This is a genomic window from Microcoleus sp. PH2017_34_RAT_O_A (assembly GCF_020737885.1).
In the GTDB taxonomy this organism is placed as follows: Bacteria; Cyanobacteriota; Cyanobacteriia; order Cyanobacteriales; family Microcoleaceae; genus Microcoleus.
The window spans coordinates 57672-114670 of sequence record NZ_JAEQDD010000003.1; the positions used below are offsets into that span (position 1 = coordinate 57672).

Annotated in this window: 60 protein-coding genes (2 of these 60 cut by a window edge); 33 read left to right on the plus strand and 27 right to left on the minus strand. The window is 43.6% G+C overall.

The window, feature by feature from the left end:
* Together JGK11_RS02470 and JGK11_RS02475 are read left to right on the plus strand one after the other, a co-directional pair.
* Positions 1-340, plus strand: partial view of an AAA family ATPase gene (locus JGK11_RS02470; protein ID WP_293176132.1) — the end only. The gene continues 1253 nt to the left of window position 1, outside the view; the window shows 340 of its 1593 coding nt (coding positions 1254-1593); the start codon falls outside the window, past its left edge; it ends in the stop codon at positions 338-340.
* A complete protein-coding gene (locus JGK11_RS02475) occupies positions 341-1462 on the plus strand; it encodes a hypothetical protein (protein ID WP_293210432.1) in 1122 nt (373 codons plus the stop codon).
* A 51-nt stretch (positions 1463-1513) separates the two neighbouring features.
* Here the strand turns inward: JGK11_RS02475 and xseB are convergent, their stop codons facing one another.
* Both xseB and xseA read right to left on the minus strand, forming a co-directional pair.
* Positions 1514-1741, minus strand: a complete 228-nt coding sequence (gene xseB / locus JGK11_RS02480) for an exodeoxyribonuclease VII small subunit (protein WP_293176136.1) — start codon at positions 1739-1741, stop codon at positions 1514-1516.
* 5 nt (positions 1742-1746) lie between these two features.
* Positions 1747-2907 carry an exodeoxyribonuclease VII large subunit gene (gene xseA / locus JGK11_RS02485; RefSeq protein ID WP_293210434.1) on the minus strand — a complete coding sequence of 387 codons (1161 nt, stop codon included), beginning with the start codon at positions 2905-2907 and terminating at the stop codon, positions 1747-1749.
* A 127-nt stretch (positions 2908-3034) separates the two neighbouring features.
* Here xseA and JGK11_RS02490 point away from each other — a divergent pair, with 127 nt between their 5' ends.
* Positions 3035-3802: a hypothetical protein gene (locus tag JGK11_RS02490; protein ID WP_293210436.1), complete on the plus strand. Its 768-nt coding sequence runs from the start codon at positions 3035-3037 to the stop codon at positions 3800-3802.
* Between the two features lie 149 nt (positions 3803-3951).
* Here JGK11_RS02490 and gmk read toward each other — a convergent pair whose 3' ends face one another.
* The 4 genes from gmk to JGK11_RS02510 all read right to left on the minus strand — a co-directional run bounded on the left by gmk (position 3952) and on the right by JGK11_RS02510 (position 9230).
* On the minus strand, positions 3952-4515 hold the full coding sequence (gmk, locus tag JGK11_RS02495) for a guanylate kinase (protein WP_293191176.1): 564 nt from the start codon (positions 4513-4515) through the stop codon (positions 3952-3954).
* 78 nt (positions 4516-4593) lie between these two features.
* A complete protein-coding gene (gene remA, locus JGK11_RS02500) occupies positions 4594-4860 on the minus strand; it encodes an extracellular matrix/biofilm regulator RemA (protein ID WP_172193250.1) in 267 nt (88 codons plus the stop codon).
* 908 nt (positions 4861-5768) lie between these two features.
* Positions 5769-7871 carry a M3 family metallopeptidase gene (locus tag JGK11_RS02505; RefSeq protein WP_293210438.1) on the minus strand — a complete coding sequence of 701 codons (2103 nt, stop codon included), beginning with the start codon at positions 7869-7871 and terminating at the stop codon, positions 5769-5771.
* A gap of 528 nt (positions 7872-8399) precedes the next feature.
* Positions 8400-9230: a hypothetical protein gene (locus JGK11_RS02510; protein ID WP_293210440.1), complete on the minus strand. Its 831-nt coding sequence runs from the start codon at positions 9228-9230 to the stop codon at positions 8400-8402.
* A gap of 127 nt (positions 9231-9357) precedes the next feature.
* On the opposite strand from JGK11_RS02510, the gene JGK11_RS02515 reads away from it, so the two are divergent.
* Both JGK11_RS02515 and JGK11_RS02520 read left to right on the plus strand, forming a co-directional pair.
* Positions 9358-9576 carry a hypothetical protein gene (locus JGK11_RS02515; protein WP_293210443.1) on the plus strand — a complete coding sequence of 73 codons (219 nt, stop codon included), beginning with the start codon at positions 9358-9360 and terminating at the stop codon, positions 9574-9576.
* 88 nt (positions 9577-9664) lie between these two features.
* A complete protein-coding gene (locus JGK11_RS02520) occupies positions 9665-9799 on the plus strand; it encodes a hypothetical protein (RefSeq protein ID WP_293176153.1) in 135 nt (44 codons plus the stop codon).
* Between the two features lie 164 nt (positions 9800-9963).
* Here JGK11_RS02520 and JGK11_RS02525 read toward each other — a convergent pair whose 3' ends face one another.
* The 3 genes from JGK11_RS02525 to JGK11_RS02535 form a co-directional block, all read right to left on the minus strand.
* Positions 9964-10407, minus strand: coding sequence for a hypothetical protein (locus JGK11_RS02525; protein WP_293191166.1), 444 nt, complete (start codon positions 10405-10407; stop codon positions 9964-9966).
* Positions 10388-10864 (minus strand): type II toxin-antitoxin system antitoxin SocA domain-containing protein, encoded by a 477-nt coding sequence (locus tag JGK11_RS02530; RefSeq protein WP_293176157.1) that lies wholly within the window; start codon positions 10862-10864, stop codon positions 10388-10390. The genes JGK11_RS02525 and JGK11_RS02530 overlap by 20 nt, the downstream gene beginning before the upstream one ends.
* Positions 10865-11011: 147 nt before the next feature.
* Positions 11012-12391: an NB-ARC domain-containing protein gene (locus JGK11_RS02535; RefSeq protein WP_293210446.1), complete on the minus strand. Its 1380-nt coding sequence runs from the start codon at positions 12389-12391 to the stop codon at positions 11012-11014.
* Positions 12392-12599: 208 nt separating this feature from the next.
* On the opposite strand from JGK11_RS02535, the gene JGK11_RS02540 reads away from it, so the two are divergent.
* The 7 genes from JGK11_RS02540 to JGK11_RS02570 all read left to right on the plus strand — a co-directional run bounded on the left by JGK11_RS02540 (position 12600) and on the right by JGK11_RS02570 (position 18161).
* Positions 12600-12776 (plus strand): hypothetical protein, encoded by a 177-nt coding sequence (locus tag JGK11_RS02540; RefSeq protein ID WP_293176161.1) that lies wholly within the window; start codon positions 12600-12602, stop codon positions 12774-12776.
* Positions 12777-12866: 90 nt separating this feature from the next.
* Complete coding sequence (locus JGK11_RS02545; RefSeq protein WP_293176332.1) at positions 12867-14039, plus strand: radical SAM protein; 1173 nt, start codon at positions 12867-12869, stop codon at positions 14037-14039.
* 12 nt (positions 14040-14051) lie between these two features.
* Entirely contained in the window at positions 14052-15302 is a 1251-nt protein-coding gene (locus JGK11_RS02550) for an HEXXH motif-containing putative peptide modification protein (RefSeq protein ID WP_293176163.1), read from the plus strand.
* A complete protein-coding gene (locus JGK11_RS02555) occupies positions 15296-16261 on the plus strand; it encodes a glycosyltransferase family 9 protein (protein WP_293176165.1) in 966 nt (321 codons plus the stop codon). The genes JGK11_RS02550 and JGK11_RS02555 overlap by 7 nt, the downstream gene beginning before the upstream one ends.
* 16 nt (positions 16262-16277) lie before the next feature.
* Positions 16278-17084: a hypothetical protein gene (locus JGK11_RS02560; RefSeq protein WP_293176167.1), complete on the plus strand. Its 807-nt coding sequence runs from the start codon at positions 16278-16280 to the stop codon at positions 17082-17084.
* Positions 17085-17132: 48 nt separating this feature from the next.
* Positions 17133-17651 (plus strand): phosphoglycerate mutase family protein, encoded by a 519-nt coding sequence (locus JGK11_RS02565; RefSeq protein ID WP_293176169.1) that lies wholly within the window; start codon positions 17133-17135, stop codon positions 17649-17651.
* 99 nt (positions 17652-17750) lie between these two features.
* Complete coding sequence (locus tag JGK11_RS02570; RefSeq protein ID WP_293176171.1) at positions 17751-18161, plus strand: hypothetical protein; 411 nt, start codon at positions 17751-17753, stop codon at positions 18159-18161.
* Between the two features lie 176 nt (positions 18162-18337).
* On the opposite strand, the gene JGK11_RS02575 is transcribed toward JGK11_RS02570, so the two are convergent.
* The 5 genes from JGK11_RS02575 to JGK11_RS02595 all read right to left on the minus strand — a co-directional run bounded on the left by JGK11_RS02575 (position 18338) and on the right by JGK11_RS02595 (position 24111).
* Entirely contained in the window at positions 18338-18631 is a 294-nt protein-coding gene (locus tag JGK11_RS02575; protein ID WP_293149554.1) for a TIGR03792 family protein, read from the minus strand.
* Positions 18632-18818: 187 nt separating this feature from the next.
* Positions 18819-21011, minus strand: coding sequence for a PAS domain S-box protein (locus JGK11_RS02580; RefSeq protein WP_293176173.1), 2193 nt, complete (start codon positions 21009-21011; stop codon positions 18819-18821).
* Between the two features lie 288 nt (positions 21012-21299).
* A complete protein-coding gene (locus JGK11_RS02585) occupies positions 21300-22508 on the minus strand; it encodes an AAA family ATPase (RefSeq protein ID WP_293191152.1) in 1209 nt (402 codons plus the stop codon).
* Positions 22509-22579: 71 nt separating this feature from the next.
* Positions 22580-23125, minus strand: coding sequence for an RNA 2'-phosphotransferase (locus JGK11_RS02590; protein ID WP_293176177.1), 546 nt, complete (start codon positions 23123-23125; stop codon positions 22580-22582).
* 302 nt (positions 23126-23427) lie between these two features.
* Positions 23428-24111 carry a class I SAM-dependent methyltransferase gene (locus JGK11_RS02595; protein ID WP_293201118.1) on the minus strand — a complete coding sequence of 228 codons (684 nt, stop codon included), beginning with the start codon at positions 24109-24111 and terminating at the stop codon, positions 23428-23430.
* A 518-nt stretch (positions 24112-24629) separates the two neighbouring features.
* Between JGK11_RS02595 and JGK11_RS02600 the strand changes: the two genes are divergently transcribed.
* The 3 genes from JGK11_RS02600 to JGK11_RS02610 are packed head-to-tail and all read left to right on the plus strand — an operon-like array spanning position 24630 to position 29854.
* Entirely contained in the window at positions 24630-27461 is a 2832-nt protein-coding gene (locus tag JGK11_RS02600; RefSeq protein ID WP_293210449.1) for a diguanylate cyclase, read from the plus strand.
* A gap of 25 nt (positions 27462-27486) precedes the next feature.
* Positions 27487-28068: a Uma2 family endonuclease gene (locus tag JGK11_RS02605; RefSeq protein WP_293176183.1), complete on the plus strand. Its 582-nt coding sequence runs from the start codon at positions 27487-27489 to the stop codon at positions 28066-28068.
* Positions 28069-28123: 55 nt separating this feature from the next.
* Positions 28124-29854, plus strand: coding sequence for a leucine-rich repeat domain-containing protein (locus JGK11_RS02610; RefSeq protein ID WP_293176185.1), 1731 nt, complete (start codon positions 28124-28126; stop codon positions 29852-29854).
* A gap of 92 nt (positions 29855-29946) precedes the next feature.
* Here JGK11_RS02610 and JGK11_RS02615 read toward each other — a convergent pair whose 3' ends face one another.
* Positions 29947-30153, minus strand: coding sequence for a hypothetical protein (locus JGK11_RS02615; protein ID WP_293176187.1), 207 nt, complete (start codon positions 30151-30153; stop codon positions 29947-29949).
* 301 nt (positions 30154-30454) lie between these two features.
* Here JGK11_RS02615 and JGK11_RS02620 point away from each other — a divergent pair, with 301 nt between their 5' ends.
* The 4 genes from JGK11_RS02620 (at position 30455) to purU (ending at position 33312) form a co-directional block, all read left to right on the plus strand.
* Positions 30455-30748, plus strand: a complete 294-nt coding sequence (locus JGK11_RS02620) for a hypothetical protein (RefSeq protein WP_293176189.1) — start codon at positions 30455-30457, stop codon at positions 30746-30748.
* Positions 30735-31559 (plus strand): DUF6745 domain-containing protein, encoded by an 825-nt coding sequence (locus JGK11_RS02625; RefSeq protein ID WP_366034381.1) that lies wholly within the window; start codon positions 30735-30737, stop codon positions 31557-31559. The genes JGK11_RS02620 and JGK11_RS02625 overlap by 14 nt, the downstream gene beginning before the upstream one ends.
* Positions 31507-31872, plus strand: coding sequence for a DUF6745 domain-containing protein (locus tag JGK11_RS32800; RefSeq protein WP_325315088.1), 366 nt, complete (start codon positions 31507-31509; stop codon positions 31870-31872). The genes JGK11_RS02625 and JGK11_RS32800 overlap by 53 nt, the downstream gene beginning before the upstream one ends.
* Before the next feature lie 585 nt (positions 31873-32457).
* On the plus strand, positions 32458-33312 hold the full coding sequence (purU, locus tag JGK11_RS02630) for a formyltetrahydrofolate deformylase (RefSeq protein WP_293176191.1): 855 nt from the start codon (positions 32458-32460) through the stop codon (positions 33310-33312).
* 313 nt (positions 33313-33625) lie between these two features.
* Here purU and JGK11_RS02635 read toward each other — a convergent pair whose 3' ends face one another.
* Positions 33626-34537, minus strand: a complete 912-nt coding sequence (locus tag JGK11_RS02635; RefSeq protein WP_293176193.1) for a hypothetical protein — start codon at positions 34535-34537, stop codon at positions 33626-33628.
* A gap of 248 nt (positions 34538-34785) precedes the next feature.
* Between JGK11_RS02635 and JGK11_RS02640 the strand changes: the two genes are divergently transcribed.
* The 3 genes from JGK11_RS02640 (at position 34786) to JGK11_RS02650 (ending at position 36796) form a co-directional block, all read left to right on the plus strand.
* Complete coding sequence (locus JGK11_RS02640) at positions 34786-35721, plus strand: class I SAM-dependent methyltransferase (RefSeq protein ID WP_293210452.1); 936 nt, start codon at positions 34786-34788, stop codon at positions 35719-35721.
* 197 nt (positions 35722-35918) lie between these two features.
* Positions 35919-36242 carry a hypothetical protein gene (locus JGK11_RS02645; RefSeq protein WP_293191144.1) on the plus strand — a complete coding sequence of 108 codons (324 nt, stop codon included), beginning with the start codon at positions 35919-35921 and terminating at the stop codon, positions 36240-36242.
* A 167-nt stretch (positions 36243-36409) separates the two neighbouring features.
* Positions 36410-36796 carry a tautomerase family protein gene (locus tag JGK11_RS02650; protein WP_293210455.1) on the plus strand — a complete coding sequence of 129 codons (387 nt, stop codon included), beginning with the start codon at positions 36410-36412 and terminating at the stop codon, positions 36794-36796.
* 95 nt (positions 36797-36891) lie between these two features.
* Here the strand turns inward: JGK11_RS02650 and JGK11_RS02655 are convergent, their stop codons facing one another.
* The 7 genes from JGK11_RS02655 to JGK11_RS02685 all read right to left on the minus strand — a co-directional run bounded on the left by JGK11_RS02655 (position 36892) and on the right by JGK11_RS02685 (position 43617).
* The gene (locus tag JGK11_RS02655) at positions 36892-37398 is read right to left on the minus strand and encodes a MogA/MoaB family molybdenum cofactor biosynthesis protein (protein WP_293149586.1); all 507 of its coding nucleotides are present in this window, start codon (positions 37396-37398) and stop codon (positions 36892-36894) included.
* Between the two features lie 83 nt (positions 37399-37481).
* Complete coding sequence (gene psb28, locus JGK11_RS02660; protein ID WP_293149588.1) at positions 37482-37817, minus strand: photosystem II reaction center protein Psb28; 336 nt, start codon at positions 37815-37817, stop codon at positions 37482-37484.
* 265 nt (positions 37818-38082) lie between these two features.
* Positions 38083-39585 carry a DUF1565 domain-containing protein gene (locus tag JGK11_RS02665; protein ID WP_293210458.1) on the minus strand — a complete coding sequence of 501 codons (1503 nt, stop codon included), beginning with the start codon at positions 39583-39585 and terminating at the stop codon, positions 38083-38085.
* Positions 39586-39801: 216 nt separating this feature from the next.
* A complete protein-coding gene (locus tag JGK11_RS02670; RefSeq protein WP_293176203.1) occupies positions 39802-40398 on the minus strand; it encodes a Uma2 family endonuclease in 597 nt (198 codons plus the stop codon).
* A gap of 131 nt (positions 40399-40529) precedes the next feature.
* Positions 40530-42269 carry a hypothetical protein gene (locus tag JGK11_RS02675; protein ID WP_293210461.1) on the minus strand — a complete coding sequence of 580 codons (1740 nt, stop codon included), beginning with the start codon at positions 42267-42269 and terminating at the stop codon, positions 40530-40532.
* Positions 42270-42487: 218 nt separating this feature from the next.
* Positions 42488-43084, minus strand: coding sequence for a Uma2 family endonuclease (locus JGK11_RS02680; RefSeq protein ID WP_293191136.1), 597 nt, complete (start codon positions 43082-43084; stop codon positions 42488-42490).
* A gap of 83 nt (positions 43085-43167) precedes the next feature.
* Complete coding sequence (locus JGK11_RS02685) at positions 43168-43617, minus strand: hypothetical protein (RefSeq protein ID WP_293210464.1); 450 nt, start codon at positions 43615-43617, stop codon at positions 43168-43170.
* 364 nt (positions 43618-43981) lie between these two features.
* Here JGK11_RS02685 and JGK11_RS02690 point away from each other — a divergent pair, with 364 nt between their 5' ends.
* The 6 genes from JGK11_RS02690 (at position 43982) to JGK11_RS02715 (ending at position 46422) form a co-directional block, all read left to right on the plus strand.
* On the plus strand, positions 43982-44338 hold the full coding sequence (locus JGK11_RS02690) for a hypothetical protein (protein ID WP_293176211.1): 357 nt from the start codon (positions 43982-43984) through the stop codon (positions 44336-44338).
* Positions 44339-44350: 12 nt separating this feature from the next.
* Complete coding sequence (locus JGK11_RS02695) at positions 44351-44773, plus strand: type II toxin-antitoxin system VapC family toxin (protein ID WP_293191132.1); 423 nt, start codon at positions 44351-44353, stop codon at positions 44771-44773.
* 221 nt (positions 44774-44994) lie between these two features.
* Positions 44995-45219 carry a DUF433 domain-containing protein gene (locus JGK11_RS02700; protein ID WP_293191190.1) on the plus strand — a complete coding sequence of 75 codons (225 nt, stop codon included), beginning with the start codon at positions 44995-44997 and terminating at the stop codon, positions 45217-45219.
* Positions 45216-45548 (plus strand): DUF5615 family PIN-like protein, encoded by a 333-nt coding sequence (locus JGK11_RS02705; protein WP_293191128.1) that lies wholly within the window; start codon positions 45216-45218, stop codon positions 45546-45548. Before JGK11_RS02700 ends, JGK11_RS02705 begins: the two co-directional genes overlap by 4 nt.
* Before the next feature lie 201 nt (positions 45549-45749).
* Positions 45750-46010, plus strand: coding sequence for a hypothetical protein (locus tag JGK11_RS02710; RefSeq protein ID WP_293176221.1), 261 nt, complete (start codon positions 45750-45752; stop codon positions 46008-46010).
* Positions 46003-46422 (plus strand): hypothetical protein, encoded by a 420-nt coding sequence (locus JGK11_RS02715; RefSeq protein WP_293176223.1) that lies wholly within the window; start codon positions 46003-46005, stop codon positions 46420-46422. Before JGK11_RS02710 ends, JGK11_RS02715 begins: the two co-directional genes overlap by 8 nt.
* 365 nt (positions 46423-46787) lie before the next feature.
* Here the strand turns inward: JGK11_RS02715 and JGK11_RS02720 are convergent, their stop codons facing one another.
* On the minus strand, positions 46788-48500 hold the full coding sequence (locus JGK11_RS02720; RefSeq protein ID WP_293210467.1) for a zinc metalloprotease HtpX: 1713 nt from the start codon (positions 48498-48500) through the stop codon (positions 46788-46790).
* Positions 48501-49045: 545 nt separating this feature from the next.
* Between JGK11_RS02720 and JGK11_RS02725 the strand changes: the two genes are divergently transcribed.
* The 5 genes from JGK11_RS02725 (at position 49046) to folB (ending at position 53259) form a co-directional block, all read left to right on the plus strand.
* Positions 49046-50326, plus strand: a complete 1281-nt coding sequence (locus tag JGK11_RS02725; RefSeq protein WP_366053318.1) for a glutamate-5-semialdehyde dehydrogenase — start codon at positions 49046-49048, stop codon at positions 50324-50326.
* Between the two features lie 128 nt (positions 50327-50454).
* Positions 50455-50799 (plus strand): hypothetical protein, encoded by a 345-nt coding sequence (locus JGK11_RS02730; RefSeq protein ID WP_293176231.1) that lies wholly within the window; start codon positions 50455-50457, stop codon positions 50797-50799.
* Positions 50796-51026: a hypothetical protein gene (locus tag JGK11_RS02735; protein WP_293176233.1), complete on the plus strand. Its 231-nt coding sequence runs from the start codon at positions 50796-50798 to the stop codon at positions 51024-51026. Before JGK11_RS02730 ends, JGK11_RS02735 begins: the two co-directional genes overlap by 4 nt.
* Before the next feature lie 304 nt (positions 51027-51330).
* Positions 51331-52698, plus strand: coding sequence for a serine/threonine-protein kinase (locus tag JGK11_RS02740; RefSeq protein ID WP_293176235.1), 1368 nt, complete (start codon positions 51331-51333; stop codon positions 52696-52698).
* A gap of 204 nt (positions 52699-52902) precedes the next feature.
* Complete coding sequence (gene folB, locus JGK11_RS02745; RefSeq protein WP_293176237.1) at positions 52903-53259, plus strand: dihydroneopterin aldolase; 357 nt, start codon at positions 52903-52905, stop codon at positions 53257-53259.
* Positions 53260-53468: 209 nt separating this feature from the next.
* Here folB and JGK11_RS02750 read toward each other — a convergent pair whose 3' ends face one another.
* The 3 genes in view from JGK11_RS02750 to JGK11_RS02760 are tightly spaced (at most 47 nt apart) and all read right to left on the minus strand, a layout consistent with a single transcriptional unit that may run on beyond the window.
* Positions 53469-54758 carry an adenylate/guanylate cyclase domain-containing protein gene (locus tag JGK11_RS02750; protein ID WP_293176239.1) on the minus strand — a complete coding sequence of 430 codons (1290 nt, stop codon included), beginning with the start codon at positions 54756-54758 and terminating at the stop codon, positions 53469-53471.
* A gap of 22 nt (positions 54759-54780) precedes the next feature.
* On the minus strand, positions 54781-55176 hold the full coding sequence (locus tag JGK11_RS02755) for a response regulator (RefSeq protein ID WP_293176241.1): 396 nt from the start codon (positions 55174-55176) through the stop codon (positions 54781-54783).
* A gap of 47 nt (positions 55177-55223) precedes the next feature.
* Positions 55224-56999, minus strand: the 3' portion of a protein-coding gene (locus tag JGK11_RS02760; protein ID WP_293176243.1) for an ATP-binding protein. 123 nt of this gene lie beyond the right edge of the window; 1776 of the gene's 1899 nt are visible here — the last part of the coding sequence; its start codon lies beyond the right edge, outside the window; it ends in the stop codon at positions 55224-55226.

Below are 56999 nucleotides of genomic sequence, written 5' to 3' on the forward strand. Positions count from 1 at the left end.
AGTAAACCGAGGAACAATAACCTACGCTATTGAGCAACCTGAGTTACATCTTCATCCCCGTCTGCAAGGAACTTTAACAGATGCATTGGTTAAGTCAATCAAAGCAGCTAAGGAGAAGAAGATTCAGCTACGTTTAATGATTGAAACCCATAGTGAAGTATTGGTAAATCGCCTCGGACAATTAGTTTCCGAAGGTAAAATTTCTCCTGATGAAATCAACATTGTTTTATTTGAGCCATGCGATAAACCAGGAGAAGTAAGAATAAGAAACTCTCAATTCAATTCAGATGGGTATCTTTTAAACTGGCCGCTAGATTTTTTCGAGATGGAACTTGTATAAATGCTAATTTTGATTGATAGCTCTGTAGTAGATAAGGGAGATGAAAATACTTGGGACGATGAGACTGTTTTGGCTTTAGAAAATCTTGCATCTGCCCGTCGGGAAGGTAAGCATATAGTAATGGCTAAGAGAGAAACTTTTAAAAAAATTGCTCAATGCTCTCGTTTATCTCAATTTGCTAGAAATATTTACCATAAGTTATACAACCAATCTACACAATTTCAATCCTATCTTTCGGCGGTAACAAGATATATTGAAATTGTTAATCCTTGTTATGAACCAGCAGTGATTTCTGATTCAGGTAAGCAAATTATTAAAGTTGGCCCACGTTTTTTTAATGATTCAGAGTCTGTACAGAAAACCATACTCTTGTGTGAAAATAGTGATGATGCTGTTTTATACGAAATTATAGCAAAAGTTTATCTTATATGGAAAAAGATGAATGTAAAAATAGTATGCGAACCTAGAGGTGGTGGTGGTAATACAATTTCTAGTGAGTATATTAATATTCAAAAATTTAAAAAACGCTTTTGCCTTTGTATTGTAGATAGCGATAAAATTGCTCCTGATGGAAATCTAGGCTCGACGGCATCTCGCCTCCAAGCTTTGAGCGATTCTACTTGTATAAATACGGAAAATTTTATTCTTGATTGCCGTGAAGTTGAAAACTTAATACCTAATTCAATTTTATCTGAACTGTGTTCCAAAAATCAGGAAAGACTCAAAGCATTAAAAATTTTTGAAGATATTAGTAGTAGTGCAGTCGATATTAGGTATTTTTTAGATATAAAAAAAGGAACTAGAATGAAGGAAGTTATTCAATCAAGTAACCCTAATATTAAGTCTTTTTGGGAAGTAAAGATTTCTATGAGTCCCCATATATTAAGTTGTATAGATAATTGGTGTCAAGTTAACTGGCAATGCAGTAGTAGTGGAGAATGTCAATGTAAAATCTCACTGGGATTTGGAGAAAGTACGCTCAGCAATACCGTTGAATATCTTAAACAAAAAAGTCCTCATGAGATTGCCAGAATAATTGATAAGTCCATGGTTTCTGATTGGGAAAAGATGGGACAGGTTGTGATGAACTGGTGCATTGCTGAAAGTCCTATTCGTGCTTGATACTTTGCTATTACTTGTTTATTTATAAAGGCGAAGCGCCTAAATCTGCGGTTAAAAATCCGGTTCCGCAGCTAAAAGTTCGATCGCCAAATCCATCTTATCCTTCCCCCGCGCCAGAAAACCTTCGCACTCCTGCAAACACTCCACAGCCACCGCAAACTGCTCAAAAACCTCCTCTAGAGGCAACTCTCCCGACTCCACTCGATCGATAATCGCCTCAATGCGATCGACCGTTTCCTCATAATTCCAGCCAGACTGACGCAACTGCGAGTTAACCATAACATTTATTCTGCATCCAAAACTTCCACAATCTTAACCTTCAGCACACCGCGACTCAACCTCACCGTCAACTCCTCGCCCAATTCCAAACCCTCAGTTTGGCGGACAATCGTACCGTCACCTTGGATTACCGCCGCATAACCCCTTTCCAAAACCGCCGCCGGATTTAGCGCCGCTAACTTTTCTTGCAATATCTCCAGTTTACCAGTTGCTTGCCGCAAAGTTCGCGATGTCGCAGGCAACCGTTTTAAGCGATTTTGTAGCTGTTGCAAATGCTGTTCTTCTTGCTGAAATCTTGCCCGCACAACACTTGCTAAATTCAGCATTCTCTGCCTGTGTTCCCAGTAAATATCTGCCAAAATTGGTACGGCTTGAGTAGCGGCCGCCGTCGGAGTATGCGCTCGTTTATCTGCTACTAAATCTGCCAGAGATTCGTCTCTTTCGTGGCCGATGCCTGTAATAATTGGGATTGTGCAATTCGCGATCGCCCTGACGACTCTTTCATCGTTAAAACAAGCCAAATCCTCCGCAGAACCGCCGCCCCGCCCTAAAATTATGACATCCGCCCTACCGTCCAATTCTACACGGGCGATCGCCCTAACAATCGCAGCAGCAGCCAAATCCCCCTGCACCAAAGTGGGCGACAGCAACACCTGCAAACCCGGATATCTCTGTGCTAACGTGCGCTGAATATCCCCCCACGCAGCGCCAGTATCCGATGTCACCACCGCCACAATCTGCGGGTGTGCGGGAATCGGGCGCTTTCTGGCGCGATCGAAGAAACCCTCAGCTTCCAAGCGCGATCGCAATTGCTGCAACCGCAAAGCCTCCAATCCTTCGCCACCCGGTAGCGATTTGGAAACAATCAACTTGTAATCCCCGCGAGGTTCGTAAACCTGAATGCTTCCGAAAACCAGCAATTGCTCGCCTTTTACGGGCATTCGTCGCAAGTTTTGCTGTTGATAAGTCCACACCACGCAGGTAATCGCAGCGCTTGTGTCGGGATCGCGTAGAGTGAAATAACAGCCGCTGGAATGCCGCGAAACGTTGGACACCTCGCCCGTTAGCCAAATCGATCGCAGGTGGCGATCGCCCTCCAGCAATTCTTTCAGGTATGATGTTAGTCCGCCCACCGATAACGTTGTGTCAGGGAAAATTGAATTCATTAAACAATTGTAGATTTGAGATTTGAGATTTGAGATTTAGGCTACTATATCTAAGGTATTTATTTGTAGGTCTATCCTCTGCGAGGGCTTCTCTACCGGCGAAGGTAAATTAACAGCAAACAAACTAATGATATCAGATGTCATGACTTCGATGAATGTGCTGCGCCAAGAGGCTGCGGCGATCGGCATTACTGATGCCGAAGCCAGAAAATATGGCGATCTCAGACATAAAAGAACTTGGTCTTTGGCGATCGAACATCACCTCTCGATGCAAGATTTTGCCGATCGCGAAGCCCTCGAAGAAGATCGCACAGCATCCGATTCTGACAGCGCACTCAGCCGCTCTCAGACTGAAGAGTCGAAAGACTACGGCATTCAGCTAACGGCGAACCTGGGTGAATCTGGAGTCAAAACAGATAACAAAACAGCATCTGGGGCTTCGTTGCAACAGCCAGGAATGGCGATCCTCTTCGAGGGCTTCGCTAACGGGCGATCGCCCAACAATTCCGATTACCGCACCAACCCAAACAGAGGTTTTAAACAAGTAGTTCAAAACCACATTAAAGCATTGACAATTGCCTCAGCATCCCGCACAATTCAGCTAAATTCACAACTCAACAATTGGGTTTGTCCCGAGTGCAGCCCCGAGGGCGAATCGGGTTGTCACCTGTGCGCCGGAGAAGGCAATGTCAGCGACATTGCAGCTATTGGCTGGACACTAGCTTATATGGAAATGTTGGGATGTTCTGCTCGCGAAATAGAACCGCTCAGGAAATTTTCGCCTGCGTCCGAAACTCTAGAATTGAATTTAAAATCTTGTGTTGCTATCAAGAAAAGTACCGAAGTTTTAGCGCGTACAGAAAAATGGGTAATTCAGTTGACAGTTGACAGTTGACAGTTGACAGTTGACAGTTGGCTTGGAATTAAGAGGATTGGATTAATGAATAGTCTGATTTTAATTTCTACCTACAATGGTTCCGGCTTTAAACCAAGTCTTGCTGGTAGTTGGCAATTCGTAATTGGTAATATCACATCATCATCCCCTCATTTCCGGTCGCTGACAAACAACACGGATTCTAGTTTTTTTAAAGCAACTTCTAAATCGTCGTTGACAACTTGGAAGTCGAATTCGCCCGCAGCTTCAATCTCCTCTTTAGCCCGCAGCAACCGACGGGCGATCGCAATTTCGGAATCTTGACCCCGACTCCGCAGCCTGCGCTCCAATTCTTCCCAAGAAGGAGGTAAAATAAAAATTCGCAAAGCTTCAGAAAACTTATTTCTAATTTGCCTTGCTCCTTCGAGTTCAATTTCCAGGATTACCCATTTTCCCTCGCCGATTCCCTGTTTGAGAGCAAAAAATGGAGTACCGTAAAAATTGCCAGCAAACTCAGCCCATTCAGCCAATTCGCCAGCCTCAACCATTTCCTCAAAACGGCTGCGGCTGACAAAATAGTAGTGTTGTCCCTCAATTTCTCCCTCGCGGGGCTTACGAGTTGTCACCGATACCGAAAGATATAATTCGGGATGGCGGTTGAGGAGCGATCGCACTAGGGTGCCTTTCCCCACACCGCTAGGCCCCGTCAGAACAATTAATTTACCGGATTTCATTTTTAGAAGAGAAACGTGTCACAATTTGAGTTTTCGCTTACTCTAGACTGTAAGTGCTCAAATTGCAACCAACAAACCTCAATCATCCCGACCTTGACCGTCTTTGCCGATCGCAAAACGATTAGCAACCGTTTCCGGCTGAATCGCCGAGAGGATAACGTGACTCGAATCAGTAATAATTACCGCCCTCGTGCGGCGGCCGTAAGTAGCATCAACCAGTTGTCCGCGCTCCCGCGCATCAGTAATTATACGCTTAATTGGCGCTGACTCGGGACTGACAATGGCAATCACTCGGTTAGCCGACACAATATTACCAAAGCCGATATTAATTAATTGAATATCCATGAATATCTCAATCTATAGGTGAACAAGTAACTATCAATCCTTACTTATTATCATATATAAATACATTTTTTCTGGCAAGTTAAAATTATTCATAACAAAAAGTTTTAAATTTTCACCTTCATTTTTTGCTCTTTTTTGAAGCAGAGTCTGCCAATCTTTATCAAAACTTTAAAAAACTACCGCTGGTGACCGCTGGATGTTAAAGATTCGGTAAAATTCTCAATTTTTCGTTGCGAATAAAAGCTTTAGCTGTATGGAGAAAACCGCCAGTAAATGTTGCGAAATATAAAGGAAGTTTCAGGTGGAGGGAAAGTTAAGTACCATCACTGATTAATGATAGAAAATATTCACGAAAGGCAGTTTATACTGACAGTATTGAGATTGATGCTGCTTTGATGGGCCTTCAAGCTAATCCAAAAGCTGCTGGCGATTACCTACGGGATAGCCACGTGGCGCATACATCATCCCCAATTTTTCACAAAAAGATTGGGGATGATGTGCCAAACTACAGATGTTTGTTGCATGATGTTCTACAAAAAAAATGTTTCGTAGTGAGGACTTTAGTCCTATTAATACCAATTTAAAAGTGTTACTATAACCCTTCGATATTGTTCTTATAAAATTAGGTACGTTGTTGGGCTTTAGCCCTCTTTAGAAGTATAGATAAAGGAGGCTCAAGCCCAACAACGTACCTTTATTTATTAATATGAAAGTTGCGTCTAATACGCCATCCGAACTTTAAGGGATTAGGGATTAGGGGGAATCTACCTTAAGTGAACTGTATTGGATTATATGTAAATAAAAATTATAGGACTAAAGTCCTCACTACAAACTTTTTAATCCCGCTTTTTAGCGGGATTAATGCAGATAAATTTACCTGCATTAATCCTCAATTATTGGACAGTTTGTTAAGCCGCAACTAAACCGCTGTGTCTCAACAAAGCTTTAGTGCTCGGTTCGCGTCCTCGGAATGTTTTAAACACTTCCATCGGGTGCAAACTGCCGCCCAATCCTAACACTGTATCTCGGAAGAGTTTACCTGTAGAGGCGATCGCACTTTCATCTTCCAAACCCGCCTCCTCAAACGCCGCAAAAGCATCAGCACTAAGGACTTCCGCCCATTTATAGCTGTAATAGCCCGCCGCATAGCCGCCCGCAAAAATGTGCCCGAAAGCGCACAAAAATGCGTCTTCTTCCAGAGGAGGCAACACAGTTGTCGTTTTAGCGATGCGGTTGCGAACATCCGCCACAGTTTCGCTGCCGCCCGATCGATAGCGGTGGTGCAATTCAATATCAACACTGCTAAAATGTACTTGCCTGAGCATGGCACTGCCGCTCATGTAGTGGCGCGCTGCTAACAGCTTTTGGTAATAGTGTTCCGGCAAAGTTTCCCCAGTTTGGTAATGTTTTGCCATCCCGAACAAAGTCGCCCTATCGTAACACCAATTTTCCATAAATTGACTGGGCAATTCCACCGCATCCCACTCAACATTATTGATGCCAGAAGCCCCCGGATAGTCTACCGTTGTTAGCATATGCTGCAAACCGTGGCCGAATTCGTGAAACAAAGTTTCTACTTCCACAAAAGTCATTAAACTCGGTTTCCCATCAACCGGAGGGCTTTGGTTGCACACCAAATACGCCACAGGTAAGCGCGTTGTTGTTTTTCCCGCTTCCACAAACTTAGCGCGCACCACGCACTCATCCATCCAAGCACCGCCGCGCTTTTCTTCCGGGCGGCTGTAGGGGTCTAGATAGAAATTGGCGATCGCATTTCCGGCTTCATCATCTATTCTAAAATAGCGCACGTCTTTGTGCCAGACAGGAGCTTGACCGTCCGTCGCCGTTACCGTTACCCCGAACAGCCGCTTTACTAATCCAAATAACCCCTCCAATACCTGCGGCAAAGCAAAATAAGGACGCAATTCTTCGGCACTAAAAGCAAACTTTTCTTCCCGCTGCCTTTCCGACCAAAAACCGACATCCCAGTGCTTCAAATCCGCAGCTTCCGGCGCACCTTTAGAGGCAGCAAAAGCTTTCAATTCTTCTAAATCTTTGACAGCAGCATCGTAGCTAGCTAAGCGCAATTCTTCTAACAAAGCTTCCACTGCTGTAACGTTAGGAGCCATTTTGCTCGCCAAGCTCAATTCGGCATAACTGCTAAACCCGAGCAAAGCAGCTTTTTCGTGGCGCAGTGCTAAAATGCGATCGGTCAAAGGCCAGTTATTCAAATCTCCACTGCTAGCTCTGCCGATCAAAGCTTTGTACAACTTTTCGCGCAAATCGCGGCGAGTGCTGTGCTGCATGAAAGGCCCGTAACTCGGAAAGTCTAAAGTAATCCGCCAAGGGCCATTTTCGGCATCCGCATTTTCGGCGCCGGCACTGCGAGCCGCTTGAGCTGCTAAACTCAACAAACTCGGCGGTAAACCGTCAATTTCGTCTTTGTTTGTGAGGGTGATACTGAAAGCTTTGGTAGCGTCGAGGACATGATTGGAAAATTGAGTAGTAATTTCTGCCATTTCTAATTGAATGGCATTGAAACGCTCTTTTTGCTCGCCTTCTAAACCGACGCCGGAGAGTTGAGCATCTCGGAGGGAGGCTTCGACAATTCGCTGTTGAGCTGGCTCTAAACTGTCCCAATTTGGGCTGGCCCGCAGTGCTTTAAAACCTTCATAAAGCGGTTTGCTCTGACTGAGCTTGCTCGCAAATTTTACTACTTCTGGCTGCACTGTTTCGTGAGCCGATCGCAATTCCGGACTATTTTTCACCCCCATCAAATGTCCGACAATGCTCCAAGTCCAATTTAAACGCTCTCCGAGCCGCTGCAATGGTTCTACTAAACCGCTCCAAGTCGGCTCAACAGAGGCTTCTAAGGCAGCTAACTCGGCTTCTAGTTCCGTCAGCAGTTGCGTAACGGCGGGGACTACGTGTTCTGGTGCGATCGCATCAAACGGTGGCAATCCTTTGCCAATTAATAACGGGTTATCAGTAACAGTTACGGTTGCGGTCATTTAATTTTCTTGTAACAGGTTGAAAACAGGTGAACTAGACAGATTACCTTTTCAATTTGTAACACAGTTGTCTAAAAAGTTCGACTCCAGCCGGGAGAGGGAGAGAGGAGGAGAAGGGGAGAGGCGGAGAAGGGGAGAGGGGGGAGAAGGGGAGAGGCGGAGAGGGAGAGAGGGGGGAGAGGGGGAAAATCTTCCTTCTGAGTGATGACTAACGATCAATTACAACTGACTAAGGAACGAAAATTTAATAACTTATAGATATTTGTGGGATGGGCGTCCCGCCCGTCTTTTCGGGACGGGCGGGACGCCCATCCCACAATAATTAAAATTGTAAGTTATTTAATTCTCATTCCTAATGAACAATTACAACTGCGAACTGCCAACGGGTGTATCTCAGTTTTGCATTTGTAGTGCTGTCCCCGCTCGCGTATTGTACAATACGCGAGTGGGGACAGCACTGTAAAAAAAAATGCTTTTTGCCAAAACCAGATGCTCCCCTGCCAACTGTCAACTGTCAACTGTCAACTGTCAACTGTTTTGTGTGTGCTGCAACTCCTTGACAACCGAGATTAAGCGCTTGAGATGAGGTTTGACAACTTCTTGCTGCTCGTGTTCCAAACGGTGAATTTGAGCTTGAACTACAGACAAATCCGGAGTCGATTGGTACGCAGGAGCTTGCACTTGGCTTTGCAGATTAGCCATAACTTTCTGGATTTCCAAAAATCGAGTATTTACTAATTCCCAGTCATCTCGGGTGAGAGCAGTTTCTGTCAAGCTTTTCATCGCACTTTGCAGTTGTTCTATCGCCTGTTCCACAGCTTCGATATTTGTCGGTTGGCCCACCGATAAATCTTGCATTTGTTCCCTCACCTGCTGGCGAACATCGAGCACAGCAGACGCCACAATTTCTTGCAAAGAAGCTACCGACTCTCCCAAACTCAGCAATTGCCGCTCAATATCGATCGACTCCTCAAAAGCTGCATTCCTAGGCAATGCAGCCATTTGCTGGCGCAGCGCTGCAATATCTGCTGACAAATGCCTCCGCAATTTAACAATTACCGTTACCGCCGTTTTTTCGACCTTATTTACAGACTTTTGTACTTGGGCCAATTCCGAAGTTTGATGAACCCGCACTTGCTGCTCGAACCGATACCGATTAGCCACATTCAGCGACAAAGCCAAGGTTAGGGGAGCCACCCCGTAAAAAGCTTGACCAGACACTGCCACCGCCAAGGAACCCAAACCAGAGGCCGCCAGAGAGGCGTACTCTGCCACCTCCAGCCAGTGCCTTTGAGGAAAACTTGGCCTCAAGCGGTTTCTAACAGAGGGGTTTGGCTTCCGCACGGCTCTTTGGGTCATAGTATTTTCTCGTTGTTGGTAAGGTTGCGAGACTGGGTGGAGCATTCATTTATATCCTTTTTTCAGTTATATGTTTTTGATTATTGCCGCGCACTCTTCTATTTTTACCTAATTCAGTAAGTTAAGGATGATTGACACATTATTATGTATTTGCGAGCCGTCTTGCTGTCGCCCACAATTGGGGCTGTTAAAAGCTGAGCCCCAAGGCGCCCTCTATTTTACAGGACGGGGGCGCGATCGCAGGCAGGCGATCGACAATTGCTGCACAGGCCAGTCGATTTTAGATTTTCCATTTTTCGATTTGAGATTAAAACTGCCACCTACTGAGGGCGATCGAAGCTTTTAGGCGATCGGTAGTTGCGTTTTTGTTCGTGCATTGGTATAATTTACTTTTTCTCAATTTCTCAGATATAATTTACAGCAAGACTTGACAAATGAAATCAGAAAAACCCGAAAATGCCGATCGGCTTAAATCTATTTTCACTATCATAATCTTTATCATTCTCGTCCTAGCAGTCGGCTTTTTAAGCGTGAATTTTATTTCAGCTCTCTATGCTAAATTTGCTTAAAATTAGGACTTATCCCACGGGTGTCCAAAAACCGGGTTTTTTGCGAGAATATTTCGTGAGTTCCACAGAATCGGTAAAAAACCCGGTTTCTTTAGTCGAAGTGCACAATATCAAGGTCGGACACGGGAGTGTCGTGTCCTGACCGTGGGTAGTTTATTATAATTTCAACTGTAAAGATTGTGCTCTGGATCTAGCCAGACAATATAAAAAACATTTTCACTAAAAAATCCATGTACCCTGCCGTATTCATTAGCAGAGATTTGAAACTGGTAGGGCATATTTACTAGCGCAGATTCATTGGGAATTCCGAAGCCATTAGGTTCGGTAGTATTTTGCCAAGCTATGCCATGACAACGCAAACTTTTACTCTGATTATTGATAACTTCTTGAGCATTCAATTGCGACAAATCCCGCAGCCGTCTCAATAGAGATGCTAGATACTTAGCATCTCTACCGCCAATTGAGAACTTATTTTTCTCATCCTGATAATACCTGAAAGAAAAACTAATTCCTTCTGGAATTTGGATATTGACAACCTCTCTCCTTGCCGAAGATGGTTGACTGCGAATCTCTGTATCTTGTCTTTTTTTATGCTTCTTCGATGACACGGCTTTTGTAAAACTTTTTCATTGATTCCTTGGTAATAATAGCATGAGAAGGTTCATCTTTTGGCAACTCACCTCTAGCATTAATCCAAGGATCTTCGCGTCGCACCATCAATTCTAACTCATAGGCATCCCGAAAGAGGTAATCATCGGATAACTCGTCTAAAAACTCTTGTACTTCTTTGGGAAACTCTGGTTTTTCGACTTCTTTCAGAATTGGCTTAAAGTCAAATTGTTCTTTGTATTCATAAAATAAAGCCGGGATAGTCGGCCCGTGTACCCAAGCTTCAAAATCTTCATCAAACAGCGGTGTATCTTCAAAGGCTAAATACCATGCTTGGGCGTAGTACAAGAGTTTTTGTAGCTTGTGGTTGCTGAGGTAGGAGCCTACATCATTCGCGAACCAGATGTAGTAATCAGCGAGTTGGGAGGCTGTTGTGACTGTAGTTATTGTTGTCATATAACTCGACTCAATATGTTTTGTATTTTATGATAGCACAGTCACCCTCTTTTATGATTTGGCGGTTGAAACCGCTACTACACAAACAAAGTCTGCCTCCGCAGACTAAGAAATAAAAGGCTTATTGATATTAGTACAACATCTCGGTTACAATCCTTTGATATACTGCTTCAGTACAGGTGAGAGAGTGTAAAGACTTCCCTGTTTTTCAATCAAACAGCGCCGCGATAGAGATTGCAAGGCGTTTAGCAAATCTGATGATGATATTTGTCCATTTTGGAGCAATTTTGCTAGGTTGACTGGCTGGTTTTCTTTCGCCAACAATGACAGGACTTGTTTTTCTAGTTCGGAAGTGCGATCGAACTGCTCATCTAAAACATCTTTCAAATCTTCCGGCAACAATATGGTATCATCTATTAATAAGTCTGCCACACCGATTCCCAACTCTTGAATCAAAGTCGCCACGCTTTTTAACCATAACGGATTGCCTTGGTAGCGGTGAATCAGTGTTTCGCAGTTATCGATTTCTGTTAATCCTTTATCTCTGAGAATTTTCCGTGCGGCTGCGGTGTCTAAACCAGTGAGTTGTAAGGTACGAATGGGAGTATTTTCGCTTGTGAGTTGAGGAACTTCTTTCGGTGGTTCCCAACCGATTAGCAGAAAGCAACTGTGATGAGATAATTTTTCTATCTGTTTGAATAAAGAGCGATATTCTTCGTATTTTGGTTGATACTTTCCTGCTAATTCGCCGCTAGACAAAAGGTTGTGAACGTCATCCAAGACTATTAAACAGCGATGGTTTTGTAAATATTTAATTAGTGGTAAGCGTTTCTGGTTGGTTGGGGATGAATCTAGGTTTTCGGAATTGGAAAAAAGCTGTATTAGGTTTGATTGAAATTTATCGATGGTGGGGAATTCGTCTAGCGTGCACCAAACTGCGTACTCAAACTCGTGTTTGATTTGTTGTACGAGTTGGACTGCTAGGGATGTTTTGCCGATTCCGCTGATACCGGTGAGGGTGATGAGGCGGCAGTTTTGTTGTAGAATCCAGGTTGTGAGGGTTTGGAGTTCGTGGGTGCGATCGAAGAAATTACCCAACTCCGGCATTTCGCTTAAATCTTGATGTAGAGTTTTGCTTTGTTTTGAGTTAGATGTTTCTTGATTTGGTGGGTGTGAGTTTCTTTGTTCTGGTGGGTGTCTAGCTTCTCCACAATAATTAATATTCCTAATTTGCACAGAGTCTTGTGCAACATTTGATGAGAACAAGGAGACTTGCAACCTCTCTATTGCCGAAGATAAATTTGATTTACTAACATCTTCCCCCAACTCTTCTGAAAGTATTTCCCATAACTCTGCGCCCACTTTCCTCACACTACTTTCCGAACAGTCAAAGTCTTTGGCTATGTGCTTGTATGTCTCACGCTCTAGAGTGCCTTTGAGTACCGCTGCTTGTAAATCGTCAAGGTGTTGGCCTGTTCTCTCGAAGACAATTTTATCCGCGATTTTTAAAGCTTCTTTTAGGTTCATCGGATAAGGGATATGTGAAGTTTTTATGTATTATACACATTGATCCGCTTTTTAGAACAATTTTGTACAAAAATGTACAAAAATAAATTAAATAAAATGAAACAGAGAAAAATTGTAGGCAAAATTGAACTTTTTTGTGCTGGACAAATCTTTAGTTTCCACAAATAATAGAACAATGCTAAATCAATCAAATGTGTGAGGCAAATAAATGACAGTTTATCTTGGTTCTAAACCTCTTGCTGAAATCGCAGTTAATGGTTTGAAAGAGGAACAGTTACAGAAAATTAATCCAAAAGTTGTAGCTGCGATTCAAGCGATTCAAGCCGAACGTATGGGTAAAGAGCCAATTGCCTGGGCTGATTTCAGTAGTCACACTACTGATTAAATTCAGATTATTACAGAGACGGCGCTTGGCTGGGAAGTCTTTTAGCCAAGAATGATTTTGGTTCTACAGTATAGTTTTGAAGGAAAATTTATGTCACTTGAGTTGCTTCTACCCCAAAGAACTGAGTTCTACGAAGTCCGACCTATAACAACTGTTGTAGTTAAAATCGTGAGTCGTTGCAATCTCAAGTGTTCCTATTGCTATATGTATGAGCACCCAGATCAAACTTGGAGAGAGCAGCCAGTTTTGATGAGCGTTGAGACGATCCAGCTTCTGGCGGATCGTCTCAGTAGCTATGTTCGCGAGCGTAAGTTAAAGCAGCTTATTGTGGTCTTTCATGGGGGTGAGCCTCTGCTACTAGGAGCTTCTAAACTTAGAGAGTTTTTCACTATCTTGCGAAGTAGTTTTCAGGATGTTGAAGCTGATATCAAGTTCGGACTTCAAACGAATGGAACGCTGGTAGACGATGACATTGTACAGGTATTTCAAGACTTCAAAGTGCGTGCAGGTGTGAGTATTGACGGGCCGCAAGAATGGAACGATCTTATGCGAGTTGATGCCAAAGGGCGTGGCAGCTTTTCGCAGATTATCGCTGGTGTAGAAAAGCTGCGTAATCCCAAGTCTGGAGGGTCTGTGTTTGGAGGTTTTCTCACAGTTGCGAATCCTGAAATAGATCCTTATGAGCTATTGACATTCTTTGAGGAACTAAACACCACTGCTATAGATTTTCTTCTGCCAGACTTCAACTATGATACTTTTCCCTACGATAAGTATCCCCCAGGAACTTTTGGTCGATGGCTATCCGCTCTTTTCGATTATTGGTTAGCTTCAGAAACTAAGATGGAAGTTCGTATATTCAGAACTATCATGAAGCTTTTAATGGGTGGAAAGAGAGGCTATGATTCCTATGGGGCATTGAGTGATGGAGTCATTGTGGTTGAGACTGATGGCACTTATCACGGACTAGATGTTCTGAAAACTGCATATCATGGTGCTACCAAAACAGGTATGTCACTGAATTCTCATCCGATTGAAGCTTTAGAATCTTTGCCTCTGGTCACAGCACTATCTAACAAGCAGTCTTCTGCACCTCAAAAGTGCTTTGATTGTCGCTTATTTGATATCTGTGGTGGCGGATATCTTCCCCATCGTTACAGTTCCGAGCATGGTTTTAATCGGGAATCAATTTATTGTGAAGATCTAATAATTCTCATCGATCATATCAAAGATTACTTATCCACTGAACTATCAGCTATCTCATAAATACGTTGCGTTATGATCGTGTGTGCAGAGCAAGAGACTAAGATTGAAACTGTTGACTTGGAGTTGACCTGTAAGCTAGATGACACTCAACTATTCTACCAAAATGCGTTGATTAAATATGTCGAGGAGTCAGCTACTCGACACATAGCCATGCTGTATATTCTCAGCAATCAAGGTTATGAGCTAGCTGTGGCGCTTCTCCAACAAAGCGATGATGTGAATATGTTGAGCGGTTTGTTTTTGCAATATCGGGAACTTGAAGCAAAATCTCGATCGCTTTTCCAAGCTTACGTCAGTGGTGATATTGCTAGCATTAAGGCCTTCCTAATTAATTTTTATACTCTGTTTTCACCACTGAGTGGGGGTTTGAGTTTAGGTTTAGAACCTCTCAAAAACGTGAAAGTCACTCCTGGCTCTCTTCTTTGTTTTCCTACGCTAGCTAGAGCGGGGGCTGTGACGCAAGATAGCAATCTTGCAGAAATTACAGAACAAGCAATTGAGGTGTTAATTGATGATAAATCCGATCGCATAACCTGGTTGCCAGACAGCTTTACACGGTCAGGAATTCGTATTTCCACAGCAATCACTCAACCAGCAGCAGCGGGAAATGAGTTTAATTTCATTGAAAAAGGTGATCTGCACGATGTTTCGGCTGTAAGCACCAGGCATGATGAAATCCGCCTCTGCTTGGATATGCTTGGATTCCTAGATATTGGACTTGGTGTCAGCATGAGTCGCGTGATGAAGGTGTACACTGTCTTACCTCGTTACTCTCCAACTACACGGAAAGCTGGTTCTGTATCACAGTTGCCTGGTTGGGCTTGGCAAGATTTCGATCCAGAAGCCGATCGAATGGAAGAAAGATGCCACTTGTGCGTACAAATGGTGCATGAGTTTTTTCATACGAAAGTTAATCTAATAGAAAAAAATGTGCGTCTTTACACAACAGACGGAAATTCACCAGAGGTTTTCTCTCCTTGGAAAAACAGAAACCGTCCTCTTAGACAGGTGATTCATGCTTTGATGACCTTTTCGGCCGGGGCGGCTGTATGGGCTAAACTTGTATCTTCTCCTTGGTTTTCATCTGGAAAGTTGTACTCTGAAGCTGAAAGTTATTGGGTTGAAACACTTGGCTTTGCTGATATAGCTTATCAAGGTTTAATCAAGTCTGAAGCGTTAACTGATGCGGGCAAGCTTTTAGTTAGTGCTTCTGTTGATAATTTACATTCTGTAGTTAAGGCAGGTCGGAGTAATTTATGCTAGATGTTCAAAAATTTAGGCGACCAGTAGTTTTTTTGGCTAATGGGATTGGAGATCATATTGTTGCATTGCCTGCACTTCGTGCGCTTTCTAACATCTTTTACGGTCGATTATCACTGATTGTTGTAGATGAAGCGTACACACAGATTTTCTCAGATATTGTTTTTGAATCTGTATGGTATATAAAAACTTTTGGAGTTCTAGGTACTCATGTAATGCAGAAAATAGGAAGAGAATTAGCACCGTTTGATTATGAAGCATTAGCTGAAGAAGCTAGTGGCTGTGACTTGTTTATATCTCTTTGTTTATGGACTTCACCTGATTTAGAACGTTTAGTTAAAAAAATATCACCTTCTGTTTCTGTGGGGTTTCATTCTAGATTCACTTATAAATTTTCAGAAGCTGTTAATTGTTTTGATACTCTTTTTTCTGTAAATCATTTTTTCAATCCTAAGATTAAGATTGAAGATTTTAGTAATCCTCCTTCTATCGAACAAAAATATTTAAAGCTAGTCCATGACCTGAAAAAAAATATGACAAAAAATAAACTACTAATTTTACACACAGATACTAAGCAAAGAAAAATGTGGTCATCTGACAATTTCCTGAAGACAATAGATGAATTTTTGTCAGTTCAGACTGACTACATAGTTATTATTGTAGGAATGTGTCACAACTTACCTTTGGAATCGGCATATCATAGAAATAGAATTTTTGACGTATGCGGCATTCCTCTAAGATTGTCATTTGCTTTACTAAGTGTTGCTGACCTTTTTTTGGGTATTGATTCCTGTTTGCTTCATGTTGCCGACTTGTTTCGTGTACGAGGAGTAGGTATTTTTGGACCAACTAAGCCAAAAAAATGGGGCTTTCGGTTTGCCCAGCATAAACATATTACTTCTGATTCTATTGCGTCGATTGCATCAGAGGAAGTCATTGATGCTCTGATTTCATTGTGTTAATTTAAAGGAAAAAATCATGGATCAGCTTATTCAAGGGGTAAGAATACTTCTAAATTATAATGACATCACTTGGGAAAATCGCCTTTTTTTAAGTTCAGGAACAGAACAGGCTAGTGTTTCAACCGATCGAGCTTTGACTCCTTATTGTAGTGATGCAATTGTCCCTCGATTACCGTGGCGAACACTTACTTCACTGGAACAAAAAATCCTCTTCAGCAGTAAGCTTGAGAATCTGCCAAGTCTGTATGTAAGCATTCTGAATATTCCTCAAAATATTTTAGGTTATCTGAATGATTTAGGTAGTGTAGAAGACCATAGGTTGTTGAAGTATGTTTTGCAAAAAGAGAGGGTAAAAAAAGGTATCAGCCTAATTCAGGAGTATATTGAGACGTTCCGTATCCAAAGTGCAGAATTAAGTGAGTATAGAATTGGGTGGAATGCTCCTAACCAGATGACTGTAACTGTTGGAAGCGATAGCTGTCGCGTTGGTCTCCACATTGATAATCAGCGTGGCTCATCGCTGCATCGTATCTCGATCAATCTTGGATCTGAACCGCGCTATTTCTTGTTCATTAATTTATCAATTGAGCAGTTGTATAGATTGCTTTCCGAGACTGATGATAATGTAGTTAGTAAAACTTCGGGTAGTTCAAGAATTGGCAGGGCATTCATGCAGCTTTTTCCCAATTATCCGGTTGTTAAATTGAGAGTTAACCCAGGAGAGGCTTATATAGCTCCCACAGAACATATTACTCACGATGGGTGTACAGAGGTAACAGAAAGTCTTGATGTATTTTTTACCCTGCGATCCCTATTTGGTTAATCCTGATACTTTGAGAAACTGTAAATTACTAGGAAAGGAGTTTAAGAAATGAAATTAATTTTAATAAGACATGGTGAATCTATATCTAATAAAAATAAAATACAGTTAAGTAATAATGATAATATACTTACTTCCGAAGGAGAGGAACAAGCCAATCTTTGTGGGAAAGCATTGAAATTGTGGCTTGGAACAAGAGACTTTAGGTTGTATGCTTCTACATCTGTTAGAGCAAGATTAACAGCAGAAATTATTAAGAATGAAATAGACCCATCAATTCAGGTTAAGTATGATATTCGCTTGATAGAGAAGCGTTTGCAAGAATCCTATGAAGAATGTTTTAAGAGATTTCAAAATTTTATTAACGATCCGATTCTTAATAAAAATGTAACCGCGGAAATTCTTGTAATGATTACTCATGGAAACTTAATTCAATCGGTAATTGGAAACGCTTTAAATTTACATGACTGTTCTATAATTGAAACTACAAATTGTGCAGTTTCAATGCTTAGTGATGGAAGGGTCATCGGTTACAATATGGTTCTTCATTTACAACATTTTTTTAGATAGGATCATTATCTAAAGTTGGAGAGAGTTCCTTTTAAAAGTTGTAATACGCCAACTAATGTTGGTATAATTATCCAAGAAACAATACAGTAAATATCAATCATGGAAGAGAATTTTATGCTATTGAATGAGTTAGCAAAAAGACTATCCTATAAGCCAGGTTATAGCTTTTTAATTCGTAGAATCGACAACGAAAAAGCTTTGATTTCTCTTAGATGTCCATCGTTACCTCATTCTCAAGAAGAAGGTGAGGAGGTTGGGTTAACAATCAATAACACAGTAAAGCTGTCAGCGATCGTAACACCATCAGATGCCTTACACGCTTTCGCAAACGTCGTGGCAAGTCTGGAGCTTCATGAATCGGCAGAATGGTTCAAAATAGACGATCGGCAAGTATTCCTGCCACATGGTTGGGGAGATGAATTTGGCGGCTTTAAGTGGGAGGATTTTATGAATCTTAATGGTAAGTTTCTTAGTGCTCTAAAGAACTTTATCGAGCTGCCTAGTATGTGAAGTAGAGATGCTTGCATGAATAGCGATCGCCCTTCACACCAAATACCAAACACTGCGATCATTGTACGGAGTGCGATCGCCCTTTCTTTTTTCTGATGAGCGATCGCCTAAAATGAAAGTGCGATCGCCCTTTATACCAAATACCAAACACTGCGATGATTGTACGAGTTGCGATACTAATGCAAAAACTTGCGAACTTGATATTCGCGACTTTCGACGATCGGCATTTGCAAATCCCCCATTTTAGCATCCAACTCATCGATTGTGCTTTGCGGCACCGAGTTCCACTGTTCCCTAGTTTCCCAGCGAATCAACATCAGCACCTCATTTTCCACCGCATCCACCCAAACTTCTTTGCCCAAATAACCGGGAAAACTTTTGAGTCCGGCCGTCCAAACTTCTTCATCTCGCAGAATAAACTGTTCCCATTTTTCGCGAGGTACTTTAAATCTCAGCCATTCAATTACCATATTATTTTAGATTTTAGATTGTAGATTGTAGATTTTGTAGGGTGCCTCAGGCAAAAAATGATTGGTATCTCGTATAAGATTCATTCCTGACGCACCTACAAAACTTAGTGAAAAAACATTAGTCCTTAGTCGCCACATTCTGATAGGAAAAGCACCCTCAAATAATTCCAGGTTTGGATCGAATCGATTAATCGTTACCGATCGCAATTTTAACGATTAACTCAGTTCCCTCTCCCGGACGAGAAATACACAGCAAGTCACCACCATGCTTTTCTACTACCAAATGCTGGGATATTGCCAATCCCAAACCTGTGCTCGTGGCCTGACATTTAGTGGTAAATAAAGGGTCAAAGATACGGCAGAGAACTTCTTCAGTCATTCCAGGGCCGTTGTCGCTAATGGCGATCGCCACTTCGCTCTCCCCTATCACTTCTGTCCGAATCCGAATTTCGGGATTGAATATTTCAGTTCCCGAGCTACCGGCAGACAACAAAGACTGATTTTGGATTGTACCATACTTTTCCGGATTTCTTCCCTCTGCTTCCAAAGCGTCGATCGCATTTGTCAACAAGTGCATGAACACTTGATTTAACTGTCCCGGATAGCAGCGGACTCGCGGCAAATTCCCGTATTCCTTAACTAGAGAAATACCCGGCCGTCCCCCTTTAGCTTGGAGGCGATTTTGCAAGATCAGCACAGTGCTGTCCAAACCTTCATGGATATCCGCAGGCTTCATTTCAGGTTCGTCAGTACGCGAGAACAAGCGGAGCGATCGCACAACATCCCGAATTCTCTCCGAACCGACTTTCATTGAATTTAGCAGTTTTGGTATGTCTTTTTTGATGAAGTCTAAGTCTAATTCTTCCATCAAATCTTGAATTTCCGGAGCTGGATCGGGATAATTTTTTTGGTAAAGGTCGATCGAACGCAGCAGTTCTTGAATGTAGCCAGTGGCGTGGCTGACGTTGCCAGAAATGAAACTAACTGGATTGTTGATTTCATGCGCTATTCCTGCTACCAACTGCCCTAGAGATGACATCTTTTCTGTTTGAATCAGTTGAGTTTGAGTTTGCTGCAAAACTAACAGCGTCCGCTCTAATTTTGCCGCTTGCTGGCGCAGGCGTTCTTCCGATTCTTGCAAAGCCAACAAAGACTGTTTGCTTTCTGTAATGTCCAATCCCACAAATACTGCTGCCGTATTTTTTTGATATTTTTGAGCCACAATTAAATAAGTTTTATTTTCTCCTCTGATGCTCGCTGTTACTTCTTGAGAGGTCTTATGGTTCGAGCCGACAAAAAAATCGTATACTAAGTCGTTAAATTTGGGACTTGTATCTAAAAAACCTACTTTTTTACCTGTAAATAGTTCCGCAGGCATTTGGTAAGCGGAAGCTAAATGTCGGTTTACTCCCAAGTAGCGCAAATCGGAACTTACCCAAGAAACTAATCCGGGCACCGCATCCAAGACGGCTTGAAGTTGCTCTTTTGCCTCTAAAAGCGCAGATTTTGCTGCGAGGCGAGCCCAAATGTCGCGGGCGATCGTGCAGCAGTATTCGCAGCCGTCGTATTCTAAATAATTGACTTGAACTTCGACGGGAAAACTGGTGCCGTTTTTAGTTCTATAACTGGTTTCAAAAGTAAGGTTGTTTTGCTGCTTGAGTTCAACCCAGCGATCTGGCCAATCCGATGCTGACAATTGCGAATCGATGTCGCTCAATCTCAGGTTTAGCAGTTCCGATTCCGAGTAACCTCCTCGATCGCAAGCCGCTTTATTCGCATAGCAAATTTGACCGTCGGAGGTGGTAAAAAAGACTGTATCAGCAGCATTGTCGAGGGCATTTTGAGTTAGTTGTAGTTTTGTTTCTAACTGCTGGCTTTTGCCACCGGGCCTCCATATATTGTAGAAATTTCTTTCTGTTATCTTTTCGGCAAACAGGATCAAACCGCCGATCGCACCCTCGTTATTTTTCCACGGCAAAAATACCCATTTTTCCGAAGCGCTGACCCCAACTTCGATTTTTCCTGCTACAGATACGGGCGATTGCCCTACGACAAACTCGCTATATTCCAAAACTCCCGCCAAACAAGCGCGAGCATTTTGGTGCCAATATTCCGGGAGATTTGGGAACAGTTCCCAATGAGACCGACCAAGGGCCTCACCGCCACCAAACCCGCAATCTGTTTCCCAGCGACGAGAAACCGACAGATAGCGCATTTCACAATCTACCATTGCCACGGCGTCGGCGGAGCGCTCCACAAACCGCCGAAATCCCTCTTTATTTTCGGACATGGCTGCATCAGGGGGTTGGTGGGCGATCGGGATTTTCCCCCCGGCATACCTTCCCAGTCGAATTTCTTGCTTAACTGGCTTAGTTTGCACGATTTGGGATTTCCTCCATAGCTGTCAAGTTTGAAAAATCTATTTCAGACCTAAAACACTCTTCCCCTGATTGGCTGTTTTGGGTGATACCCTTGGAGGGTCTCACCCATCAGTAATATCATTTTTTAGGGGATGTGTCCATAGGTACTTAATAAATTGTTCCCGAAACTTTGACATTCAGGAAATTTCCTCATAATTATTCAACATTTGAGGTGGCGCAGCAGTACGCGCGGCAAGGCTATCCCCCTTCGTGAATAGCCCAAAGTGTGTGAGACTTTACGTGCCTCGTCAAACAAATTTGTGCGTAAATTCACTGGTAAAATCCACTCTCCCTTTCCGCAGCATCGCAGGATCTAATCTTTCAATCGTGTTGCAAGTGAGTAGCACTACGAGTTTCTGCTGAAATTGAATCCCGTGCTCGTCCATCACGCTTTGATACAGAGTTCCATCCAGCAAACTCAAAATATGTTCAGTTTTGTTACTGCGTTGGGCCGCTGCGGTCGATCGATCTTGAGCCAAATTATCAGCCTCGTTGATAATAATGCAAATCCGCTCCAAATAACTCGGCGGCACAAAATTTTCCACCGCATCATGATCTAAGATAAAAATCACATAACCCAGCGGCACTAAAATCTCCTTTGCTACCGCTTGAGTCCAAGCAGTTTTGCCAGTCCCCGGTTCGCCACTAACCAACACAGCCAACTGATTTTGGTCGAGAATTGCCTGCTGAACAGTATCAGTAAAACTTTGAACTTCCGCAGAAAAAGTCCGAATAGGGAAGTAACTGTGAACCTGTCCGACACGGCTTTTGTACCCGCTGAGAATCACCGCTAAATTATAAGTAGCCTTGCTAACTAACGGCGCAATATCTTTGCAGATCAGAGTGTAGCACCGCCGACCCCTGTCGTAGCTGTCAATTTGCAGCCAGCAGCCTGCTTGTCCCCAATAAGCATAAACAGTACCCAAAACTTCCAAGCGTTCCCAGCTAACAAATCGCTCCCGCGGATAAGAAAAATGCCGTTCCATAAAAAACTGGGTAATCACATCCGGTTTCCCCAGCAAATCCAGAACTTTGAAAACAGCAATCTCTTGGAGTTTGTTGAGAACGTAGTCGATGGGAATGCTAGCGCGGCTGACCAATTGAACAACAGGCGTTTCGGTGACTAAAACATCTTTGTAACGGTAATCCGGGTAAACTGGCTGCGGAGTAATGTAATCCCAAAACTCGTCTATTTCGTAGCGAGTATTTTCCGAAAATACATTTAAGATATTCGCCCACCAAGTATACTGGTGTCGTCCCATGGCATCGGCGATATCGCTGGCTGCATCTAAAGTTTTTTGAGCGAGTTCTACAGGGTCGCTAGATGCTAAGTGCAGCAGGTGTTCCCAATCAAATTGACGGTAGAGAGGTCGCCAGCCCGATCCTAGCAGCCCTCGATTTTGAGGGTTGTTTTGATTAAAATTGTTGTCGCGATCGCCCATATCTTCCGCACTCATCTTGTAAAACTCCTAGTTACTCTTATTTTAAAATATTTGCCGCACACTTGCTAGAACCAAACAGGATTTTCTCAATATACTTTTAGATAATTGGGCGGCACCATATCTACCAACCAAACTTTGTTATCCGAACAGTAAAATGTATGGCCGTCGCATTGCATTGCTGCGGTATCTACAATCAAGACTGCCGGGATGCCGTGTCTGGCACCTACTTTACGGGCTGTTTGAATGTCCGCCGACAAATGAACGTGATGCCGCGACATTTTCCGAATTCCTTCACTGAGAATAGACTCGACGGCAGTCTTACCTGTTCCGTGATATAAAATATCTGGGGGAACAGCAGGTTCTAACTGCAAGTCAACCTCTACACTGTGTCCTTGGTTGGCCCGAATTAGAGTGCCTGTCGAGTCGAAGGAAAAGCGCTGTTTGTCGTTTTGGGCGACTACTTCCTTGAGTTCGTAAGGCTGAACAGAAAAGTTATTTTTTTGGCAAGCATCGAGGAGTTCGCTAACAGCAATCCAGCCCCCCGGCGCGAGTTGAATGCCGATGCGCGAGGGCGCGTGGCGCAGGTGTTTGCTGAGATATCGGCTAATTTTTATTAATCGGGAATCGTTCATCCTTTTACTTAATTTATTGAGTTATTTTGTGGGTATATCGGGTTTATTTAATCTGTTTTTACTGGGAGAGGGATTGAGTGAAATTATGCGGTCAACTCAAGTATGATTTTTTTTGTATCTCTCGTTTATAGCTGAATCTCACTCCCCCTAAATCCCCCTTAGGTCGCAGCGTGGTTTTATTGTTGGGAAAGAGATAGGTACGTTGTTGGGCTTTAGCCCTCTTTCGACATATATATAAAGAGGGCTAAAGCCCAACAACGTACCTTTATTAAGGGGTATTTTTTTTAGAAAAACTTTGCCTTCTACATGGGGACAATTCCGCCAAAAATAGCAAAATTGAGATAGCGCCAGTGACAAGCTGCGTCTGCAAAACCAGCTTCTGCAAGCCACTTTGTTTGTTCTTCGACAGAGGAAGGAATATCTTCTTTTAGATAGCTGTTAAAACACGCTGCATCGTCTTCTCCATTAGCTTTTATGTACTGCCGCCACAAATGTTCGTATTGCTCGGTTAGCTTTGGGGTAGCACCTGTGACAATATCTCGGATTAGCAAGATTCCCCCGGCATTCATTGAGTGAAAAAGTTTGTGAAATAGCTGTTTTTTTTGTTCGCCGTCGAGGTGGTGGATTGCCAACCCTGAAACTACTAAATCGTAGCCGCTGCCGAAATCATCTTCGGCGAAGTTTCCCTGCTGCAATGTCAGGCGTTCTTGGAAAGCGGATAAGTTAGTTTGACAAACTTTTAGCATATTTTCCGCCATGTCGAAGGCTGTGACTTTTGCTTGAGGAAATGCTTGCAAAATCATTGCAGACAGTATGCCAGTTCCCGCACCTAAATCTAGAACTTTTATGTTGGCATGGGTTTCAAAATCAATTAATTGCAATATTATTTCGTGTTGCTCGCGATACTGCGGAATGAGGCGGGGAATTAAACCGTCATAATCAAATGCTCTTTGTTCAAATTGCTCGCGTACTAAGTCTAAATTCATAGATAAATTCACAGAAACTTTTCCTCAAACTTTTAATGGTTGAGTGCGTTAATGCAGTTGGGCTGCTCTTTGGTTAAATGTCGTATTACATTTTATAATACAAAACATTTACAGACCTGTCAAGAGGTAGGAGAAAATAATTTAACTGAAGTTGCTGACGATCGCAAAACACAGACTTTGTTAGCGATTTCCCAGCCAATTATTTGGGAACTGTCAAGCCCTGCAAATATATCTGGGATGTGGAGATGAGGCAGAATGCGGGAGACTCGAAAGCCTGGGGCAGAGATTTTGTGCCAGATGCGGCAGGGTAATTTTCAGAAAAAAGTTGGGTTTTTGCAGCCAGCGGCCCAGCGGGCAGATCTGAGAAAATCTGTCTTCAGATTGACCAATTTTAGTCTAAACTTCAAATAAAATTTCAGGTGACTCCAGTTTTCCAAAATAGTGCCACTGTAGGCAGCTATCCCCAACCCCGATAGTTCTTGTTCATTCCTCATCTAAAATCTCGAATCTCAAATGGTATGACTCCTGAGTGGATGTGCTGTTTGCCGAGCATTCATGAAAATAAAAATATACAAAATATTACACCTGCCGGTGCGGAAAAAACAGTGATAATTAATCAGGATGCGAGTAGATTAGGTGTCAGTCATCAGGGGACAATAGAAGCAATGGAAATTCAAGAGCGGAGCCAGGAGCGGCGCGATCGCCTCAGTCAAATTTCTACGATAAAAGAACTAGATTCGTCGCTGCAAGAAGGTTTAGATTTTAAAGTAGCGATCGACCAATCGGCACTGGCGGTGAGAACCGACGCCCGAGGAATTATCAATTATGTCAGCGATCGACTGTGCAGCATCTCTAACTATTCGCGTATTGAACTAATAGGCAGCCATTTTTGCATCCTCCATTCGGAATATAAGTCTTCGGAATTAATCAAAAATCTGCTGTCAACAGTTGCCAAAAATGAAGTTTGGCAAGGAGAAATGAAGAACCAAGCCAAGAATGGCAGCGATTATTGGGTGCACGCAGCAGTAGTTCCGCTTTTGGACTTTAACGGGAAACCCTGTCAGTATTTGGCGATCGGATTTGACATCACCGATCGCAAAGCCGTTGAAGCAGCCCAAGCCGCAGTCAACCGCGCCAAAGACGATTTTTTGGGCATTGCGGGACACGAACTGCGATCGCCCCTGAGCGCGATTTTGGGATGGGTGCAGCTAGCTCGATCGCGCAAGTTAAACGAAGCTACCACCAACCGCGCTTTGGAAATCATCGAGCGCAACGCCAAATTGCAAAACCGCCAAATAGACAATCTCCTCGATTTGAGTCGGCTGCTGCGGGGGAAAGTCCGCCTGAACCTGGCTCGGGTTCACCTCCCATCTGTCATAGAATCGGCTATTGAGACCGTCCGCCCCGCCGCCGAGGCCAAAAACCTCCGCGTAGAAACACAGTTCTACCCGGGCGTCAGCTACGTTGTGGCCGATGTAGAGCGCTTGCAGCAAATAGTCTGGAACCTCCTGGCCAACGCCATCAAATTCACCCCAGAATCGACACCAGACCCAGTTGAAGTGCGGATCGAGCCTACACAGTCGGGTACCTTGATTCGGGTCAGCGACAGCGGTTGCGGGATTGAACCCAAATTTGTGCCGCACATCTTTGACTACTTCCGCCCCGGAGATAGCTTCCAGTCCAAGGAACAAAATCGGCTCGGGTTGGGGCTCTCAATTGTGCGGCATTTGGTGGAATTGCACGGGGGAACTGTTTGGGCTTCCAGTCCCGGCCTGGGTATGGGGACGACGTTTGGGGTGCTGCTACCCGTAGCGCACAGCAACAATTCGCGCGACGATCGCAAAAGCGCGATCGGCCGCACCGAAAACCACGCGGAATCGGTTCCCAAACCCTTAGCCGGAAAGCAAGTGCTGGTGGTGGAAACCAGCGCCGAGATTCGGGAATTTCTCAAAAGTGCCCTCGAAGCATTTGGAGCCAAGGTAACAGCGGTGAGTAGCGCTTGCGAAGCGATGGCGCAGTTGGAACAGTCGCGGCCCGACGTGTTGGTGAGCGATATGGCGGTGTCGGAAACAGACGGCTCCGATTTGATCCGCCGCATCAGAGCCATGGAAATGTCCGAGCAAAGGGAACTGCTGCCGGCGGTGGCCCTGACGGGAGGCGTCCGTGAGGAGGATTCGGCATCGGCCCTCTCTGCGGGGTTTCAGAGGCATTTGTCGAAGCCGGTGGAGGCGAATCTGTTGGTAAGCGCGATCGTCCAATTGGCAGGGATGAGTGAATTTGGCTGCTCAGACGAGGGAAATGTTGGGGCGATCGCCCCGCTGCCGGACTCTAACAGTTGTGACGACAAAAATAATGGGGGACAATTAACGCCTGACAGCCGAGAGTTACCGCTGTTGCTGGTAGTAGAAGACAACTATTCTCTGCTGGCTTACCTCCAAACTTTATTGAGTCCGTACTATCGAGTTGCGGTGGCGATGGACGGGGTTGAAGGTTTGGAAAAAGCCAAAAGTTTGCAGCCGAATTTGATTTTGAGCGACCAAATCATGCCCCGACAAAACGGACTGGATTTGCTCAAAGAGATTCGGAATACGCCGGAGTTGAGTTCGACTCCAGTAATCTTTTTGACAGCGCGATCGGGCATGGAAGCTCGGATCGAAAGTTTGGATGCTGGTGCTGACGATTATATTTCCAAACCTTTTGACGAGAGGGAACTGTTGGCGAGGGTTAGAAACTTGCTGAGAACCCACGCAGCCGAACAGCAGTTGACGGTGCTCAACCGCCAGTTGCAGCAGCAGAAACGGCAGTTAGAAACAGTGAATCGAGCCTTGCAGTATTTGGCAACTTACGACAGTTTGACTGAGGTAAGAAACCGCCGCTTTTTTAATGATTATATGGATGCGGAATGGCGGCGTTTGGCGAGGGAAGAAGCGCCGCTGTCTTTGATTATGTGCGATATCGATTACTTCAAACTTTACAACGACACTTACGGCCACCAACCGGGGGATGAGTGTTTGCGGCAAGTGGCGCAGGTTCTCCAGTGTTCGGTAAAGCGATCGGCTGATTTAGTTGCGCGTTACGGTGGAGAAGAATTTGCGGTAGTTTTGCCGAATACGGATATTGAAGGTGCGGCTTGCGTTGCTGAAAGGATCGCTCAACAGGTGCGGGGTTTGCAGATACCTCACGCGCAGTCTGGTGTCAGCGAATATGTCACGCTGAGTTTGGGTGTGGCTTGCTGCATTCCGGCGCCGATGTCGCAGCCGGCGACGTTAATTGCGATCGCCGATGAGTCGCTGTATCGCGCGAAAGCCGCTGGGCGCGATCGGGTTTCGGTTGCCGCATTTCTAGGATAATATAATAGTTAAAGGAGGTCGCGCCATGACACTAATATTAGATAAGCCCAAAGACCAACGGTTAACTCACTCCGGGATTGATTGGCAACAATTCAAACTAATCGAACAGGGATTCTCCGACTCCCCCGGCATTAGACTGTTTTATTTCAAAGGCGAGGTAGAAATTTTGGCAGTTTCGCAAGAACACGAATCATTCAGCAGGACGATCGCAGGTCTGCTGATGGACTACTTTGTGGAAAAAGACATCGAGTTTAACCCTTTGGGTAGCTTTACTCAAGAGAAAGGACAGGAAGTCTCAGTACAAGCTGATGAATCTTTTTTAATTGGAAAATCAACAGGTAAAACCCCCGATCTTGCCATCGAAGTAGTATTTACCAGTGGGGGAGAGAGCAAATTGAATCGCTACCAAGCCTTGGGGGTTCCCGAAGTTTGGTTTTGGGAGGATGGATTATTTGGTCTGTATCATTTGCGATCGCACGGCTATGAAAAAATTGCCCAAAGCGAAGTTCTGCCAGACTTAGATATTAATTTATTGTCTCGGTGCTTGCTGATGGCTTCTAGGATTGAAGCGGTTAAGGAGTTTCGGCGCGGGATTTCTGGGGTTTAGAGGAAAAGTTGACCAAGAATTCTTATTTTCGTAAAAAATTTAAAATCTTATTGCCATGTCAGAACAACAGCCCAATCCCGCAGAATTCAGCAGCTTTGCCGATTGGTGCTTGCACAAAAAAAGCCTTTCTCCCGAAGCCAGACATACTGTTGAAATGTTGTTAAATTATGCTGGGACTTCTGATATTAATGAAGCGAACCGCATACTGTCAAGTAGGAAAAAGAAGAAGCTATCGCTGGGCAACAATCAAATATCAGACCTTACGCCACTGCAATCTCTGACTAATGTGACTAAGCTGAATCTGGACAACAATCAAATATCAGACCTTACGCCACTGCAATTTCTGACTAATTTGACTAAGCTGTCTATGTGCAACAATCAAATATCAGACCTTACGCCACTGCAATCTCTGACTAATTTGACTAGGCTGTATTTGTACCGCAATCAAATATCAGACATCACACCACTGCAATCTCTGACTCATTTGACTGAGTTGAATCTGGACAACAATCAAATATCAGACATCACACCACTGCAATCTCTGACTCATTTGACTGAGTTGAATCTGAGCTACAATCAAATATCAGACATCACACTCCTGCAATCTCTGACTCATTTGGCTCATCTCGATCTGATGGGCAATCAAATATCAGACATCACATCGCTACAATCTCTGAAAAATTTGACTTATCTGAATCTGGACTCCAATCGAATATCAGACATCATACTGCTGCAATCTCTGACTAATTTGACTTCTTTGTATGTAAACTTTACACCTGAACAGAAGGCTCTCATAGAAGCCTATGAGAATTCGTGGGGAACTCTTGCCCACTCTACGGAACCCATCTCTTACCGCAAAGCCGCAGCCGCCCTTAAAGCTGGCTACGAACTCCTCGGTGTAGAAGCCCCTGAAATCACTTTTTGCAGTGGCCCTCACTCTGCATTAGTACAATTACCCATGTTGAAAAAATCTAATAATAATGATTTGATCGATCGACTTAAAAAACAAGTAAAAGATCCACTATTACCTTTGACATTCACAACAGAATTCCAGCAGCTATCTTCTTCATATTTTCTTAGATGGGAGGAACAGCTTAAACAACAATTAAGAGCAGATTTTTCTAACTATAAGAACCACTTAATGTCGATAGTTAATCCGAGATATGCCGTTGATGCTGTCACTGTTGCTGAATTTTGTGTTTCTGCCTTGGGCATTGTTTTGAAGCCAGAGGCACAAAAAGCTTTGGAATGCCTCAAACAGATTTTAGTAGAATGTGGCTGGATTTTGACGTTTGAGAATGTCTGCTATGTGTGCGATCGCCCAACCAAACTCTCCCTCGACAGCGAGTACCGCCTCCACGCAGAAGGAGAAAGTGCGATCGCATTTAGCGACGGTTACAAACTCTACTCCTACCACGGCGTAACTTTGCCCGAAAAATACGGACAAATTCACCCCAATCAATGGGAAGCTACCTGGATTTTAGAAGAAGAAAATGCCGAACTCAGGCGAGTGTTAATTCAAGGAATTGGTTACGATCGAATTTGCCAAGAATTGCAAGCAACAGATTTAGATACTTGGCAAGAATACACGCTGCTAAGAATCGATGCTGATATTGATGGCTTCGATACCGATGAAAAAGAGCCAATTTATTTGTTAAAAATGACTTGTCCGAGCACCGGATTCATTCATGCTTTGCGAGTTCCGCCCGATATACAATCTGCAAGGGAAGCAATTCGTTGGGTGAATTGGGATGTCGATTATGAGGAGTTTTCGGTGCAAACTTGAAGTTTTGGGGAAGTTAGAAACCTCGTTGATAAGAGTCGGCGGTTGAAACCGCATCTATACAAACAATGTCCGAGCGAGCGAGGGACTGAAGACTAATCTTTGTATTCTTTCATTTGCTGGCGAATGGCTGCCTCAATCTTAGTATCGAAATCCGGATCTCCCACTTTCGTGATGATTGAATTCGATCGCTCTTTCCGCCTGTCTAAGTAAGCTTGCAGTGCTGCTTTATCCCCGCGATTTTTCAGGAAATAACGCTTCAATTCTCGATCGCCCATTGCAGTATAATCTACTTGGCTCATTGTAAATTAACCGTAATTCATGTAGGGGCGGGTTTCACCAACAATCTTTCATTCACACCGACAATATCTATAAACCCGCCCCCACCCAGGCGACTTTCTCGAAACTGGCATCAATTATAGCATTTCTATTGTCGATCGCACTTTCACCCTCGAACCTAACCCCTGTCAGTACAGCAAACAGTTATGGAATATGGTCGATCGATCGCCATTGACGTTCCTGTATTACCAATGTAGTATATAATTACGGTAGAAAAGCCCGATCGACTTACCAAAACCAGCAAACAAAATTAACAAAAAACCTATGCAACCCATCCGACAAGGCGATGTAATTCTCACCCCCGTACCGCAAATCCAAGGTGACAAAAAACCTCACCTCACCCTCGCCGAAGGTGAAGTCACCGGACATTCTCACCAGATTATTGAGGGGCAAGCTGAACTGTACGAAAAAGACGGCACCCTGTACTTGCGAGTGCTTTCGCCGACAGCTTTATTGAGTCACGAAGAGCACAAAGCGATCGCAATTCCTGAAGGTAATTGGATGGTGCGGATTCAGCGCGAATACGAACCCCAAGGCTGGAGGTATGTCGCAGACTAAGGTTAAAAAACTCACGCCAGCACAAGAGGCTCTGATTCGAGTTTATCGCGACAAGTGGAAGGCGATCGCACTTTCGACTGGCCCGATCGATCGCTCTCAAGCTGCGGAAACTATTACATTAGCTTACAGGGCGATCGGCAAACCAGCACCGGAAATCATTTTTTGCGATCGTCCCTACCAAGCCGCTAACATCATCGCCAGCCACGCAGACAAGCCCAGGAGTCACCTGCGGAGCCAATTAGAGAGCAAACTTCGCAGCGAACTTGAAAAACAACTGCTGACTTGTCTGCGCGGACAACTAGAAAACCAGCTAAAACGTCAACTGCAAAATCAACTCGAAAATGAACTTTACACCCAACTGCAAAGCCAACTGTGGAGTCCCCTGCGCGATCATTTAGCGATGGAAATAGCGAGCAAATTGCCGATCGATTTAAGGGGACAGCGGGCCCGGTATTTGCACTACACCCATCTCAACAAACAACTAGATAATTGCATTCAACCGGAATTGTGGGCTAGTGGCGGGAGTTTGTTAGATTTTTGCATTTCTGTGTTGAATTGCGCGCACTCCTACGGCAATATCTGGACAATTTTTCAATCGCTTGTCAAGACTTGCGGCTGGATTTTTCCCTATGACAAAGTTTGTGTAGTGTGCGAAAAGCCGATCGCACTTTCGGCAGATAGCAACCACCGCTTGCACGCCGGAAGCAGCACCCGCCGTACAATTTGCCGACGGTTTGGCGATTTACGCCTATCACGGCGTGATTTTACCCGAATGGTACGGCCGCCTGCAACCCCGCGAGTGGCAGTCTAAATGGCTGTTGAAGGAGCACAACGCAGAGGTTCGGCGAGCCTTAATTCAGGGCATCGGGTGCGATCGTATTTGTCAAGAACTAGCAGCCACAGAGTTAGACACTTGGCAGGAATATACCCTGTTAAAAATGGATTTTGAGGACGATTTCGACGCCGATGGGATGCCATTACCAGTTTTTTTGTTAAAAATGACCTGTCCGAGTACGGGGTTTGTTCATGCGCTGCGAGTTCCTCCAAATGTGACCTCTGCACAAGAAGCAATTCGTTGGGTAAACTGGGGAATTGAACCGGAGGAGTTTTCGGTGCAAACTTGAATATTTCTATTTACCTAAAAGTCAGTTAGTTCGTCCTTATGAAAGCCCGCCAGGGGTTTAAACCCACGGGGCTTTTAGCTAAAGTCCGTTTTAACGGACTGGTAGTATTAAAACACCTCACAAATTAACAGCCACTATTTTATGAAATTGCGCTCTTACTCTCCTTAATTTATGTTTAAAATCAGTCCGTTGAAACCGACTTTCGCTATGTATGAAGCAGGGGTTTAAACCCCTGCCGGATAGTGCCGCAGTCGCGTAGAAAGTTGATACTAACGAATGAAAATTAAATAACTTACAGTTTTTATTGTTCTTGTGAGATGGGCGTCCCGCCCGTCCTTTCTAGACGGGCGGGACGCCCATCCCACAAATATGTGTAAATTATTTAATTCGCGATGCTTACCTGGAGCTCACTGGCAATTAAATATCAGACATCAAACCGGAAACATCTCATTTTAACAAAAATCATTTTTTACAGTGCAAGCTGTCACCAGCTCGCGACAGCACTACAAAAGTAAAACTGAGATGCTCCATAGGACGACCGACCTGATATAATCAATTAAAAATTAATACCCTTGCCATTAGATCATGACTAGCCCTACTGCAACTCTTTTGATTTCCTGTCCCGATCGCAAAGGGCTTGTCGCCTTACTTGCTAATTTTATCGCTTCCCATAATGGCAATATTATCCACGCGGATCACCATACTGATTTTACCGCAGGATTATTTTTAAGTCGTCTCGAATGGCAATTAGACGGTTTTGACTTAAGCATTGAAGACATGACAGATGCTTTTAGTGAACTTGCCAAGGATTTACAAGCAAATTGGCAATTACATTTCTCTGAGGAAGTTCGACGGATTGCGCTTTGGGTAAGCCGCCAAGATCATTGCTTGTTAGATTTGATTTGGCGAGAACGCTCTAAAGAAATGCCTGGGAAAATCCCCCTGATTATCAGTAACCATGAAAAGTTAAAGCCCATTGCCGAACAATATGGTATCGATTTTGAGTATATTCCCATTAATAAAGAGAACAAGGCTATTCAAGAAGCACAACAGTTAGATACTCTCAAAAAATATAACATTGATTTAGTAGTCTTAGCAAAATATATGCAGATTTTGAGTCAAGATTTTATGAGCAAATTCCCCAATGTGATTAATATTCACCATTCATTTTTACCCGCGTTTGTGGGGGCAAATCCCTACGAAAGGGCTTATGAAAGAGGAGTGAAAATTATTGGTGCCACTGCCCATTATGTGACGCCCGATTTAGATGCTGGCCCGATTATTGAGCAAGATGTTGTGCGGGTGAGTCACCGCGATGAAGTGTCGGACTTGGTTCGGAAAGGTAAAGATTTAGAACGGATTGTTTTGGCAAGGGCGGTTCGATATCATTTACAAAATCGTGTTTTGGTTTATGGCAATCGCACTGTTGTTTTTGCTTGAATTTTTAATTTGATTGGCTAGTGCGTTGCTCTAATTTTGGGGACGGGCAAGATGCCCATCCCACAACAAAAATGTGAGATAGGCATCTTGCCTGTCCAGCTATTTTTATAAGACGGATAATAAGCAATCCTGGAAAGATGCGAGGTGCCTGAAATAGCTCCTCGCATTTGATTAATCTCACGAGATTACCAGAAATAATTGATTGAAAGCGTCTCCGTTTTAGGGAGAAATTAAAATCAGACGATTCATTGCTCCAATCCTCGGACTTCCAGGTAGAGGTTGCTGTCAACTGTCAACTGTCAACTGTCAACTGTCAACTGAATGAAATCCGGGCGGATAATGTTTCGGCGTAAGCGCGATCGATCAATTGGCGAGCAACCGTCTGAATTCCGGTATGCTCGTAATAATTGGTAGTCATGTCCAAAAACGCGGCGACATAATCCAATTTGTCATCGGTAACATCGACGTATTGCTTGAGATTGCCTAAAACTGTGGCGGGAGTTAAGCCGCGAGATACCACTAAATTGTTCATCCAACCTTGGGCTGAGGCGAAGGTTGCTGTCACGAATCCGAATTTTTGGGCATTGTTGGCGCCGGGAATTAGGTTGCTGATGTTTTGAAAGGTTGAGTTTTGCTGCAAGGTTCCAGGATTTAAGCTGCTTAGGGTATTTTGCGCTACTTTGATAAAGTCCGGGCCGAGGGGAATTAAGCCATCAGCGCATACTAATGCAGCCATCCGCATTAGAGATTCGCTTTTGTATTCTGATAAGTAATTGGCAAAGCTTCCCACGTTGTCAAGGGAAATTTTGTTGAGTTTGCAGAAGACGATGAGTTCGATCGCCACTTTGACGCATAAGTCGATCGTTTGAGTGGTGTCAGCCTTGGGAGTCAGGCGGCTCATAAACGACAGAAAGCCGATTTTTTCGCCGATTTTATTCGCCATAGCAGTCGCTCCTAAGGCACTGTCAGCGCTGTCTGCAAGCTGGTAAAGCTTGACTGCGCCTTGATAGGGTTCGTTGGAGTTGGCGTAAAGCTCGATCGCCCGGGCGCGAATTTTTTCCACTAAAGCGCGATCGGTTTCCCCTGTGAGCGATCGAATAGTATTATCAAAACCAGATAAATTATTCCATTCTCCCGGAACCACAAAATCCAGGGATTTGAGCATCATCACAGTAATCCCAGAATCCGGCAAATTATCAACCAATTCCACAATTGACTTGCTCACAACAAACTCCTAAATAACCATATTTGATAGTGTTCTTCCAAATACTCCAACTGCGGCAAATCCGATTCCAGATTTCCCGGTAATATCATGTCCGAAGATTAAGATTGGTTCGTAGTGAGGACTTTAGTCCGCATCCAAGAAAGGACTAAAGTCCTCACTACGAACCTTGTAAAGTTTCATTGTCTAACATCACTAAAAATTACCAAAAGGTGTTATAATGGGTGGCGCAAAACAGAAAAATATAAAATATGACTGTCGCAGTTAACAAAACTCCAGGATTAGCATCGCGCTTAGTAAACGGCGTACTCTCCATCAAACCTTTAGCCGATTTAGCCAAGCATCAAGCGCGGGAAATGATGATAAACAGAGCCGAAAAAATCGGAGTGCATTGGCGAGAAGAAGCGCAAACACTTTTGTCCCGAAATTGGGATGCAGAATTGCTCAGCGTAGAAAATCCCGATTTGGTTTACCCGAAATATTATCTAACTTCATTCCACGCTTACGAAAAAGGTAATATGAGTTGGGAAGCTGCCACAGAAGTTGAAGTTGCAGCCCGTGCAGTTCATGCGGGAATTTGGCCAGAAGCGGGTGCAGAAGGCGATGCTAAACTCCGCGCTAGCTATCACGAAATCGTCAAAGCTCAAATTTCCCAAACACCGCAAGATATTGTCGATTTGGGATGCAGTGTGGGAATGAGTACGTTTGCGCTTGGGGATGTTTACCCGGAAGCAAAGATGACTGGGGTGGATTTGTCGCCTTATTTTTTGTCGGTTGCTCAATACCGTTCACAACAGCGAGAAGCGGAATTTTCTAATCAAAAATCTCCAATTTGGGTGCACGCTGCTGCTGAATCTACTGGTTTACCTGCGGCTTCTTTTGATTTAGTTTCTATTTGTTTAGTTTGTCACGAACTGCCACAAAAAGCAAGTAAGGAAGTATTTCGGGAAGCGAGGCGTTTGCTGCGCTCTGGCGGACATTTGACAATTATGGATATGAATCCTCAGTCGGAAGTTTATGCCAAAATGCCTCCTTATATTTTGACTTTGCTCAAGAGTACGGAGCCTTATTTGGATCAGTATTTTGGGTTGGATATTGAGCAGGCTTTGGTTGATTCGGGTTTTGCGGTGCCGACAATCACTTGCAATACTCTCAGACATCGGACTATTGTTGCTCAAGCAATATAGCGGTTTTTAGTTGACTGTATTTGAGATGCTTGGGTAGGACACGGCAGTGCTGTGTCCCTACTGTATTTTAATGTCAAAAATGTTGGCGGTCAATGAGGCTCTAAAACTGGATGCGATCGCAAATGTGGTAGAATTAATACTTAGACAGCAGTCTTAGTTAGATCGTGTTGAGAGAAACCTAAAAAAAGGATATCATCATGAACCCGACAGCCCCCCCTCAAAAGGTCATTGATTGTTTGCAGGTTATTTTGGATGCCACAGCCTCAAAAAATTACGAGCTGTTTACCACGGTGGGCGATGCAGACTACAAAACGGGAATTGCACAAGAAATGTTCGATAATGTTAGCGATGAACTCGGTTCCCGCCTGCAAAACGGATATTCAATTAGTTATTTTGGTGAGTTGACACAAGATGGTTTTCAGGTTTATTTGTGGAAGCTGAGTTTTGCAGATGGTGGAGATGAATTTGTGGCACGTATGACTATGAATGGAGACAAGGTTGCTGGGATTTTCATAGCATGATGTCAGATCCAGGTTGGTAGTGAGGACTTCAGTCCTCAGAAAACATAAAACTATGAGGACTGAAGTCCTCACTACCAACTTATTGGCACCCTTAAATTTATGTGATCTTGACAAATTCAAGCGCGGCAATTAGGTTTTAATAGAGAGTTGTTGTCATACATAGAATTATGGTACAGGTCAAAATATCCGGCTTGAGAGAGCATCTCCATCCTATTAAGCCCCAACTCTCTGATGTCATTAATTCCTGTGTCGTAGATGCACTCCAATATCCACCGGATAAACGTTCACATCGATTCTTTTTGTTCGACTCGTCTGATTTTTTTTATCCTACAGGGCGCACAGAACGTTACACTCTTATTGAGGTGAGCATGATTGAAGGACGCAGTGTCGAAATGAAAAAGCAGTTGATTCGTTTATTGTTTGAGCGATTACAGCCGTTTGGAATTTCCACACAGGATTTAGAAATCACGATTTTTGAGAATCCGAAACACAATTGGGGTTTTCGAGGCTTACCGGGTGACGAACATCAACTCAATTATAAAATCGAAGTGTAGCCGATCGCTCTTAACTTACAACAAAGCGGTCGATCGACTGTAAAGCTCGATCGACCGCCAATCTCTCCCCTCAGTGAAAAAAGCAACTTCCGCCCTCATCCACCCCTCAACTGCTTGACCAAGTGAACTAACTCTGGTAAAATTAGCTTTTCCACAGCTAGTTTCACGCCATTACTCGATCCAGGAAGAGAAAAGACTAACTTGCCTTGATACACGCCTGCAACAGCGCGAGATGCGATCGCCCTAGAACCAATTTCTTGATAGCTCAAAAACCGAAATATCTCGCCAAATCCAGGTAAAATCCTGTCGAGCAAACTCTCCATCACATCGTAAGTAGTATCTCGTGGAGAAATACCCGTCCCGCCACTCAAAACTATCGCATCCACATCTTCGCGCTGGGCAAGCGCCTGCATTTGCAATACAATTTTTGCAGCATCATCTTTAACAACAGTGTAAGCTACCACAGAGTGACCTGCATCTTTTAGCAATTTTTTCGTTAACAAACCGCTATTGTCTGTGTCAGCAGAGCGCGTATCGCTAACAGTCATGATAGCGCAATTTACGGTTATTTTAGATAAATCGGGGTGAGGAATTTGCGTCATTGTTTCTTGTCGTAAGTAATCGGCAACCAGCAATCGGCTATCGGCCAATTACCAATTACCAACTACCAATTATTAACTATCTATTATGCCTTGCTAAATCCTAAGCCGTTTGCTTCCGAGTAGCGTTCCATGAAACGCATAAAGCGTTCCCAGTCAGCGGCACTTTTCATCAGATAAAGAGCTTCTAAACCCGCAGGTTGACCATTGATGAACTTAGCCTTAACTTCGCGAGTCAGAAGTTCGCCTTCTTCGTCGATCATGTACATTCCAGTAATGTCTTGGGTACTATCGTTGCTGAGAGATTTCGGATTTTCAAAGATAAATGTGGCAGTGCCTTGAGCTCCGCTTTTAGAACGAGTTAGGCGGACTTCGGGTACAGTATCTTCGTCTATACCCCGGGAGAATTGAATTTTAGCCATAATCTGAGAGTGGAACCTTAAAGATTGCTGAATTTCTTAATATTTTTATCATAAAACGATTTGGACGCTCGGAAAGCAAGACTTGCGGAGATTGTCCGATGGGGATCGGAGGAGAGGGGCTATTTTTTAGGTACGTAGTTGCCTGAGCCCTGGCTCTCTCCTTCACTATTCGCTGTTTTGCTATCTTCGTTTTTTCCGATATCCCCAAAGAGCGCTGAAGCGCAACTACGTACCAAAGAGAGCGCCCAAGCGCAACTACGTACCTTTAGACGATGTAGGGAGAGTTAATGGGCTCTGCGCGGTTTGTGGCTACCAGAGTTTGGTAGACGAGGGCGGATATCTCGGCGCGGGTGATGTCGCGGGCGGGGGAAAGCTTGTCGCGGGCGGGATAGTTGACTACGATTTTGCGCTCTGTGGCGGTGGCGATGGAGTCGGTGGAAAAACTGGGAATTAAAGCCCGATCGGCATAAACGCTCAAAGAATTAGGATTGCCGCCCGCCAACTGCAAGCCGTTTACCAATGATACGATCGCCTGAGCTTTAGTCAAATTCTGTTCCGGGCGAAACGTGCTGTCGGGATATCCAACCAAAAACCCGCCTCGATTCGCTTTGACGATCGCACTTTGGGCCCAAAAATCCGCCGCCACATCCTTAAAAACCGTTGCTTCACGGCGCGGCGCCAACTGAAACGCCCTCGCCAACAACGCCGCATACTGAGCCCTAGTTAAACTCTCGTCAGGTTTAAAAGTGCCGTCGGGAAACCCGTTAACAATATTCATCTTAGCGAGGCGATCGATAAAATCCTTAGCCCAGTGCGTGCTGATATCGCTAAACTTTACACCTCCAGGTGTCGGAGTCGGAGTCGGAGTTGGAGTCGGAGTCGGAGTAGGTGTCGGAGTTGGAGTCACATTTCCCAACTCAAATAAACCTTTTACCCGCGAAGGATTGAGCTGATTTCCCAGGGCAAAAATCTTAGTCGCAGTAGCATTTTGCAAATCAAATTCGCCATTGTTGGCAAAAATATTTCCCCCTAAATCTTGAGCCGTACCAAGATCTGGCAGAGATTTTTCCACCGCAGTCAAACCATCTTCGGTATTTTTTTCAATGCGATTCTTCCGCACAACCGGCTTAGAGCTCCCCGTTAAAACGATACCGGAGCGATTGGCGACAATTTGGTTGTCAACAATCAAAGGAGCCGATTGAGCTTGTAGAGAAATGCCGAAACCGGTATTTTGAAAAAGATTGCGCCGCAGCACACCTTTAGCACTTCCAGCCATAATTACCCCAGCCGCTGAGTTTTCCAGAAATATGTTGTCTAGAATCCCAGGATTAGCAGTACCTGTGGCAAAAACACCTTCGCGCTTACAAAGCGTAAAAGTGCAGTTAGCCACAGTAGGAGAAGTTGACTCCATCCAGACTCCGGTACCGCGAATATCTAGATTGGTGACAGTTACTCCCCGCAATTCCGCATCAGTTGCTAGCAGTAGAGTGATATTTTGACTCGCAGCGGTGGGACTGACAAATTTGCCACTTCCTTGAATTAGAGTACCGCTTCCTTTGTTGGATTCATTACCGATAACTTTGACTCCAGAGGGAATGTCTAAGGGAAATTGTTCGCCGCTAGCTGCGCTGTAAGTTCCCGCTGCTAGCTGAATAACTGTTCCCGATGCAGCGCGACTGATTGCGCGGGCGATCGTTTTGAATGGGGCTGATTGGCTGCCGGCTGCGGAATCGCTGCCTGTTTGGGGGTTAACGTAAAGTGTTGCCATGTTTTTGCTGTATGGATAATTTGCGATCGACTTTTAGGCAATTTTCATTCTGTACGAATTTGACTGCGGATATATATTTAGCTTTGATTGGGAAGACAGCCATAGGGGATGACAACCCCTGGGGGATTGCCCCTACAAAATACTTGATTTCTCGTTACCCGAAATAGCAGGTACCCGACTTCTTGAAGAAGTCGAGTACCTGGGTATTAGGCTTTTTCATTCGGATCGAGTCGAGATTCCCTGCCCAAAAACCTTTACCGCTTCAGCCAAATCAGTTTCGCCCATCAAAATGCAGCGTTTTAGCAAATCAATATCCAGGGTTTCCAATCCTGACAATTCACTCTGAATTACTTCTTCATATCCATCTTCGCGGAGGTGATACAACCGCAAAGTACCATCCTCCCAAAACCAGATTTCTGGCACACCCAAAGCCCGATATTTTGGCAACTTGCTCAATCCACCGCTAGTATAAACTACCTCGATCGACAAATCGGGAATCAACTTAGGTTGTCCCAAACAAAAGGATTTGTCGGCTTGGGTTGAAACTTCTCCCGTTTTCTCCTGCGTCATTGAACCAGAAGGGTAAAACCTAAGGCCTTGCGCCAGCAAAAAAGTTGTCACCAAGTAACCAATAATTTCCGAAAAATTTTCGTGTTGGAATCCCGGCATTATAATTTCGATCGCACCTGCAAAAAAAGACAATTTTACCCCAGGGGAATCTTCGGAGCCCTTCTGGATTAACTTGAATTGCTCCCAGGTGCCGTTGAGCACCACTCGCCCATCGAGAATTTCGCGATCGAGAACTTGTGTCATTGAGCTACACCATTATCTCCTATGGGAATTATAACTGATATCATCTCCGTTCTCAAGAACAGGCTTTCCGGCCTGTTCCACAAATAATTAGTTTTCTTGTGGGGTAGGCCCCTGAGCCCGCCCGCTTCAACTCAAGAGGTTAATTTGGCAATGCAAGATGTTTGCAAAACTACTAAAAGTTGATTCTCAAAAACCGCACAACTCGTCATTGTTTGTGCTAAAATAGGAACTTTCCCTTGTTTGAGAGAAAGTATAGCTTCCGGTGTAGAATCAAAGTCTTCGATCCAGCCGTAATCCTCTACATACTTAAGAGTTAAGGCATTGCGATCGAGCATCCAAAAATCAATCCCATACTTGTTAATGAAGCTTAGCAATACGGGTTTATCAGCCGTATATTGAGCGCGAATCAAATCGCTAACTCGCTGTTGAAATCGGCTGTAGTAGCCTTTCTGATACGGCACTGCATATTCCTTTCCCACCAAAACCGAACGCTGGCTAAACGTTGGCAGATTATCGGCTTCTGGGGCGATCGAAGCAATCACAATATCTTGAGGTTGTTGCTGAAAAAATTTGTACAAAGCGGGCATTTTACCTTCTACATACCCGACTGTGGGAAATTTTTCCACTAAGCATGGATAAAGCACAACTGCGATCGCAATTATCACCATTGTAATTAGTGCAACTAGATTTTTTAACTTAAATTTTGTTTCCGTTGTTGATGCCCAGTTGCCGACGCCATCGATAATTAACGTCAGGGCGATCGCACTTATAAACACAACAATAAACCTCAAGCTATACGCAGTATAGCGTCCAGGCTGATAAAGCTTAAAAATGGTAGCGTGAGCCACCAAAAACATCGCAAAGGATGCTAAAAATAGCTGAAGCAACAGCCAAATTTTGCTATTAATCCGACTCGCTAACGGAAAAGCCGATCGCCTCCACAGCAACAGCAGCGGCAAAAACAGCCCCACACAGTGAGTTACAGGCGTAAACAGCGACTTGGGAAACATCCCGCTACCCCTACCAGTCAGCCAATAATCTACCGGATTTGGACGAAAAAAAGCATTTCTGCCGTCGGCTGCAAATACGCCCATTTGCTTTGCTTCTGCTGCGGTATAAGTCGGGCCAAATTCCGATTTATCCAAGGCATAGGGCAGCATTACTAGAAAGATTAGTCCCAAACCGGTACTGCAAAATAGGTAATTTGTGCGATCGCCCGACAAGCGCAAACGGCCGTTTTTCCAGGCTACCAGCCGCAAAACTAACACGCCAGCAGCAACCAAGGCGTAGGGAGGGTAGAATAATCCAATTAGGGCGATCGCCCCCAAACAGGGCAGCAACGAACTCCGCGACAAATAATATAAAAAACCGAGAAATATCGGATAGATAAAAGCTCTGGGCGTTGTGGAAGCCAAATCATCCGTCATCCACATATGCTGATTTAACAGCAAAGATGCGATAAATCCAGTCAGCGGCACTGGCAGCATTTCCAAGCAAAGCCCAAAACAGTAATAGGTGGAGATTAAGCCGAGAAATAGCGGCAATATTTTGTGAAAAAATAGCGGGTGAATGCCGATTGTTGCTGCTAATTTGTAGAGGGCGCTGTATCCTGCGGGGGCGACAGATTGAAAATAGTTAGCAATGAAATCGTTGGGGAACAATTGTCGATCGACAAACCGCATCATCCAGAAAACGTGCTGTCTCGCATCGTCTTGCACCATATACTCGGCGCTGAAAGCTTGAGCAATTCCTAAAACACCATAAACTGCGGCAAATGTCAAGCTCAGCATCAACCAGAATATTGTGCGCGATCGGGATTTTTCATCCACAGTCGCCGTCAGAAACTTGTGTAAGCGGGCAATTAATACCATTTGAGATTTGAGATTGGGAAAGAATGTGAAGGACGCACAACACGAACCAGTTTACCTTGCAAAGATTATGCTACTGTAATCGAAATGTGAATTCGGTTAACGAGTGCTTCCCAATCGCGATCGTTTTTACAGTAGCCACGGTTTCAACCGCCGAGTCTTATGGTGGCATATTGCCTCAGTAATGGTGCCCGTTGCGTAAATCCTATTAATTAACCGAATTACTGCGGCTGAATCCCGTTGAGAAACTCCGTTCTTGCCTCAATTATTGAAGGCATCAAAACGCACCGTACCAGCAATTCTAAATCCAACTCCGGCAAAAACTCACTTCTTAAAACTTGCTCGTAATCATCGTCGCGCAGCCGATAGATAGCCAACTGATTATTTGCCCAAAACCAAACTTCTGGGATGCGAAGTCGCAGATATTTAGTTAGTTTATTTGTGCTACCGCTAGAAATCGTCACTTCCACGGCTAAATCGGGATGCTCTTTCCTTGAACCTATATAATAAGACTCATCAGGTTCAAATGATACATCTTTTGCCTGGTTTCTGCGAGTTGCACTCCCTACAGGAATGAAATTAATCCCTTTCTCAAAAAAGTAAAGTCCTATAAATATAGCCAGAACACTTTTTATCTGTTCGTGGTCTTCGCCTAGCGTCATAAACTGCACACACCCATCTAAATAAGTTATTCGCAAGCCTGGGGCATCTTCTATTAAGGTTTGTAGCGCCTCAAATTGCTCCCAAGTATAATAACCTGGCAAGGTAAAGCGTTCTTCTTTAACAATTGTTATTAGTTCTGAAACTTGTACGACCATGGGCGCAATGCTCCGAATAAAAATCAGTAGCCCTGCCTTAGTATAACCTAAATAGGGACTATTCATCAAAGTTAATTTGACGGTTAAATATTACTGCGATGATTCTGGGCGATCGCATATTGCCTCAGTACAGGTGAAATTGTGTAAAAATTTGCTTGTTGTTCAATCAAACAACGCCGGGATAAAGATTGCAGCGCATTTACCAAATCTGATGGGGGAATTCGGCTATTTTCTAGCAATTGGGTGAGGTTTATTGTATCGCTTGCTTTCGCCAACCAGGAGAGGACTTGTTTTTCTAGTTCGGATAGGCGATCGCACTGCTGCTGTAAAACATCTTTCAAATCTTCGGGCAACAATATGGTATCATCTGGTAATAACTCTGTGACGCATCCGCCCAACTCTTGAATCAGAGTCGCGACGCTTTTTAACCAGAGGAGATTGCCTTGGTAGCGCTGAATCAATGCTGAGTAGTTGTCGATGTCTGCTAATCCATAATCTCTGAGGATTTCCCGTGCGGCGTAGAGGTAAGACAATTGAGCTGGGAGGCATTGTTGATATGGGAAAAATTGAAGTAGGAAAGTGTAAAATATATGATGATGGTAATTTCAGATAGCCTGATTGTTGTTGTGCGCTGGGGCTGCGAGCCAGCGCCCTTCTTATTTTTTCAAACCAGAGCGATCGCCCTTTCCGACATATTCCCTTAACCCTCGCGTCACCCCAACCTCTTTTTCCACCGACAATCCGACGATCGATTTCCACCATCTCAAAGGGCACTGATTGCAGACTCTTAGCGTGAAGCGTAGCTATCCCGTAGGGATCTCGCCACAGCGAAAAAGGGATCTCGCCCTATGCGCTACAATAAACGTAAAGCTCATGATTAGTCTTTCAAAAATTAACATGATAAACATAGACTTACCGCCATCTGATCCATTCACAAACCTCAAAGTGACGCTCCTGCTAGAAGCACTGACATCCGGGCAAGTTGTGGCATCTGTCAGAGAGTTTCCAGACTGTCGAGTGAAAGCAGAAACACGAGAAATGGCGATCGCCCAAATTCAAGCTACCTTTTTAGAACGGCTCAAAAATATAGAAGCGATTTCCTGGAACGTGCCAATTCAGGGTTCAGAACCAACCTGGATGAAGTTTGCAGGTGTCTTTAAAGACGATTCCGATTTTGCGGCAATTATGGAATCAATTCGCGCCGAACGAACCTCAGATGATGACTCGGAAGTCGATCCTTCCTATTACTTGTAGAGGCGGCTTAAAGTGTGTCGATATATTCTGGATACCGATTGCGTTTCGCTGATTCTTTACAATCATCCCCAAGTCACCGCTAACGTCGCAAAGCATCAAGTTTCTGTCACGATTGTCACGGTTCAAGAACTCTTTAATGGCTGGATTGGCAGGATTAACGATCCGTCGATGCTGCATAACCTACCTGCACTCTATTCAAAACTTTGGACAACTGTAAAATATCTCCAAACTATTGAGGTACTGGATTTTACAGCAGAAGCTGATAGTTGTCTCAAGAAACTGTTAAAAGATCATCCGCCTCTGCGGAAAAATCGCCTGCAAAAAGATATGCGGATTGCAGCTATTGCCTTGTCCGTTGGTGCTACCGTTGTCACCCGCAACCAACGAGACTTTGCTCAAGTTCCCGGATTGTCAATCGAAGATTGGACGCTTTAGTGCGTAGGCGATCGCCCTTTCCGACATATTCGCTTAACCCTCGCGTCACCCCAACCTCTTTTTCCACCGACAATCCGATCGATTTCCACCATTTCAAAGGGCGCTGATTCGAGATCCCTTTTTTATTGCTCGATCGCCCTATAAAAAGATATTGACGATGATAGTGGAGATTGGGAAAAATACGATCTATGATAGATTTAAGCAATTATTCTCAAAAACCTATGGAATACAATCAAATTATCACGATTGAACCTGGAAAACGCAGCGGCAAGCCGTGTATTCGGGGAATGCGAATTACTGTGTACGATATCCTAGAGTATCTAGCTGGTGGTATGACAGAGGCAGAAGTTCTAGAAGATTTTTCGGAACTCACTTCCCAAGATATCAAAGCTTGCCTTGCCTTTGCTGCTGACCGTGAGAGAAAATTATTTTTGGCATCGATTTGAAACTACTACTGGACGAAAACTTATCAGACGGAATTATTCACAGGATTATCGATCTGTATCCCGATTCCGCTCATGTCAAAACCTTGGCACTTACCAATACTGATGATTCAATTATTTGGGAATATGCTCGTGCGAATAATTTCGTAATTGTTTCCAAGGATTCTGATTTTCATCAACGGAGTTTGCTGTACGGTCATCCACCAAAATTTATCTACCTTCGGATTGGTAACAGTCCAACCTCCAAGATTGTTCAAATATTAAGAGATAATTTTGACATTATAATTCAATTTTGGAATAGCGAAGTAGAAAGCATCTTAGTATTGGCTTAATGCGTTGGCGTTGCCCGCAGAAAGCATCGCCCTTTCCGACATATTCGCTTAACCCTCGCGTCACCCCAACCTCTTTTTCCACCGACAATCCGATCGATTTCCACCATTTCAAAGGGCGCTGATTCAGCAAAAAAAGGGCGATTATTCTGAGAACGCGAGTTTAGAGGCTAAACTAGATGTATATAATCTTAAATAAACGATATGCCTCTCAGCGAACTTTTACCTACCGTCAACCAACTATCCCATCAAGATAAACTTCGACTTATTCACTTTCTCCTGCTTGCAGTTGCCAAGGAAGAAGGATGCAGCTTAGAACCTAATGAAGATAGTAATTCAAAAAATGTACTCCTGAATCAACTAGCATCAACCAGCGCAGTTGTATGGTCTCCACAGGCAGATAGTGCAGGAGTTAAAGCATTATCAGAACTTCTAGTTGCCACCCAGGAATCAGCCAATGCTTAATCGTCAAAGATTTGCATTTACAGAACGAATTGATAGCCTTGGCCGTTCGAGCATTCTGCCATATTTGCCCATCACACTCTCCAATGGCAGCAACTCTGTAGAAGTGATGGCATTATTGGATACGGGTGCGAGTGTCAACGTCTTGCCCTATGAGATTGGTCTACAACTAGGGGCAATATGGGAACAGCAAACCGTTCCTATTCAGTTGAGCGGGAATTTGGCTAGCAGCGAGGCCAGGGGATTGGTTCTTTCGGGTACAGTTGCTCAATTTTCGCCGATCTTACTTGCATTTGCCTGGAGTCGATCGACAGATGCGCCGGTAATCCTTGGACACCTCAACTTTTTTGCGGAGTTTAATGTCTGCTTTTTTCGTCATGAGTTAGCTTTTGAGGTTTACCCAATACAGAAATGAAGAGAGGCTGCACAGTCATTGCAATGCGATTTTATGCTTGTGCAAACTGGGATGAGGTAAATTAGTGCGTTGGCGAAGCCGACCTTTGGCATCGCCCTTTCCTACATATTCGCTTAACGCTCGTGTCACCCCAACCTCTTTTTCCACCGACAATCCGATCGATTTCCACCATCTCAAAGGGCACTGATTGCAGACTCTTAGCGTGAAGCGTAGCTATCCCGTAGGGATCTCGCCCTTTCTGACATATATTGCTTAATTTGACACTAATGCTCTAGTCCTTAACCCTGACTTAAGAGGACTGAAGTCCTCACTACGAACCAGGTTTGTAGTAAGGACTTCAGTCCTTTCAAATGTTAAGCTGGAAATTACAGAAATAGAACTGCAATACCGATCGCGATCGCACCAATCCCCATCACAAAAGACCAGAAACGGTGATAGCTGCTAACCGTCGTACCGCTATCGCTTTCAAGCTGAATCAAATCCATCCAAGGCGCCACACCCCGGCGGAACCAACCCAAAGCACTAACATCCATACCAATCAAACTTTTAACCCGTTTCATCCCAAACAGAAAATTACCAATCGGCCCAAAACGAGAAGCATAATGTAGATACATCATTCCCGTTCTGTCTTGCAATTTCAAATCAGAACCAAACGCATAACCCGCATCACCGCGACCAATTAATTCGCCTTGTAGTTTCGCAGGTTGACCGCGTAAAGGACTAGCATAAGGGTCAGACATTAAAGTTAAAACATCCAACTCTTCTGCTTGTGCGTAATTCGGGAACATCACCAAAGCTTTGATTAAAATTCCCACGCCCAAACCGATTAAAGCACAAGCAACCATCATCATCGGATTCGCAGCCGAGAGGGAAATGCCGATCGCAAAACCCACCGCCAAACCCAGAGTTTCCGCACTGTACAGCAGCAAATCAAAAAAGAAATTTCCGTACAATTTCCGCTTGCTCAAATGGTGACCCTCGCCCACAATCCGACCCATGTCAAACTCAATATCCAAGCCTAATTGTTCCGCATAGGTGCTCAACGCGCGAACTCGCTTACCAGTCAGCGGGTGAGTCGAATTCAACTCCATCCACCAACCCCACGGATTGAACATATCCCACAGAAAAACTCGTCCAATTTTTTCCGGTTTCGACGAAATCCGGTAAGCAGTACCGCTAGATACCGCAGCTTTTGCATCGTAAATGCCTAAAGCGCGAGTTCCTTCTAACAAGCGGCTGGGTTCCGTTGCTCTTTCTCCTTCTTCCAAAATACCGTAAGCAATTTTTACCAAAGCGCGCGATAAAGCGTTGGGGTTTCCGGTAGTTTCGGCGGCAAAATGGTCTGCAAAATATTCTCGTGTCCGCGACAGATACAGCAGCAAATAAGTGCCGGCGATGTAAAAAAAATAAGCCACAGCAGCGACGCTACCTGCCGCACTTCTAGCTTTATCGCCAGCGCTTCGACCGAGGCTTTGAGCTGTAGTGTAAATTAAATAAGTAATCTGCACTAAAGTTGAAGCTAAAGTCATTACTGCAAAGTCCCAATGGACGATGTGACCGAGTTCGTGGGCGTAAACAGTGGCAATTTCATCGTCGTCTAAATAGGTGAAAAGACCTTGACTGACGACTAAGCGAGCGCTGTTAGGAAAGGAACCGTAGGTAAAAGCAGTAGGGTTTTGGTCGTCGATAATTCCTAAACGCGGCTGTTTGAGGTTTTTCTGTTTGCAAACCTTCTGAATAACTTTCGCCGTTTCTGGACTCAGGCTGTCAATTTCTGCTAGGGAAACCCAGCGAGTATTGTAGAGCCAATTTTGAGTTAAGTCCATCAAGTAAGGCGATAGGAAAAAAGCCGCAATGTTAAAAATCAGAGTTATGGGAAGTGCGATCGCCAATCCGGTAACTGGATCGGGGCCGTTGAGAATGAAAACTGAGGCTAAGGATAACACGAACACCATACCAAATAGCATGATGATAGTGGCGCCGGAAGCTAAAACGAGGTTTCCGCCAGTTTTCTGGATCAGTTTAATCCCGGCTTTGGGCGATCGCCCTGCCTTGCGTAAAGGAGCTTGAGATGACATAATATTCTCCTAAGGTTATTGACAAAAGGTAATTACCGTGGGAATTTATCTATACTTCACTGTTTTAACCTGTCACTACGGAGCGCGCTAAGGAGTCTCAACAAAAATATATAATTTCCTGTAAATTGTTAAGATGGAAAACCGCCCGCCCAATTTATTTCCAAAAATCCAATTCCCATTTCAAAACTCAACAATCAAAACTATTTATAGCGGTCATCAGAAAGATGAGGTACGTTGTTGGGCTTGGGCCCTTCTTGGTTTAATTGGTTATATAAGCTGTCAGTTATCCCTCATCTTTTTGAGAAAGGCTATATTTCAAAGTTACAAAAAAGAATTGGTTTCAAGCCGGAACCCTTGTATGGAGAAATTAAAATCAGACAATTCGAGGTCGCCCTCAAGCTGTCAACTGTCAACTGTCAACTGTCAACTGTCAACTGTCAACTGTCAACTGTCAACTGTCAACTGTCAACTGTCAACTGTCAACTGTCAACTGTCAACTGTCAACTGTCAACTGTCAACTGTCAACTGTCAACTGAATGAACGCCATGTCGATTATTGAAATTGCCCAAAAAACGCGCCAAGCTGCTAGGAAATTGGCAGTTTTGTCCGCTGATGCCAAAAATCAAGCGATTGAAGCTATTGCTAAAGCTTTAGAAGCTGCTGCGCCGGATGTTTTGGCGGCGAATGCTGCTGATTGCAAGGCTGCTGAGGCGGATGGCATTGCCAAACCGCTGTACGATCGCCTGAAGTTAGACGAAAGCAAGTTGCAAAGTGCGATCGCGGGTGTGCGCGACGTTGCCAAGCTCCCAGAGGCGATCGGTGTCGTCCAAATTCACCGCGAATTAGACACAGGATTAATTCTGAAGCGTATCACCTGTCCTTTAGGGGTTTTAGGGATTATTTTTGAAGCGCGCCCAGAAGCCTTAATTCAGATAGTATCCTTGGCAATCAAATCCGGCAACGGCGTAATTCTCAAAGGCGGCAGAGAGGCAGTCCGTTCCTGCGAAATCTTGACAAAAGTCATTCGCCAAGCATTAGCAGAAACCGCAGTCAATCCCGAAGTAGTCCAGTTATTAACCACGCGGGAAGAAACAATCGAACTGCTAAAAATGGATGAATATATAGATTTAATTATTCCCAGAGGTTCCAACTCTTTTGTCCAGTTTGTGCAGGACAATACCCGAATTCCTGTGTTGGGACACGCCGACGGAATTTGTCATTTGTATGCAGACAAAGCTGCGGATATCAACAAAGCAGTAGAGATTGCCGTCGATGCCAAAACTCAATATCCCGCCGCGTGTAATGCCATTGAAACTATGTTAGTTCACAGTGCGATCGCGCCCAAATTCCTGCCCATAGTTGCCGAAGCATTGCAGCAAAAAAAAGTCGAACTGCGGGGAGACGAACCAACTCGCGCCATCTTGGATATTGCCGCAGCTACAGAAACAGATTGGTCAACAGAATACAGCGATTTGATTTTGTCAATCAAAATCGTAGATTCTGTGGAAGAGGCAATTAATCACATCAACACTTACGGTTCGAGACACACAGATGTGATTGTCACCGAAGATAGCGAAGCCGCCGAAACATTTTTAAATGGAGTAGATGCGGCCGGAGTTTATCATAATTGTTCGACTCGATTTGCCGATGGTTTCCGCTACGGTTTCGGTGCAGAAGTGGGGATTAGTACGCAGCAAATGCCACCTCGCGGGCCTGTTGGTTTAGAAGGGTTGGTGACGTATAAGTATCGAGTGGTTGGAGATGGTCATATTGCGGCTAGTTATGTGGGGAATGAGGCTAAGGAATTCACTCATCGGGATTTGTAAAAAGTCAATAATCGCGCAGAGTTATCATTAAGAACAGCACAGGATGTGAGAGGGAATTTAGAGTTTGAAATCGCGGCTATATGGTAAAATCACCTGTGCTGTGCTAGGAGTGAAAGTCTAATTGCATTATGGCGAATTTACCAGATGAAACCTTAACCACAATTTCTAACTTGTTGCCTCGCTTGTTTCAAGTGATTAACCTAGCGACGGAAACGGAGTCTAGCTTGTTTGAGCAATATGGCGAGACAGATGAGACGATTGATGAGCTAGAGCAAGTCAGAAATGCAGAGGAAAGGTTAAGAACTTTGTACAATCGCATTTATGGGTTAGTGTTGCAGATAGCTGAGTCTCAACCAGCAGCTAATTCTGCTACACTAAATTTACTGTATCAGTCAATCGAACAGGCAGTCGCTACAGCCTATGCTGTAGAGGCAACAGCTCAAGAAACAAAAAGAAATTGGAACTTATTATGAATAATGAAAAAAAAATTCCTGATGCGGAGACTAGAGCAAAATCAATAGCTCGCTGGCGCGAAGTGAATTTAATGTTGGAAGATTTGAATATGAAGTTGGCGCAGGCTCAGGCTCTAGCAGAAGTCGATTTACAAAATAGCCCGCTTTACGTGCGTCGCCGGGAAAGAGTCAGAAAGCAGTTAGAAGCTTTGAAAGAGCATAAGTTAGCAGAAAAAGCAGGTGAATAAGCGCGATCGCAGTTGGGATGATTTTAAGAGTAGGCTGTTAGACACCCGACTTTAAAAAAAGTCGGGTATCTAGTATTTTTGTGAAGCCGTTTCTTACTTCTTAGTTATACTTTAAGTCAAACTTCTCTGATCGTCTATTCCTATGACTCTCATAGAAGATATAGATGATTTAATTAATTGATTTAATCAAATCACAAACCTCTACACCATCAAAGTGCGATCGCCCTCACAGCCAACCAAACTTAGCTACAATAAGCTATACCGTCCCCCGCGACTCCCCAAATCGAACAATCCGCCCTGGTTTATGTCCAACCCTTCCCCCCTAGCCCCAGGTTCCACCCTCGAAAAACGCTACCGCATCATCCGCGAATTAGGCCGCGGCGGCTTCGGGCGGACTTACCTCGCAGAAGATATCAATCGTTACAACGAACATTGCGTGCTCAAAGAGTTTTCCCCGGTGGTTCAAAGCCCCAAAGCCGCCGAATTGTTCGATCGCGAATCGAGTATGCTTTACAGCCTTCAACACCCGCAAATCCCCCGCTTTCGGGAACTTCTGCGAACCGATATCGGCGGTAGTCAAGCTTTGTTTTTAGTGCAAGATTATATCCCTGGTCAAACCTACGAAGAAATACTGATATCGCGCCAGCAACAAGGTAAAAATTTTAGCGAAGCCGAAGTTACTCAAATACTATTTCAGCTTTTACCAGTTTTAGAATACATCCACTCGAAAAATTTAATTCACCGCGATATCTCGCCGGACAATATTATTCAGCATGATGCTGACAAACTACCGTTTTTAATTGATTTTGGTTCTGTCAAACAAATCGCAGCGAGTGCTCTATTTCAGTCTAAGGGACAATCGGATACGGCGATCGGCAAACAGGGATATTCGCCGATCGAACAAATGCGACAGGGTAAAGTGTCTCCGGCTAGCGATTTGTATGCTTTGGCTGTCACCGCTTTAGTCTTGCTGACAGGGAAAAAGCCTCAGAAATTGTACGATGTTAATCAAAAAACCTGGGATTGGCGGGATCGCGTCAGTGTCAGTCAAAACTTAGGGATGGTATTGGATCGGATGTTAGCAGATCGATCAGGCGATCGCTACCAATCTGCAAAAGAAGTCCGTGAAGCACTCAAAGACCCAAAATTATCCCAAATTGGCAGTATAATCTCCCAAATGGTCACAATGAATTTTGTCGGCCGCCCCTTCAAAAACGCCACTCAAACTCCTACCAGCAATCATACTCCTGTCAACCAAAACCCTCAAATTGTTAAAAACACCAATATTTTAAAATTAATTCCTTGGAAAACTGTCGCTAGTTTAAGCGTGGTTTTATTGCCGGGAGTGTTAGCTTTTGGTGCCGTCAAATCTGGTTTTACCCTACCCAAACTGCCTGAATTACCCAAGTTTCCGGAACTTCCACAATTTCCCACAAATACGTCTTTAGATGCAGAAATAGCTAGGCAAGAAAAAATTGGAAAGCGTCGCAAAAATCTCAACATTGACCCAGATATATTCTATCAAAAAGTAGATGAATTATTTTACAATAAATATCCCGAATTACAAGGTCGTACATTGACAGACAAGCCCGAAGATGCAGAAATTAGGCAGAAATGGTGTGAAGTTGCTGAGGATTTTCTGGATAATTTGGAGAAGGGAGGGCAGTTGTAAAATTTAAGATAGAATAAGAGTTATTTAACCACAGAGGGCGCAGAGGGCGCAGAGGGGAGAAAGAAAGAGATACAAGAGAAGGAGAACGGGTGCATCTCATTTTTGCAAATATCTTCGCCCTTTCCAAATTGAAATGCACCCAGGATAACTTTATCTGGTTTAATACAATTTGGTATAGGCAACTTACTTTTAGTTTATTTCACAATGGATTGTATTCAACTTACAGGAATTCGCTGCTACGGCTACACGGGCTACCTACCGGAAGAGCAGGTTTTGGGGCAGTGGTTTGAAGTGGATGTCACTCTCTGGCTAGATTTGTCGAAAGCTGGAAAAAGTGATGATATTGAACATACTCTCGATTACCGCAGTGCCATTACCCTGATTCAAGAGTTAGTCAAAAACTCCAAGTTTTTATTGATCGAACGGTTAGCAGATACGATCGCCCAAGCGCTTTTACAACTACCGTTGGTTGATAAAGTTAAGTTACAACTTTCAAAACCTGCCGCCCCGATTCCTGATTTTGGAGGCAAAATCACTCTAGAAATTACTAGAAGTCATTAGTGATTAGTCATATCATTTCCGGTCAATTACCATAACAAAAACAGTTGGTAGTACCCACGCAAGTCCGCTCCATTTTGCGGACTTTCGTGGCCACGCGCGATCGAATCTAATTGCGGTTAATGGATCGGACACGATATCATTGATTATTGGTTATTGGTATATCTTCTCAAATAACCAATAATCCGACTATTTCCAGCATTCATCGCCCTTTAATTCGAGTATTTATTTTGGCATCGATTCCAGTGTAATTGTGCTACAGTATCTTGTGGATTATGCTGCAAGCATTTTTCAAAACATCGGGAAGCAGCTTCCCATTCTTCTGTTGTGTAAAATACTAACCCTTGCTCAAACTCGGTTTTAGTAGCGAGTTTTTGCTCTTGAATTTCCGGCGGATCTGCATCCAAGACTTCAAAGACGGATACCACTTTAGATTTGCCTTTAACTTGTACAAGATCGACTAAACGAATGCAATATTGATTAGCATCTTTTAACCCTAAAAATGTGCAATCGCTAATCAACAAAGGCACGCCATACAGCTTAGTTAAAGTTTCTAGTCGGGAGGCTATATTGACAGCATCGCCGATTGTTGTCCCGTCCATACGAAATTTTCCGCCGACAGTTCCAAGCATTAACATTCCTGTATTGATACCGATGCCAATTTTAATGGGAGGGCGATCGCGTGCTTTTCGGGTTAGATTGTATTCGGCAAGTTTTTTGAGCATAGAGATTCCCGCCTTGACGGCATAATCCGCATGATAAACACTACCAAATAATGCCATAATCGCATCGCCAATATATTTGTCAATTAACCCATTATTCTCAATAATAGCGGGTTCCATTATAGAAAAATAGCTGTTAATAAATTTAAAAATATCTTCTAAAGGCATGGTTTCTGAAAGACTTGTAAACGATCGAATATCAGAAAACATAACTGACATCTCTTTTTTCACAGAATCACCAAGTTCAATATCGACAAGATTTTCTTTGTTCAACAATTTTAGAAACTCATCCGGTACGAAGCGAGAACAAGCTGTATTTAAAGAAATTAAATTTTGGTTTATTTTAATTAATTCTATATTTTGTTTAATTATATTTTTTGCTTGCATATAACTTTTTGTAGCCTCTGTTATCGTCAAAAATAAATCTTCAGCTTGCCAGGGCTTAGCTATGTACCGATAGAGTTTTGCCGTATTAATGGCATTGGTGACTCCCTCGATACTCGCTTGCCCCGTCAGCATGATTGTAATTGTTGAAGGAGACTTGTTGTGAATTTCTTTTAAGACTTCATCTCCTTTCATTCTGGGCATCATGTAGTCGGCAATCACGACAGCAATTTGATGACCATCTTCTAATAAATCATCAACCATTTGCAGCGCTTCATGCCCGTCATGCGCTGTTTCTATTTGATATTGATTTTCCAGGGTTTCTGATAGTTCTTTTCTGAGGCTATCAAGAATCATTTGCTCATCATCGACACACAGAATGACTGGTTTTTTCATATTCCTCTAAGGTGGGATTAATTTATAATTTTTCAATTCCCGACTTGATGGAGTTAATCAGTTCTTGCTTTGTCCAAGGTTTGGGAATAAGATGATGAAGATCTGCTTCTTTTTGGGCTCGTTCGATCGCTGCATCATCTGCCTGTCCGGTTAATAAAATTTTCACCGTTCCTGGAAACCTTTTCTGGACTTCAACGAGCAATTCATCGCCTTTCATTCCCGGCATTAACCAATCAGAAACAATAATTACGACTTGAGTTCCTTCTTCATAAAGTTCGTCTAAAACTTCTAGTGCTTCTTCTGCATTTTCGGCAGTTTCATATACATATTGGTCATCAAATTCTTCTTGAATTTGTCGCAAAACGCTGTTTAAAATAACAACTTCATCATCAACACACAGAATTGCAAGCTTAGGCATAATTATTTTTTTTGCTGAAATTACAAACAATTTAACATCAAATTACTCTAAAGATCTGCTGGCAATGCCACAATAAAAGTAGTTTTTCCAGGCAGCGATCGAAAATGAATTGTCCCTCCATGTTTTTCAATAATTTTTTTTACGATGTCCAGCCCTAAACCGCTGCCCTCTCCTGGAGGCTTAGTGGTAAAAAATGGCTGAAAGATTTTATCTTGAATCTCTTCTGGTATGCCATTACCGCTATCGGTAATACTGACTTCAATGTTACCATTCAATCGAGCGGCATCTACTCTGAGTATTCCCCGATAATTCATCGCTTGCAAAGCATTGTGAATTAAGTTTGTCCAAACTTGATTGAGTTCATCGAAATAGCATTCGATCTGAGGCAAATCTTCATAGTTTTTGATTAATTCTACTCCATGTTTGATTGGATTTTGATAAAGTGTCAGAACTGCTTCTAATCCTTCGATAATATTGACTTTAATTTTTTGCTCGTTGAGATTTTGTCTGGCATAGGTTTTGAGTGCAAATACAACTTTTGCAGCTCTTTCAGAGGCAGTATTGATATCTCTAGTGCTTTCTTGCAATCGCACAAAAGAGCGGACTGTTTTGAGAAATATTTCGCTGCTGGGCTCTTGAAATAAATTGAACAGAGGTTCTATATTTTCGTAGATTTTAAGATCGAGAAGCAAATTGGCAAGAGTATCAGCATTACTGAGATTTTGGGTTTCTAGTTGGGCGACGATTGCTTTTCTCAGTTGTCGTCTTTCCCTTCCAGAAATCAATGCAGGATTTAGCAGCGATCGCGCTAATAATTCCTTAAATTGTAATTCTTTTTCGGGTGTCAACTGTCGAAACCATGTCGGTAATGCAGCCAAATTTTCCGAGAAGTAATCGCCAATATATTTAACAGAGGATTGAATCGCACCCAAAGGCGTATTGATTTCGTGGGCAACTCCCGCAATCAGTTGACCTAATGCTGCCATTTTTTCAGAATGAATCAATTCCTGCTGAGCTGATTCTAGCTGTTTTAAAGTATTGGCAAGTTCTTCGTTTTTTTGCTGTAGCTGTTGCGTTCTTTCGGAAACTTGAGATTCTAAATTACGATTGTAATTCTCTCTAAGTTTTTCGGCTTGTTTCCTTTCTGTAATATCGGAAAAAGTGGCAATCGCATAACAAATTTTTCCAGTTTCATCGCGAATTGGTGTCGAAGAAATCTCTAAAGGAACGATCCGTTTTTCTTGATGAATTTCTAGATCGTCAGTTCGCACTATTTCTCCTGACAAAGAACGCGCGATCGGCAAGTCTGGCGATCGGCACAAATCTTGGCGCTCGCTTTGATACAAAGCATAAATATGGGGTAAATTTTCGATATTCGAGATTGTCCCTTCTGCGATTTCAAACAATTCCTTAGATTTTTGATTGGCGTAGGTTAGTTGTCCCAGAGCGTTATGAACCGATACACCAATTGGCATAGCTTCTAAAAAATGTCTCAATCGCTGTTCATTTTCTATTAATCGTTTATTCTGTTCGGCTAGCTTTCTTTCCTGCACGTAACTTTTAATTGCTTCTTTAACTGTTAATTTTAAATCGACTTTGTGCCAAGGTTTGGAAATATATCGATAGAGTTTTGCGGAGTTAATCGCATTCACGATTCCTTCAACTGTTGCCTCGCCTGTCAACATAATTTTTAGAGTTTGTGGGAGTTTTTCGTGAACGTATCGTAGGACTTCATCTCCTTTGATATCTGGCATGATATAGTCAGAAATCACCAGCGCAATTTCACTACCATCTTTGATTAACTCATCCACCAACTCTAATGC

Excerpts from the sequence above, each read along its gene's own strand:
- JGK11_RS02515 (WP_293210443.1), top strand. The coding sequence starts at position 9,358 with ATGATTGACACATTATTATGTATTTGCGAGCCGTCTTGCTGTCGCCCA.
- xseB (WP_293176136.1), bottom strand. The coding sequence starts at position 1,741 with ATGGTTAACTCGCAGTTGCGTCAGTCTGGCTGGAATTATGAGGAAACG.
- JGK11_RS02545 (WP_293176332.1), top strand. The coding sequence starts at position 12,867 with ATGTCACTTGAGTTGCTTCTACCCCAAAGAACTGAGTTCTACGAAGTC.
- JGK11_RS02550 (WP_293176163.1), top strand. The coding sequence starts at position 14,052 with ATGATCGTGTGTGCAGAGCAAGAGACTAAGATTGAAACTGTTGACTTG.
- psb28 (WP_293149588.1), bottom strand. The coding sequence starts at position 37,817 with ATGGCTAAAATTCAATTCTCCCGGGGTATAGACGAAGATACTGTACCC.
- JGK11_RS02560 (WP_293176167.1), top strand. The coding sequence starts at position 16,278 with ATGGATCAGCTTATTCAAGGGGTAAGAATACTTCTAAATTATAATGAC.
- JGK11_RS02530 (WP_293176157.1), bottom strand. The coding sequence starts at position 10,864 with ATGACAACAATAACTACAGTCACAACAGCCTCCCAACTCGCTGATTAC.
- gmk (WP_293191176.1), bottom strand. The coding sequence starts at position 4,515 with ATGAAATCCGGTAAATTAATTGTTCTGACGGGGCCTAGCGGTGTGGGG.
- JGK11_RS02510 (WP_293210440.1), bottom strand. The coding sequence starts at position 9,230 with ATGACCCAAAGAGCCGTGCGGAAGCCAAACCCCTCTGTTAGAAACCGC.
- JGK11_RS02735 (WP_293176233.1), top strand. The coding sequence starts at position 50,796 with ATGAATAATGAAAAAAAAATTCCTGATGCGGAGACTAGAGCAAAATCA.
- JGK11_RS02565 (WP_293176169.1), top strand. The coding sequence starts at position 17,133 with ATGAAATTAATTTTAATAAGACATGGTGAATCTATATCTAATAAAAAT.
- JGK11_RS02610 (WP_293176185.1), top strand. The coding sequence starts at position 28,124 with ATGTCAGAACAACAGCCCAATCCCGCAGAATTCAGCAGCTTTGCCGAT.
- JGK11_RS02490 (WP_293210436.1), top strand. The coding sequence starts at position 3,035 with ATGATATCAGATGTCATGACTTCGATGAATGTGCTGCGCCAAGAGGCT.
- JGK11_RS02720 (WP_293210467.1), bottom strand. The coding sequence starts at position 48,500 with ATGTCATCTCAAGCTCCTTTACGCAAGGCAGGGCGATCGCCCAAAGCC.
- JGK11_RS02555 (WP_293176165.1), top strand. The coding sequence starts at position 15,296 with ATGCTAGATGTTCAAAAATTTAGGCGACCAGTAGTTTTTTTGGCTAAT.
- JGK11_RS02665 (WP_293210458.1), bottom strand. The coding sequence starts at position 39,585 with ATGGCAACACTTTACGTTAACCCCCAAACAGGCAGCGATTCCGCAGCC.
- JGK11_RS02645 (WP_293191144.1), top strand. The coding sequence starts at position 35,919 with ATGAACCCGACAGCCCCCCCTCAAAAGGTCATTGATTGTTTGCAGGTT.
- remA (WP_172193250.1), bottom strand. The coding sequence starts at position 4,860 with ATGGATATTCAATTAATTAATATCGGCTTTGGTAATATTGTGTCGGCT.
- JGK11_RS02620 (WP_293176189.1), top strand. The coding sequence starts at position 30,455 with ATGCAACCCATCCGACAAGGCGATGTAATTCTCACCCCCGTACCGCAA.
- JGK11_RS02750 (WP_293176239.1), bottom strand. The coding sequence starts at position 54,758 with ATGAAAAAACCAGTCATTCTGTGTGTCGATGATGAGCAAATGATTCTT.
- JGK11_RS02675 (WP_293210461.1), bottom strand. The coding sequence starts at position 42,269 with ATGGTATTAATTGCCCGCTTACACAAGTTTCTGACGGCGACTGTGGAT.
- JGK11_RS02655 (WP_293149586.1), bottom strand. The coding sequence starts at position 37,398 with ATGACGCAAATTCCTCACCCCGATTTATCTAAAATAACCGTAAATTGC.
- JGK11_RS02570 (WP_293176171.1), top strand. The coding sequence starts at position 17,751 with ATGGAAGAGAATTTTATGCTATTGAATGAGTTAGCAAAAAGACTATCC.
- JGK11_RS02730 (WP_293176231.1), top strand. The coding sequence starts at position 50,455 with ATGGCGAATTTACCAGATGAAACCTTAACCACAATTTCTAACTTGTTG.
- folB (WP_293176237.1), top strand. The coding sequence starts at position 52,903 with ATGGATTGTATTCAACTTACAGGAATTCGCTGCTACGGCTACACGGGC.
- xseA (WP_293210434.1), bottom strand. The coding sequence starts at position 2,907 with ATGAATTCAATTTTCCCTGACACAACGTTATCGGTGGGCGGACTAACA.
- JGK11_RS02710 (WP_293176221.1), top strand. The coding sequence starts at position 45,750 with ATGCCTCTCAGCGAACTTTTACCTACCGTCAACCAACTATCCCATCAA.
- JGK11_RS02575 (WP_293149554.1), bottom strand. The coding sequence starts at position 18,631 with ATGGTAATTGAATGGCTGAGATTTAAAGTACCTCGCGAAAAATGGGAA.
- JGK11_RS02640 (WP_293210452.1), top strand. The coding sequence starts at position 34,786 with ATGACTGTCGCAGTTAACAAAACTCCAGGATTAGCATCGCGCTTAGTA.
- JGK11_RS02740 (WP_293176235.1), top strand. The coding sequence starts at position 51,331 with ATGTCCAACCCTTCCCCCCTAGCCCCAGGTTCCACCCTCGAAAAACGC.
- JGK11_RS02725 (WP_366053318.1), top strand. The coding sequence starts at position 49,046 with ATGTCGATTATTGAAATTGCCCAAAAAACGCGCCAAGCTGCTAGGAAA.
- JGK11_RS02600 (WP_293210449.1), top strand. The coding sequence starts at position 24,630 with ATGACTCCTGAGTGGATGTGCTGTTTGCCGAGCATTCATGAAAATAAA.
- JGK11_RS02650 (WP_293210455.1), top strand. The coding sequence starts at position 36,410 with ATGGTACAGGTCAAAATATCCGGCTTGAGAGAGCATCTCCATCCTATT.
- JGK11_RS02540 (WP_293176161.1), top strand. The coding sequence starts at position 12,600 with ATGACAGTTTATCTTGGTTCTAAACCTCTTGCTGAAATCGCAGTTAAT.
- JGK11_RS02690 (WP_293176211.1), top strand. The coding sequence starts at position 43,982 with ATGATAAACATAGACTTACCGCCATCTGATCCATTCACAAACCTCAAA.
- JGK11_RS02520 (WP_293176153.1), top strand. The coding sequence starts at position 9,665 with ATGAAATCAGAAAAACCCGAAAATGCCGATCGGCTTAAATCTATTTTC.
- JGK11_RS02535 (WP_293210446.1), bottom strand. The coding sequence starts at position 12,391 with ATGAACCTAAAAGAAGCTTTAAAAATCGCGGATAAAATTGTCTTCGAG.
- JGK11_RS02475 (WP_293210432.1), top strand. The coding sequence starts at position 341 with ATGCTAATTTTGATTGATAGCTCTGTAGTAGATAAGGGAGATGAAAAT.
- JGK11_RS02680 (WP_293191136.1), bottom strand. The coding sequence starts at position 43,084 with ATGGTCGTACAAGTTTCAGAACTAATAACAATTGTTAAAGAAGAACGC.
- JGK11_RS02505 (WP_293210438.1), bottom strand. The coding sequence starts at position 7,871 with ATGACCGCAACCGTAACTGTTACTGATAACCCGTTATTAATTGGCAAA.
- JGK11_RS02700 (WP_293191190.1), top strand. The coding sequence starts at position 44,995 with ATGGAATACAATCAAATTATCACGATTGAACCTGGAAAACGCAGCGGC.
- JGK11_RS02605 (WP_293176183.1), top strand. The coding sequence starts at position 27,487 with ATGACACTAATATTAGATAAGCCCAAAGACCAACGGTTAACTCACTCC.
- JGK11_RS02595 (WP_293201118.1), bottom strand. The coding sequence starts at position 24,111 with ATGAATTTAGACTTAGTACGCGAGCAATTTGAACAAAGAGCATTTGAT.
- JGK11_RS02715 (WP_293176223.1), top strand. The coding sequence starts at position 46,003 with ATGCTTAATCGTCAAAGATTTGCATTTACAGAACGAATTGATAGCCTT.
- JGK11_RS02585 (WP_293191152.1), bottom strand. The coding sequence starts at position 22,508 with ATGAGTGCGGAAGATATGGGCGATCGCGACAACAATTTTAATCAAAAC.
- JGK11_RS02615 (WP_293176187.1), bottom strand. The coding sequence starts at position 30,153 with ATGAGCCAAGTAGATTATACTGCAATGGGCGATCGAGAATTGAAGCGT.
- JGK11_RS02755 (WP_293176241.1), bottom strand. The coding sequence starts at position 55,176 with ATGCCTAAGCTTGCAATTCTGTGTGTTGATGATGAAGTTGTTATTTTA.
- JGK11_RS02590 (WP_293176177.1), bottom strand. The coding sequence starts at position 23,125 with ATGAACGATTCCCGATTAATAAAAATTAGCCGATATCTCAGCAAACAC.
- purU (WP_293176191.1), top strand. The coding sequence starts at position 32,458 with ATGACTAGCCCTACTGCAACTCTTTTGATTTCCTGTCCCGATCGCAAA.
- JGK11_RS02670 (WP_293176203.1), bottom strand. The coding sequence starts at position 40,398 with ATGACACAAGTTCTCGATCGCGAAATTCTCGATGGGCGAGTGGTGCTC.
- JGK11_RS02625 (WP_366034381.1), top strand. The coding sequence starts at position 30,735 with ATGTCGCAGACTAAGGTTAAAAAACTCACGCCAGCACAAGAGGCTCTG.